61 protein-coding genes, 1 tRNA gene and 1 pseudogene (1 of these 63 cut by a window edge) are annotated in these 53,320 nt (G+C 72.0%); 32 read left to right on the forward strand and 31 right to left on the reverse strand.

Features of this window, described 5'->3' with window-relative positions; translation table 11 throughout:
* Positions 1-153 precede the first annotated feature (153 nt).
* Positions 154-594 (forward strand): GNAT family N-acetyltransferase, encoded by a 441-nt coding sequence (locus ACYVLJ_RS00005; RefSeq protein ID WP_460437338.1) that lies wholly within the window; start codon positions 154-156, stop codon positions 592-594.
* A gap of 2 nt (positions 595-596) precedes the next feature.
* On the opposite strand, the gene ACYVLJ_RS00010 is transcribed toward ACYVLJ_RS00005, so the two are convergent.
* Positions 597-1,181, reverse strand: coding sequence for a hypothetical protein (locus ACYVLJ_RS00010; protein WP_460437339.1), 585 nt, complete (start codon positions 1,179-1,181; stop codon positions 597-599).
* A gap of 99 nt (positions 1,182-1,280) precedes the next feature.
* Positions 1,281-1,976: an SDR family oxidoreductase gene (locus ACYVLJ_RS00015; RefSeq protein WP_451967579.1), complete on the reverse strand. Its 696-nt coding sequence runs from the start codon at positions 1,974-1,976 to the stop codon at positions 1,281-1,283.
* Positions 1,977-2,079: 103 nt separating this feature from the next.
* Here ACYVLJ_RS00015 and ACYVLJ_RS00020 point away from each other — a divergent pair, with 103 nt between their 5' ends.
* The 3 genes from ACYVLJ_RS00020 to ACYVLJ_RS00030 all read left to right on the forward strand — a co-directional run bounded on the left by ACYVLJ_RS00020 (position 2,080) and on the right by ACYVLJ_RS00030 (position 4,623).
* The gene (locus tag ACYVLJ_RS00020; protein WP_451967581.1) at positions 2,080-2,982 is read left to right on the forward strand and encodes a LysR family transcriptional regulator; all 903 of its coding nucleotides are present in this window, start codon (positions 2,080-2,082) and stop codon (positions 2,980-2,982) included.
* Between the two features lie 208 nt (positions 2,983-3,190).
* Positions 3,191-4,360 (forward strand): lytic transglycosylase domain-containing protein, encoded by a 1,170-nt coding sequence (locus tag ACYVLJ_RS00025; RefSeq protein ID WP_460437340.1) that lies wholly within the window; start codon positions 3,191-3,193, stop codon positions 4,358-4,360.
* Positions 4,361-4,365: 5 nt separating this feature from the next.
* Positions 4,366-4,623, forward strand: coding sequence for a hypothetical protein (locus ACYVLJ_RS00030; RefSeq protein ID WP_451967583.1), 258 nt, complete (start codon positions 4,366-4,368; stop codon positions 4,621-4,623).
* A gap of 23 nt (positions 4,624-4,646) precedes the next feature.
* Here the strand turns inward: ACYVLJ_RS00030 and ACYVLJ_RS00035 are convergent, their stop codons facing one another.
* Positions 4,647-5,429, reverse strand: coding sequence for a TetR/AcrR family transcriptional regulator (locus tag ACYVLJ_RS00035; protein WP_460437341.1), 783 nt, complete (start codon positions 5,427-5,429; stop codon positions 4,647-4,649).
* Between the two features lie 66 nt (positions 5,430-5,495).
* Between ACYVLJ_RS00035 and ACYVLJ_RS00040 the strand changes: the two genes are divergently transcribed.
* On the forward strand, positions 5,496-5,909 hold the full coding sequence (locus ACYVLJ_RS00040; RefSeq protein WP_451967587.1) for a DnaJ family domain-containing protein: 414 nt from the start codon (positions 5,496-5,498) through the stop codon (positions 5,907-5,909).
* Here the strand turns inward: ACYVLJ_RS00040 and ACYVLJ_RS00045 are convergent.
* Positions 5,892-6,536, reverse strand: a complete 645-nt coding sequence (locus ACYVLJ_RS00045; RefSeq protein WP_460437342.1) for a YidC/Oxa1 family membrane protein insertase — start codon at positions 6,534-6,536, stop codon at positions 5,892-5,894. The two genes, ACYVLJ_RS00040 and ACYVLJ_RS00045, sit on opposite strands and share 18 nt — an antisense overlap.
* 65 nt (positions 6,537-6,601) lie before the next feature.
* Positions 6,602-6,874 carry a DUF6412 domain-containing protein gene (locus tag ACYVLJ_RS00050; protein ID WP_451967591.1) on the reverse strand — a complete coding sequence of 91 codons (273 nt, stop codon included), beginning with the start codon at positions 6,872-6,874 and terminating at the stop codon, positions 6,602-6,604.
* Positions 6,875-6,948: 74 nt separating this feature from the next.
* On the opposite strand from ACYVLJ_RS00050, the gene ACYVLJ_RS00055 reads away from it, so the two are divergent.
* The 3 genes from ACYVLJ_RS00055 to ACYVLJ_RS00065 all read left to right on the forward strand — a co-directional run bounded on the left by ACYVLJ_RS00055 (position 6,949) and on the right by ACYVLJ_RS00065 (position 9,593).
* Entirely contained in the window at positions 6,949-8,070 is a 1,122-nt protein-coding gene (locus tag ACYVLJ_RS00055; RefSeq protein WP_460437343.1) for a metallophosphoesterase, read from the forward strand.
* Between the two features lie 93 nt (positions 8,071-8,163).
* Positions 8,164-8,808 (forward strand): DUF998 domain-containing protein, encoded by a 645-nt coding sequence (locus ACYVLJ_RS00060; protein ID WP_460437344.1) that lies wholly within the window; start codon positions 8,164-8,166, stop codon positions 8,806-8,808.
* Positions 8,805-9,593: an alpha/beta fold hydrolase gene (locus ACYVLJ_RS00065; protein WP_460437345.1), complete on the forward strand. Its 789-nt coding sequence runs from the start codon at positions 8,805-8,807 to the stop codon at positions 9,591-9,593. The genes ACYVLJ_RS00060 and ACYVLJ_RS00065 overlap by 4 nt, the downstream gene beginning before the upstream one ends.
* Here ACYVLJ_RS00065 and ACYVLJ_RS00070 read toward each other — a convergent pair.
* Positions 9,590-10,030 (reverse strand): hypothetical protein, encoded by a 441-nt coding sequence (locus tag ACYVLJ_RS00070; protein ID WP_460437346.1) that lies wholly within the window; start codon positions 10,028-10,030, stop codon positions 9,590-9,592. The two genes, ACYVLJ_RS00065 and ACYVLJ_RS00070, sit on opposite strands and share 4 nt — an antisense overlap.
* Positions 10,031-10,059: 29 nt before the next feature.
* Here ACYVLJ_RS00070 and ACYVLJ_RS00075 point away from each other — a divergent pair, with 29 nt between their 5' ends.
* Both ACYVLJ_RS00075 and ACYVLJ_RS00080 read left to right on the forward strand, forming a co-directional pair.
* Positions 10,060-10,569, forward strand: a complete 510-nt coding sequence (locus ACYVLJ_RS00075; RefSeq protein WP_460437347.1) for a macro domain-containing protein — start codon at positions 10,060-10,062, stop codon at positions 10,567-10,569.
* A 28-nt stretch (positions 10,570-10,597) separates the two neighbouring features.
* On the forward strand, positions 10,598-11,245 hold the full coding sequence (locus ACYVLJ_RS00080) for an HAD family hydrolase (RefSeq protein WP_460437348.1): 648 nt from the start codon (positions 10,598-10,600) through the stop codon (positions 11,243-11,245).
* On the opposite strand, the gene ACYVLJ_RS00085 is transcribed toward ACYVLJ_RS00080, so the two are convergent.
* Complete coding sequence (locus ACYVLJ_RS00085) at positions 11,231-11,695, reverse strand: NUDIX domain-containing protein (RefSeq protein ID WP_451967602.1); 465 nt, start codon at positions 11,693-11,695, stop codon at positions 11,231-11,233. The genes ACYVLJ_RS00080 and ACYVLJ_RS00085 overlap by 15 nt on opposite strands.
* Positions 11,696-11,809: 114 nt before the next feature.
* Between ACYVLJ_RS00085 and ACYVLJ_RS00090 the strand changes: the two genes are divergently transcribed.
* Positions 11,810-12,247 carry a DoxX family protein gene (locus ACYVLJ_RS00090; RefSeq protein ID WP_451967604.1) on the forward strand — a complete coding sequence of 146 codons (438 nt, stop codon included), beginning with the start codon at positions 11,810-11,812 and terminating at the stop codon, positions 12,245-12,247.
* 15 nt (positions 12,248-12,262) lie between these two features.
* Here ACYVLJ_RS00090 and ACYVLJ_RS00095 read toward each other — a convergent pair whose 3' ends face one another.
* The 5 genes from ACYVLJ_RS00095 to ACYVLJ_RS00115 all read right to left on the reverse strand — a co-directional run bounded on the left by ACYVLJ_RS00095 (position 12,263) and on the right by ACYVLJ_RS00115 (position 17,107).
* Positions 12,263-12,865, reverse strand: coding sequence for a GTP-binding protein (locus tag ACYVLJ_RS00095; RefSeq protein WP_072476760.1), 603 nt, complete (start codon positions 12,863-12,865; stop codon positions 12,263-12,265).
* Positions 12,846-13,217 (reverse strand): DUF742 domain-containing protein, encoded by a 372-nt coding sequence (locus ACYVLJ_RS00100; protein WP_286002477.1) that lies wholly within the window; start codon positions 13,215-13,217, stop codon positions 12,846-12,848. The genes ACYVLJ_RS00095 and ACYVLJ_RS00100 overlap by 20 nt, the downstream gene beginning before the upstream one ends.
* Positions 13,214-13,633, reverse strand: coding sequence for a roadblock/LC7 domain-containing protein (locus ACYVLJ_RS00105; RefSeq protein WP_451967606.1), 420 nt, complete (start codon positions 13,631-13,633; stop codon positions 13,214-13,216). Before ACYVLJ_RS00105 ends, ACYVLJ_RS00100 begins: the two co-directional genes overlap by 4 nt.
* Positions 13,633-16,143: a sensor histidine kinase gene (locus tag ACYVLJ_RS00110; protein ID WP_460437349.1), complete on the reverse strand. Its 2,511-nt coding sequence runs from the start codon at positions 16,141-16,143 to the stop codon at positions 13,633-13,635. Before ACYVLJ_RS00110 ends, ACYVLJ_RS00105 begins: the two co-directional genes overlap by 1 nt.
* 583 nt (positions 16,144-16,726) lie before the next feature.
* Complete coding sequence (locus tag ACYVLJ_RS00115) at positions 16,727-17,107, reverse strand: hypothetical protein (RefSeq protein WP_460437350.1); 381 nt, start codon at positions 17,105-17,107, stop codon at positions 16,727-16,729.
* A gap of 314 nt (positions 17,108-17,421) precedes the next feature.
* Between ACYVLJ_RS00115 and ACYVLJ_RS00120 the strand changes: the two genes are divergently transcribed.
* Entirely contained in the window at positions 17,422-19,278 is a 1,857-nt protein-coding gene (locus tag ACYVLJ_RS00120) for an AMP-dependent synthetase/ligase (protein WP_460437351.1), read from the forward strand.
* 64 nt (positions 19,279-19,342) lie between these two features.
* Here the strand turns inward: ACYVLJ_RS00120 and ACYVLJ_RS00125 are convergent, their stop codons facing one another.
* Positions 19,343-20,242: an SDR family NAD(P)-dependent oxidoreductase gene (locus ACYVLJ_RS00125; protein ID WP_451967615.1), complete on the reverse strand. Its 900-nt coding sequence runs from the start codon at positions 20,240-20,242 to the stop codon at positions 19,343-19,345.
* A 352-nt stretch (positions 20,243-20,594) separates the two neighbouring features.
* On the opposite strand from ACYVLJ_RS00125, the gene ACYVLJ_RS00130 reads away from it, so the two are divergent.
* Both ACYVLJ_RS00130 and ACYVLJ_RS00135 read left to right on the forward strand, forming a co-directional pair.
* Positions 20,595-21,845, forward strand: coding sequence for an MFS transporter (locus tag ACYVLJ_RS00130; protein WP_451967617.1), 1,251 nt, complete (start codon positions 20,595-20,597; stop codon positions 21,843-21,845).
* 312 nt (positions 21,846-22,157) lie between these two features.
* Positions 22,158-23,588, forward strand: a complete 1,431-nt coding sequence (locus ACYVLJ_RS00135; protein WP_460437352.1) for a sensor domain-containing diguanylate cyclase — start codon at positions 22,158-22,160, stop codon at positions 23,586-23,588.
* On the opposite strand, the gene ACYVLJ_RS00140 is transcribed toward ACYVLJ_RS00135, so the two are convergent.
* Positions 23,566-24,753 (reverse strand): hypothetical protein, encoded by a 1,188-nt coding sequence (locus tag ACYVLJ_RS00140; protein ID WP_460437353.1) that lies wholly within the window; start codon positions 24,751-24,753, stop codon positions 23,566-23,568. The genes ACYVLJ_RS00135 and ACYVLJ_RS00140 overlap by 23 nt on opposite strands.
* Before the next feature lie 180 nt (positions 24,754-24,933).
* Here ACYVLJ_RS00140 and ACYVLJ_RS00145 point away from each other — a divergent pair, with 180 nt between their 5' ends.
* The 3 genes from ACYVLJ_RS00145 (at position 24,934) to ACYVLJ_RS00155 (ending at position 29,834) form a co-directional block, all read left to right on the forward strand.
* Complete coding sequence (locus ACYVLJ_RS00145; protein WP_460437354.1) at positions 24,934-27,090, forward strand: phospholipase A2; 2,157 nt, start codon at positions 24,934-24,936, stop codon at positions 27,088-27,090.
* A gap of 386 nt (positions 27,091-27,476) precedes the next feature.
* Positions 27,477-29,117: an LCP family protein gene (locus tag ACYVLJ_RS00150; protein WP_460437355.1), complete on the forward strand. Its 1,641-nt coding sequence runs from the start codon at positions 27,477-27,479 to the stop codon at positions 29,115-29,117.
* 246 nt (positions 29,118-29,363) lie between these two features.
* A complete protein-coding gene (locus ACYVLJ_RS00155) occupies positions 29,364-29,834 on the forward strand; it encodes a helix-turn-helix domain-containing protein (RefSeq protein WP_451967627.1) in 471 nt (156 codons plus the stop codon).
* A 57-nt stretch (positions 29,835-29,891) separates the two neighbouring features.
* Here the strand turns inward: ACYVLJ_RS00155 and ACYVLJ_RS00160 are convergent, their stop codons facing one another.
* Entirely contained in the window at positions 29,892-31,349 is a 1,458-nt protein-coding gene (locus ACYVLJ_RS00160) for a flavin-containing monooxygenase (RefSeq protein WP_460437356.1), read from the reverse strand.
* 71 nt (positions 31,350-31,420) lie between these two features.
* Here ACYVLJ_RS00160 and ACYVLJ_RS00165 point away from each other — a divergent pair, with 71 nt between their 5' ends.
* Together ACYVLJ_RS00165 and ACYVLJ_RS00170 are read left to right on the forward strand one after the other, a co-directional pair.
* On the forward strand, positions 31,421-32,020 hold the full coding sequence (locus ACYVLJ_RS00165) for a TetR/AcrR family transcriptional regulator (RefSeq protein ID WP_460437357.1): 600 nt from the start codon (positions 31,421-31,423) through the stop codon (positions 32,018-32,020).
* Positions 32,021-32,225: 205 nt separating this feature from the next.
* Positions 32,226-32,651, forward strand: a complete 426-nt coding sequence (locus ACYVLJ_RS00170) for a hypothetical protein (protein WP_451969788.1) — start codon at positions 32,226-32,228, stop codon at positions 32,649-32,651.
* A gap of 3 nt (positions 32,652-32,654) precedes the next feature.
* On the opposite strand, the gene ACYVLJ_RS00175 is transcribed toward ACYVLJ_RS00170, so the two are convergent.
* Entirely contained in the window at positions 32,655-32,876 is a 222-nt protein-coding gene (locus ACYVLJ_RS00175; RefSeq protein WP_460437358.1) for a DUF3618 domain-containing protein, read from the reverse strand.
* Positions 32,877-32,975: 99 nt separating this feature from the next.
* Between ACYVLJ_RS00175 and ACYVLJ_RS00180 the strand changes: the two genes are divergently transcribed.
* Positions 32,976-33,049: transfer RNA gene (locus ACYVLJ_RS00180), tRNA-Leu, on the forward strand.
* 406 nt (positions 33,050-33,455) lie between these two features.
* On the opposite strand, the gene ACYVLJ_RS00185 is transcribed toward ACYVLJ_RS00180, so the two are convergent.
* Positions 33,456-34,403 (reverse strand): saccharopine dehydrogenase family protein, encoded by a 948-nt coding sequence (locus ACYVLJ_RS00185; protein WP_460437359.1) that lies wholly within the window; start codon positions 34,401-34,403, stop codon positions 33,456-33,458.
* Between the two features lie 70 nt (positions 34,404-34,473).
* Here ACYVLJ_RS00185 and ACYVLJ_RS00190 point away from each other — a divergent pair, with 70 nt between their 5' ends.
* Both ACYVLJ_RS00190 and ACYVLJ_RS00195 read left to right on the forward strand, forming a co-directional pair.
* A complete protein-coding gene (locus tag ACYVLJ_RS00190; protein WP_451967636.1) occupies positions 34,474-35,391 on the forward strand; it encodes a helix-turn-helix domain-containing protein in 918 nt (305 codons plus the stop codon).
* Positions 35,392-35,399: 8 nt separating this feature from the next.
* Positions 35,400-36,149 carry an NAD(P)-binding domain-containing protein gene (locus ACYVLJ_RS00195; RefSeq protein ID WP_460437360.1) on the forward strand — a complete coding sequence of 250 codons (750 nt, stop codon included), beginning with the start codon at positions 35,400-35,402 and terminating at the stop codon, positions 36,147-36,149.
* Here the strand turns inward: ACYVLJ_RS00195 and ACYVLJ_RS00200 are convergent.
* Entirely contained in the window at positions 36,143-37,225 is a 1,083-nt protein-coding gene (locus ACYVLJ_RS00200; protein ID WP_460437361.1) for an aldo/keto reductase, read from the reverse strand. The two genes, ACYVLJ_RS00195 and ACYVLJ_RS00200, sit on opposite strands and share 7 nt — an antisense overlap.
* 141 nt (positions 37,226-37,366) lie before the next feature.
* Between ACYVLJ_RS00200 and ACYVLJ_RS00205 the strand changes: the two genes are divergently transcribed.
* The 5 genes from ACYVLJ_RS00205 (at position 37,367) to bcp (ending at position 40,796) form a co-directional block, all read left to right on the forward strand.
* Complete coding sequence (locus tag ACYVLJ_RS00205; protein ID WP_451967642.1) at positions 37,367-38,257, forward strand: AraC family transcriptional regulator; 891 nt, start codon at positions 37,367-37,369, stop codon at positions 38,255-38,257.
* A gap of 118 nt (positions 38,258-38,375) precedes the next feature.
* On the forward strand, positions 38,376-39,257 hold the full coding sequence (locus ACYVLJ_RS00210; protein WP_460437362.1) for a hypothetical protein: 882 nt from the start codon (positions 38,376-38,378) through the stop codon (positions 39,255-39,257).
* 133 nt (positions 39,258-39,390) lie between these two features.
* A complete protein-coding gene (locus tag ACYVLJ_RS00215) occupies positions 39,391-39,573 on the forward strand; it encodes a hypothetical protein (RefSeq protein ID WP_451967646.1) in 183 nt (60 codons plus the stop codon).
* A gap of 193 nt (positions 39,574-39,766) precedes the next feature.
* Positions 39,767-40,306: a hypothetical protein gene (locus ACYVLJ_RS00220; protein ID WP_451967647.1), complete on the forward strand. Its 540-nt coding sequence runs from the start codon at positions 39,767-39,769 to the stop codon at positions 40,304-40,306.
* A 16-nt stretch (positions 40,307-40,322) separates the two neighbouring features.
* The gene (bcp, locus tag ACYVLJ_RS00225) at positions 40,323-40,796 is read left to right on the forward strand and encodes a thioredoxin-dependent thiol peroxidase (RefSeq protein WP_451967648.1); all 474 of its coding nucleotides are present in this window, start codon (positions 40,323-40,325) and stop codon (positions 40,794-40,796) included.
* Between the two features lie 95 nt (positions 40,797-40,891).
* On the opposite strand, the gene rdgB is transcribed toward bcp, so the two are convergent.
* From rdgB to ACYVLJ_RS00240, 3 genes are all read right to left on the reverse strand, one after another.
* Positions 40,892-41,500 carry an RdgB/HAM1 family non-canonical purine NTP pyrophosphatase gene (rdgB, locus tag ACYVLJ_RS00230; protein ID WP_460437363.1) on the reverse strand — a complete coding sequence of 203 codons (609 nt, stop codon included), beginning with the start codon at positions 41,498-41,500 and terminating at the stop codon, positions 40,892-40,894.
* Complete coding sequence (rph, locus tag ACYVLJ_RS00235) at positions 41,497-42,273, reverse strand: ribonuclease PH (RefSeq protein ID WP_460437364.1); 777 nt, start codon at positions 42,271-42,273, stop codon at positions 41,497-41,499. The genes rdgB and rph overlap by 4 nt, the downstream gene beginning before the upstream one ends.
* Before the next feature lie 101 nt (positions 42,274-42,374).
* Positions 42,375-42,587, reverse strand: coding sequence for a hypothetical protein (locus ACYVLJ_RS00240; RefSeq protein WP_460437365.1), 213 nt, complete (start codon positions 42,585-42,587; stop codon positions 42,375-42,377).
* Here ACYVLJ_RS00240 and ACYVLJ_RS00245 point away from each other — a divergent pair.
* Positions 42,517-43,197 (forward strand): annotated as a pseudogene (locus ACYVLJ_RS00245) (lysylphosphatidylglycerol synthase domain-containing protein); the annotation flags it as partial. The gene ACYVLJ_RS00240 and the pseudogene ACYVLJ_RS00245 sit on opposite strands and share 71 nt — an antisense overlap.
* Before the next feature lie 87 nt (positions 43,198-43,284).
* Here ACYVLJ_RS00245 and ACYVLJ_RS00250 read toward each other — a convergent pair.
* The 3 genes from ACYVLJ_RS00250 to ACYVLJ_RS00260 are packed head-to-tail and all read right to left on the reverse strand — an operon-like array spanning position 43,285 to position 45,535.
* Positions 43,285-44,052, reverse strand: coding sequence for an MBL fold metallo-hydrolase (locus ACYVLJ_RS00250; RefSeq protein ID WP_451967650.1), 768 nt, complete (start codon positions 44,050-44,052; stop codon positions 43,285-43,287).
* 29 nt (positions 44,053-44,081) lie between these two features.
* On the reverse strand, positions 44,082-44,888 hold the full coding sequence (gene murI, locus ACYVLJ_RS00255) for a glutamate racemase (RefSeq protein ID WP_451967651.1): 807 nt from the start codon (positions 44,886-44,888) through the stop codon (positions 44,082-44,084).
* Positions 44,885-45,535, reverse strand: a complete 651-nt coding sequence (locus ACYVLJ_RS00260; RefSeq protein WP_460437366.1) for a rhomboid family intramembrane serine protease — start codon at positions 45,533-45,535, stop codon at positions 44,885-44,887. The genes murI and ACYVLJ_RS00260 overlap by 4 nt, the downstream gene beginning before the upstream one ends.
* 92 nt (positions 45,536-45,627) lie before the next feature.
* Here ACYVLJ_RS00260 and ACYVLJ_RS00265 point away from each other — a divergent pair, with 92 nt between their 5' ends.
* On the forward strand, positions 45,628-46,476 hold the full coding sequence (locus tag ACYVLJ_RS00265; RefSeq protein WP_460437367.1) for an arylamine N-acetyltransferase family protein: 849 nt from the start codon (positions 45,628-45,630) through the stop codon (positions 46,474-46,476).
* Here ACYVLJ_RS00265 and ACYVLJ_RS00270 read toward each other — a convergent pair.
* From ACYVLJ_RS00270 to clpS, 7 genes are all read right to left on the reverse strand, one after another.
* Positions 46,466-47,188, reverse strand: a complete 723-nt coding sequence (locus ACYVLJ_RS00270; protein ID WP_460437987.1) for an aspartate/glutamate racemase family protein — start codon at positions 47,186-47,188, stop codon at positions 46,466-46,468. The genes ACYVLJ_RS00265 and ACYVLJ_RS00270 overlap by 11 nt on opposite strands.
* 229 nt (positions 47,189-47,417) lie before the next feature.
* Entirely contained in the window at positions 47,418-48,368 is a 951-nt protein-coding gene (locus tag ACYVLJ_RS00275; protein ID WP_460437368.1) for a PLP-dependent cysteine synthase family protein, read from the reverse strand.
* A 3-nt stretch (positions 48,369-48,371) separates the two neighbouring features.
* The gene (locus ACYVLJ_RS00280) at positions 48,372-48,644 is read right to left on the reverse strand and encodes a MoaD/ThiS family protein (protein ID WP_176175260.1); all 273 of its coding nucleotides are present in this window, start codon (positions 48,642-48,644) and stop codon (positions 48,372-48,374) included.
* A gap of 66 nt (positions 48,645-48,710) precedes the next feature.
* Positions 48,711-49,118, reverse strand: coding sequence for a M67 family metallopeptidase (locus ACYVLJ_RS00285; protein WP_400894106.1), 408 nt, complete (start codon positions 49,116-49,118; stop codon positions 48,711-48,713).
* Between the two features lie 64 nt (positions 49,119-49,182).
* Positions 49,183-50,190 carry a P1 family peptidase gene (locus ACYVLJ_RS00290; RefSeq protein WP_460437369.1) on the reverse strand — a complete coding sequence of 336 codons (1,008 nt, stop codon included), beginning with the start codon at positions 50,188-50,190 and terminating at the stop codon, positions 49,183-49,185.
* Positions 50,187-50,744: a DUF2017 domain-containing protein gene (locus tag ACYVLJ_RS00295; RefSeq protein WP_451967662.1), complete on the reverse strand. Its 558-nt coding sequence runs from the start codon at positions 50,742-50,744 to the stop codon at positions 50,187-50,189. Before ACYVLJ_RS00295 ends, ACYVLJ_RS00290 begins: the two co-directional genes overlap by 4 nt.
* Complete coding sequence (clpS, locus tag ACYVLJ_RS00300) at positions 50,741-51,040, reverse strand: ATP-dependent Clp protease adapter ClpS (protein WP_451967664.1); 300 nt, start codon at positions 51,038-51,040, stop codon at positions 50,741-50,743. Before clpS ends, ACYVLJ_RS00295 begins: the two co-directional genes overlap by 4 nt.
* A 74-nt stretch (positions 51,041-51,114) precedes the next feature.
* Here clpS and ACYVLJ_RS00305 point away from each other — a divergent pair, with 74 nt between their 5' ends.
* The 3 genes in view from ACYVLJ_RS00305 to ACYVLJ_RS00315 are tightly spaced (at most 13 nt apart) and all read left to right on the forward strand, a layout consistent with a single transcriptional unit that may run on beyond the window.
* Positions 51,115-52,416, forward strand: a complete 1,302-nt coding sequence (locus tag ACYVLJ_RS00305; RefSeq protein ID WP_451967666.1) for a nicotinate phosphoribosyltransferase — start codon at positions 51,115-51,117, stop codon at positions 52,414-52,416.
* Between the two features lie 13 nt (positions 52,417-52,429).
* On the forward strand, positions 52,430-52,999 hold the full coding sequence (locus tag ACYVLJ_RS00310; protein ID WP_460437370.1) for a cysteine hydrolase family protein: 570 nt from the start codon (positions 52,430-52,432) through the stop codon (positions 52,997-52,999).
* Positions 52,996-53,320: the 5' portion of a bifunctional 4-hydroxy-2-oxoglutarate aldolase/2-dehydro-3-deoxy-phosphogluconate aldolase gene (locus ACYVLJ_RS00315; RefSeq protein WP_451967669.1), read on the forward strand. The gene runs 320 nt beyond the window's last position; only the first 325 of its 645 coding nucleotides appear in the window; its start codon is at positions 52,996-52,998; its stop codon lies off the right edge, out of view. Before ACYVLJ_RS00310 ends, ACYVLJ_RS00315 begins: the two co-directional genes overlap by 4 nt.

The following is a 53,320-nucleotide window of genomic DNA, read 5'->3' on the forward strand; positions in this document are numbered from 1 at the left end:
CATCCACCGACGCCGAACCACCGGAGACACCACCATGGAAGCACTCCGCGCCCTCAAACGACGCCTCGCCCGCACCGTCTACAACACCCTCCACCACGACACCACCCAGCAACCAACCACGCTCCCCGCAGCGGCTTGACATAGGAGCAACGCATGATCGCCATCGGGGGCCTCGCCGCGGACGACCGCGCGGCCTGGGAAAACCTTTTCGCCGGCTACAACACGTTCTACGGCCGGACGCTCGCGCCGGACTTGGTGGACCGCGCGTGGCGGGAATTCGCCCGCGGCGAGCGGATGCACGCGCTCGGGGCCCGGCTCGACGGCGACCTCGTCGGCATCGTGCACTTCTTCACGCACGTCAGCACGACCTCCGCCGACGTCTGCTACCTGCAGGACCTCTTCACCGACGGCAAAGCCCGCGGGCGCGGCGTCGGGCGGGCATTGATCGAAGCCGTCGCCGGCTGGGCTCGGGCGCAGGGCTGCGTCCGCGTCTACTGGCACACCCAGACCTCGAACACCACCGCGCGCCGGCTCTACGACCAGGTCGCGCTCGACAAGGGCTTCATGCAGTACCAGATCCCGCTCGAACCCTGACGTCATCGGCGGTGACGGCCGCCACCGCCGCAGTGGTGGTGGCCACCCGGGTCGCCGCCGGGACGGCCGCGCGACCAGACCGGGACGTCCGGGATCGCGTGCCGCACCGGTGCCGCCTGTTTCGGCGGTTTCGCTTTCCCAGTGCCTTTCCCGACGATCTTGACCGCTTTCGCGAGCTTTCCGCGATGAGCCGGCGTGCTTGCGGAATCCGATTCTCGATCAGCGCTCGCCGGAGTAATTCCGCCCGCCGCACCGGGCGTCATCACGGATTCCGGAGACACGGCTGGCGCCACGACCGCAGCCGGGGAAGGCAGCGACACCGGCGGTTCCAGGCCGGCCGGGGGCCAGACCGGGCCCGCGCTCCGCTCGACCGGCATCGAAACCGCCGTCGCGACTCCGCCCGTCAGGGCCAGCGCACCGGCGACGACGGAAAGCACCCGCAGCCGGGCCAGGGACCGCACGACCTGCGGTCTCTCCCGGTGCCGCGCCCCCGTGCCGACCGTACCGCGGCGGTCGTGCGCCGCGGCGGACCGGACCAGCAGCTCGGCGACGGTCACCTGCTCGCCGCGCGAAGCCCTCCGTGCCATCAAACCCTCCACCCTGGGCCGACCGGACGCGGCAGTGCGTCCGGTCGGCCGATCATAGGAATGGTCCACGCCGGTGTAAAGGCTCGGTCACCGACCGTTTCAGGCCAGCCGGCCGCCGCCGTCCACGTGCAGCACGGTGCCGGTGACGAACGGGTTCGCCAGTGCCTGGAGGGTGGCCGCCGCGACGTCCGCGGTCGTGCCCACCCGGCGGGCCGGGTTCGCCGCCGCGGTCCGCTGGAAGAGCTCGTCCTTCGCGTCGCCGAGGTGGTCCCACGCGCCGGAGTCGACGATGCCGGGCGAAATCGCGGTGACGCGGACCGGGGCGAGCTCGACCGCGAGCGCTTCCGCGAGGAACGCGACCGCGCCGTTCGCCGTCGCCATCACCGTGCGCCCGGGCGCCGGCCGCCACGCGGCGACGCCGGAGAACAACGCGACAGCGCCGCCGTCGCGGAACCGCGGCGCGAATTCCCGGGCCAGCACCAAGGGCCCGATCACCTTCGCGTCGAAGGCCTTCGTGACCGCGTCGCGGTCCAGCGCCGCCAATGGCCCGTTCGCCGGCGCGGACCCGAGCGTCACCAGGTAGTCGAGTTCGCCGACTGCACCGGCAAGCGCTTTCAGCGACGATTCGTCCCCCAGATCCGCGAATGCGGTGCGAATACCGGGAACGTCGATCCCCGCCGGATTCCGCCCGGCCAAGATGACTTCGGCCCCCGCCGCGTGCGCGTCCGCCGCGATCCGGCGCGCGATCCCCGAACCGCCGCCGACGACCACCAGCCGCTTTCCCTCGAACGACATTTCCGTGCTCCTTTCGTCTCGCACACCGGGTTCAGCGCCGCGCGACGCCGGAACAGTCCCGGCGCGATCCGAATGTTTTCAATGGCTGCGATAGAATCGGCGAATGCCTACGCTGCGCGCGCTCGAGTGCCTGGTCGCGGTGCTGGACGCGGGGTCGATCACCGAGGCGGCCGCGCGGCTGCACCTGTCGCAGCCCGCGTTGTCCCACCAGATCGGCGCGCTGGAGCGGGAACTGGGCACCCCGGTGCTCGAGCGACTGCCCCGCGGGGTCCGCCCGACCGCCACCGGCCGGGCCGTGGTCGCGGACGCGCGGGCGGCGCTGGCCGCCGCCGACCGCGTGGTCCGGGCCGGGCGCGCGGTTGCCGCCGGCGGCGAAGGCACGCTGCGGATCGCCTGCGCGGAGAGCATGACCGCCGGGCTGCTCGCCCCGGTGCTGCGGGCCTGGCACCGGCATCGGCCCGGCGTGCTGATCACGCTGACCGAGACGACGAGCGCGGATGCGCTGGTAGCGGCCTTGGAAACGGGCGAAGCGGACGTCGCCGCCGGGCCACGGCCGAGCCGGTGGAGCGGGCCGGCCGAGCTGGTCGGGCGCGAAGAGATCGTCGTGGCCCTCACCGCCGATCACCCGCTCGCCACCCGGACGGCGGTACCCGTCACCGAGCTGGCCGACGTTCCGGTGGTGCACTACCACCCGGACAACGGCCTCGGCGGCTGGCTCGACGCGGAGGTCGCACGGCACGGAACCGTGCTGACGGCGGTGATGCGGACGAAACAGGCCGCGACGGCGGCGCAGCTCGCGGCCGCCGGACTGGGCGTGGCGCTCGTGCCGACGACGGCGCTGACCCGCACGTTCGCCGGGGCGCTGCGGCGGCTGAAGCCCGCACTGCACCGCGACGTCGTCACGTTCACCGCGACGCCGTCGGATTCGCTCGTCCGGCGGTTTTCCTCGGACGTTCGGCAGCGGGGGATCACTGTCCCGCCATCGCTACTGGACAAACTCTCCTGAGCGTGCCGTTAAGTCCTGGTGAATCTGACAGATTCCCGACGAAGGTTTTGTGCCATCAGGACGAACTTCTCGCGCACGCCCGGATTTTGCTGTCGTGTTCGCCAAACTTCCGTTCCATCGGATAGTTTGCTCGTACCGGTCAGTACCGGTGGGTGCAGGCCGATCGGGTGAGGCGATCAGCGCGAGATCGAGGGAAGCGGGGACGACCATGCCGAAGCACCGGCCACGTCGCAAGAGCACGCGTTCGGTCCGGCGGACCGCGGCCGCGCTCGCCGGCGGCGCGCTCGTCGTGCTGCCCGCGCTGACCGCCGGTGTGCCCGCGCAGGTCGTCATCGCCGGCGCCGGTGACACGCTCCCCGACCAGGCCGCGCCGCTGCGGCAGCCGGACATCGTGATGCCGCCGGTCGCCGTCGACGGCAGCCTGCCCCAGCCGCCGCTGCCGACCCCGCTGGTCGTGCCCGGCGGGCGCGCCGGCTCGGCGGGCATCTCCGGCCCGCTCGGCATCCCGGCCAGCATGCTCAAGGCGTACCGGAACGCGGCCGACATCCTGGCGAAGGAGCAGCCGAACTGCCACCTCGACTGGGCGCTGATCGCGAGCATCGGCCGGATCGAGTCGAACCACGCCCGCGGCGGGTACGTCAACGCCAACGGCGACACCCTGGAGCCGATCCTCGGCCCGGTGCTCAACGGCGCCGGCGCGTTCGCCGCGATCCCGGACACCGACGGCGGCAAGTACGACGGCGACGCGGTGTGGGACCGCGCGGTCGGCCCGACGCAGTTCATCCCGTCGACGTGGAAGGGTTACGCCTCCGACGGCAACGGCGACGGCGTCTCGAACCCGAACAACATCTACGACGAGACCCTGGCCACCGCGCGCTACCTGTGCTCGGGCGGGCTGGACCTCTCGACGGACGCGGGCCAGCGCCTGGCCGTGCGCCGCTACAACAACTCCCAGTCCTATGTGGACACGGTGATGGCGTGGGCCGCGGCCTACCGCGGCGGCGTGGCGAAGCTGCCGGACAGCGACGTGCCCATCGGCACGCCGAACGCCCCGGACGCGGCCGCCGCCGGTGCCCCGGGCGGCGTCCCCGCGCCGCCGGCACCCCCGGTGACCGCCCAGCCGCCGGGCTCGCTGCCGGGCACGTCGACCTCGCCGACCACCACCACGCCGTCGTCGAGCACCCCGTCGACCACGCCGGGCACGCCGACCACCGACCCGACGACGCCGCCGCCGTCCTCCACCACCACGCCGCCGCCGTCGACCACGACGACGACCGCGCCGCCGGCCACGACCTCGAGCACCACCCCGGCCGGCTCGGCGAACACGCCCACCGAGACCAGCTCGACCACCACCACCAGCACCAGCGCGACGGGGTGAGCCCGGTGGAGCCGTTCCTGGTGCACATCCGCTGCGACACCGACGGCTACACCCACGCCGTCACCGAAGACGAGTTCGCGGCGGGGCGGCGCGACGGCCGGTTCCTCGCCGTCTGCGGGCACATCGTGCTCGCGGCCCCGATGATCGAGGCCCCCGGCCGGTTCGACCCCCTGTGCCGGGACGCCCTGCGCGGCGACGTCCCCGCCGAACCCGCGGTACCCCGCCAAGAACGCCGGCGCTCCCGCTGGCGCACCCGGCGCTGACGTCGTGAGCGGCGATCCGGGTGCTAACCCGAATTGCCGCTCACGAGGGCCTGGATGCCGTCGAGCATGCGGTTGAGGCCGAACTCGTAGGCCGTCTCGCCCTGGGCCTTCGCGCTCTCGTCGAAGCCGCCGCCGAGCCAGATCCGGTTCATCGCCGGGTGCGCGTCGACCACGAAGTAGTTCTCCCAGAACGAAGAGCGCTGGTGCCACCAGGCTTCCGTCGACTGCCCGGTGCTGCGCTCGAGGCGGGTGTTCTCCGCGCCGAGCGCGGCGTTCGCGTCGACGTACGTGCCGATCCCGTTGGCCGCCGCGACGGCCTGCGGCGGCGCCAGCCCCAGACCGTCCATTATGGACAACAGGTACTCCTGCCCGGCCAGCTGACCGGGCCCGAGCGGCGGCCGGACGCGCGAAACCTCGCACAGCCACGGGTGGTTCCGGTACGCCTCGCGGGTTCGCTCGGCATACAGGGCCACCTGCGCGCGCCAGTCGTCCGGGCGCGGCTCGCCAGGGCCGGGCAGCCGCCGCTCGACGAGCACGTCGTCGACCATCAGGTCCACCAGCTCGGCCTTGCCGGGGACGTACGTGTACAGCGTCATCGTGCCGGCGCCGAGCTCCTTGGCCACGCGGTGCATCGACGCGGCGGCCAGGCCGTCGGCGTCCGCGACCGCGATCGCCGCGGCGACGATCCGCTCGATCGTCAGCGTCGGGCGACGGCCCCTGGCCGGCTCGGCGGCCCCGCCGCGGGCGCGCCAGAGCAGCGCGAGCGTCCGGTCGACATCATCGGCGCCAGTGCGTTCGGCGGTCATGCGCTCCCCTCGCTCCCCCACCCGGATCCTACCCGGGCCGGCCGTCCCACCTGGCATTCTGGAGACATGACCGGACGCAAACCGCCCAAGGTCTCCTTCCGCTGGTGGGTCGACCGGCAGATCGACGAGGCCCGCGACCGCGGCGAGTTCGACGACCTGCCCGGTACCGGGAAGCCGCTGCCGAAGCCGACCGGCAACGACGCGGCGACCGACTGGGTGCTGCGTCAGGTCCGCGCCGGCGGCCACGACACGAAGGCGTTGCTGCCACCCGCGCTCGCGCTCAAACGCGAAGTCCAGGACCTGCCGGCCCGGCTCGCCGGGGAGCGGACCGAGCGGCAGGTGCGGGACGTCGTCGAGGATCTCAACACGCGGATCCGGCAGGCCTACCTCAACCACCACACCGGGCCGCCGCTCACGGTGGCGCTGGTCGACGTCGAAGAAGCGGTCGAGGACTGGCGGCGCTCACGAACCACGTCGTAGCAACGCGCGTTCGGCCGCCGTCCACGCCGTCGTCGTGAGCAGGTAGATCCCGGCCGCCTGCGGCACGACCAGCGTCGCGAGCACCGTGCCGTAGGGCAGGAACCGCAGCCACCTGCCACCCGGGACTTCGGCGTCGCGGGCCTGCCGGCGGACCGTGAACCACGCGACGACGGCGAGCCCGGCCGCGATGACGAACACGAGCGGGCTGCCGGCCAGGCCGTGCGCGCCCAGCGGCGTCCCCAGGAAGGTCGCGCCGAGCAGCGAATTGGGCTCGCCGCCGATGGTGGCCGTGGTGAAGAGCCGGTACATCACCATGAAGAACGGCAGCTGCAGCAGCAGCGGCAGGCAGCCGGCGAACAGCGAGTTCCCGGACTCCTGCTGCAGCTTCGTCATCTCCACGGCCAGGCGGTCCCGGTCGCGGCCGTGCTTGGCCTGCAGCGCCTTGATTTCCGGCATCAGGGCGGCCCGGGCCCGCTCGCCGCGGGCCGCCGACCGGGCGAGCGGGTGCAGCAGCAGGCGAACGCCGAGGGTGAACAGGACGATGGCCAGCGCGGTCGAAAGCGGGCCGGTGAGCGCGTGGATCAGGTGGTACGCGCCCTCTACGGGCACGTCGAGAAAGCCGAACATGGGCAGCACTCCGCTTGAGTGGAAGGTACGGGGGGTGAGCGGAATGGCTGCGTCGAAGTTGGTTCCTACGCAGCCGTGCTGCGGGAACCGGGTGCTCGGGGCCTGCTGCGCCCCGGGGCTCCGGGATCGCGGAGGCGGATCGCCTCGGCGCGCCGGGCCCGGCGGCGCAGCGCCGTGACGCGGCTGCGCACCGGCGCCGACCACAGGGCGAGCTCGCTGCGCTGGGTGCTGCCGACCAGCAGCACGACCAGGAGGCTCGCGGCGGCGAGGGAGGCGAAGGCGACCAGGGCCGTCGGGCCGGTCAAGGCGGGGAACGCCAGCTCGAGCAACGTGGTCACGGCAGTCGTCCCCCTTCCTCGCGCTCCAGGGTAGCGGAAAGTGCTAACAGCCCGATGGGCTGTAACCTGGTTCGATGAGAGGCCAACTCGTCGTCGTGCCGATCCTGGCGATGCTCCTGCTCTTCGGCGTGCCCTGGTGGACGCTCGTCCTCGCGCCGGACTGGGGCACCGCGGGCACGATCGCCGGCACGGCGATCCTGGCGTCGGGCCTGGTCGCCATGCCGGTCGCCATGGTCCGCGGCCACGGCAAGCGGCAGCGCGACGGCGCCGCGCGGCTCGGCGACTCGCTGCTCGCCGTGATCTGGGTGCTGTTCACCTGGTCCATCCTCAGCCTGGTGCTGCGCGTCGCGCTGCTGGGCGTCGACGACCCGGCGCGGTCCCGGGTGGTGGCGGGCGCGACCGTGCTCGTCGCGGCCGGCCTGCTCGTCCACGGCAACCGCGTCGCCATGCGCGTGCCGCCGGTGAAGGCGACCGACGTCGTCATCCCGCGGCTCGGCCCGGGCCTCGACGGCCTGCGCGTCGCGATCCTGACCGACACCCACTTCGGGCCGATCGACCGGACGAAGTGGTCGGAGCAGGTCGTCGCGGCGGTGAACGCCCTCGAAGCCGACGTCGTCTGCCACGCCGGCGACCTCGCCGACGGCGCGGTGGCCAAGCGCCGCAAGCAGGTCGACCCGCTCGGCGGCGTCCAGGCGGCGCTCGGCCGGTTCTACATCACCGGCAACCACGAGTACTTCGGCGAAGCCCAGGCCTGGCTCGACCACATGGCCGGCCTCGGCTGGGACACCCTGCACAACCGCTCGACGCTCCTGGAGCGCGGCGGCGACCGGATCCTGTTCGCGGGCATCGACGACCCGACGGGCGCGTCGTCCGGCCTGCCCGGCCACGGCCCCGACCTGGCCGCGGCGCTCGACGGCGTCCCCTCGGACGTCCCGGTGGTGCTGCTGGCGCACCAGCCGAAGCAGGTCCGCGAAGCGCGCGAGGCGGGCGTCGACCTGCAGATCTCCGGGCACACGCACGGCGGCCAGATCTGGCCGTTCCACCTGCTGGTGCGGCTCGACCAGCCGACGCTGTCCGGCTTGACGCGGCACGGCCCGACCCAGCTGTACAACAGCCGGGGCACGGGGTTCTGGGGGCCGCCGTTCCGCATCTTCGCGCCCAGCGAGATCACGCTCCTGACTCTGCGCCGGGCCTGACCCGACGTCATGGAGTGGCCTTCATGGCTACTGCCCAACCGACAAATTTTTTTGTCTTGACAGTTTGAGTAGTCGGATGTCAAGGTGGTCGGCATGACCACCACAGCGCTTCCCCCGCGGACCGTCCCGGCCACCCGCACACTGCTGACCTGCGGCATCCTCGCCGGGCCCGTCTTCGTCGTCACCGGCGTCGTCCAGGGCCTGACGCGCGCCGGGTTCGACTTCACCCGGCACCCGGCCAGCGTCCTGGCCAACGGGTCGCCCGGCTTCGTCCAGATCGCGAACTTCGTCGTCACGGGCCTGCTGACGATCGCCGCCGCGGCCGGGATCCGGCGTGCCCTGCCCGGGCGCTGGGGGCCGAGACTCCTGACGGTCTACGGCGTGAGCCTGGTGTGCGCGGGCCTGTTCCGCGCCGACCCGCAGGACGGCTTCCCGCTCGGCACGCCCGCCGGGCCGCCGTCGCCGGTCAGCTGGCACGGCACCCTGCACTTCGTCGCCGGCGGCGCCGGCTTCCTCGCCCTGGTCACGGCCTGCTTCGCGATCGGCTCGCACCTCACGCCGGCGCGTGCCCGGTACTCGCGGATCAGCGGGTTGCTGTTCCTGGCGGGCTTCGCGGGCGTAGCGTCCGGATCGGCGAGCCCGGCCGTCACACTCGGTTTCTGGGTGGCGGTGGCGATCGCCTGGACCTGGCTCGCCACGACGTCCGCCCACCTGCTCCCGCGAGGAGAATCCCGATGAGCACGACGGTTTCCGCCGACGGCACCCGCATCGGCTACACCCGCGCCGGGTCCGGCCCCGCGCTCGTCCTCGTCGACGGCGCGATGTGCTACCGCGGCTCGTCCCCCAACGACGCGCTGGCGAAGGAGCTGGCCGCGCGCTTCACGGTGTACACCTTCGACCGCCGCGGCCGCGGCGAGAGCACCGACACCGGGCCGTATTCGGTCGAGCGCGAGGTCGAAGACGTCGCCGCGCTCATCAAGGAAGCGGGCGGCGAGGCGTTCCTGTTCGGCATCTCGTCGGGCGCAGCGCTGGCGCTCGAAGCGGCCAAGACGCTCCCGGTGCCGAAGCTGGCGGTGTACGAACCACCGTTCGTCGTGGACACGAGCCGCCCCCGCGTCCCACCGGACTACCCGACGCGGCTCGCTTCGGCGCTGCAGGCGGGCAACCGCGGCGAGGCGGTCAAGATGTTCATGACCGAGGGCGTCGGCCTGAGCGGCGTGACGGTGGCGCTGATGCGGATCATGCCGTTCTGGTCGAAGCTGAAGCGAGTGGCCCACACGATCCCGTACGACACGGCCCTGATGGGCGACCACCAGTCGGGCAAGCCGCTGCCGCCGTCGGGCTGGCCGGAAGTCCCGACCCTGGCAGCGGACGGCGCCCGAAGCCCGGCCTGGATGCGCAACGGCGTCTCATCGCTGGCGAAGGTCCTGCCGTCGGCGGAGTACAGGACGCTGCCGGGCCAGACGCACATCGTGAAGGCGGCAGCGCTGGCCCCGGTGCTGACCGAGTTCTTCCTCGGTTAGGCGACGACCCGCACCCAGACGGGAAACGGCGGCGGCGAGACCTCTTCGACGGCCCCCGGCTCGAGGTCGGTCCACGGCACGAAGCCGGGGTTCCTGTCAGCGAGGAACTCCTCGACGATCGGCGCCAGCTCGCCGACCGGCTCGTACTCGGCCCCGAACAACAACTCGCCGGGCCCGAGCGACGTGAGCGAGGCCTTGAGGGCGCCGACCTGCTGGTCGTGCCAGACGTAGAACGTCACGGGCCCGCCAGGACGCAGCCGGACGTCGAGCGAACGCGCCACCGCTTCGAACGCGGCGACCACCGCGTCGGCAGCCAGCCTCGCCCGTTGCTCGGGTGAAGCCCCGAGGTGCCAGGTGTTCTGCCTCGACTCGGCCAGGTGGTCCGCCGGCTCGATCAGGAACTCCTCGCCGGCCAGCTCGGCGATCGCGTTCAGCACCCGGTCATTGTGTCCGCGAGAATCACCTCATGCGCATCCGGATCCTCGACGCCGACATCACCACCCTCGAGGTCGACGTCGTCGTCAATGCCGCCAACTCCTCGCTGCTCGGCGGGGGCGGGGTCGATGGAGCCATCCACCGCAAGGGCGGGCCCGAGATCCTCGCCGAGTGCCGGAAGCTGCGGGCCGGGCACTACGGCAAGGGGCTCAAGACCGGGCAGGCCGTCGCCACCACCGCCGGGAACCTGCCCGCCCGGTGGGTCGTGCACACCGTCGGCCCGGTCTGGTCGAAGACGGAAGACCGGTCCGGGCTGCTCGCCGACTGCCACCGCAACGCCCTGAAGGTCGCCGACGAGCTGGGGGCCAGGACCGTCGCCTTCCCCGCCATCTCCACCGGGATCTACCGGTGGCCGCTCGAGTCGGCCGCCGGGATCGCGGTCGCCGCCGTGCGGGACGCCGATGCCGGCGGGGTCGAGGAAGTGATCTTCGCCCTGCGGGGGCAAGCCGCGATGGACGCGTTTCACAACTCCCTTGCCTGAACGATCACCGGCGGGGCAGGGTGCAGGCGTGCCCACCCGCGCCCTGGTCTTCGACTTCGACGGCACCCTCGCCGACACCGAGTCCGCCGTCCTGCAGACGTGGCAGGAGGTCTTCCGCGAGCACGGCGTCGACCTGCCGATGGCGGCCTGGTACGCCGTCATCGGCACGCAGCACACCACGCCCGCGATGTTCGCCCTGCTCGCCGAGCACGTCCCCGGCATCGACCCCGAGGCACTGCGGCCGAGGTCGAAGGCCCGCGTCCACGAACTCCTGCGTGAGCTCGGCCCGCGCGAAGGCGTCGAAACCTATCTGCGGACGGCGAAGGACCACGGCCTCAAACTCGCCGTCGCCTCCAGCTCGTCCGGGGCCTGGGTGAACCCGCACCTCGAACGGCTCGGCATCGCGGACTGCTTCGACGCCGTCCTCACCGGGGACCGCCACAAGGCCAAGCCCGACCCGGACCTCTACCTCGCCGCCCTGGCCGCGCTCGAAACCACCGCGGAGGAAACCATCGCCTTCGAGGACACGCCCCACGGCGTCACCGCCGCGAAGGCCGCCGGGCTGACCTGCGTCGCCGTGCCGAACGCCATCACCGAAAGCCTCGACTTCGCCCACGCCGACGTCGTGCTGCCGTCGTTCACCGCGAAGCCCCTCGAAGCCCTACTGAGCCACTGACGCGAGCAGCCGGTCCAGGAACACCAGCTGGCCCTTGACCAGCTTCTCGCGCGCGACCTCCAGCGAGAACCACTCGACGCGGTCCATCTCCGGGAACTCCTGCTGCTTGCCCGACCGCGGCGGCCACTCCATGGTGAACGTCCCCGGGACCACCGACGCCGGGTCCAGGTCGGCCTCGACCGCCCACGCCGTGACGGTCTTGCCCGACTGCTTCACCTCGCCGAGCGGAACGTACTCACCCGACGGCGCGGGCAGGCCCAGCTCCTCTTCGAACTCGCGCCGCGCGGCCGCCTCCGGCTCTTCGTCCGGCTCCAGCTCGCCCTTCGGCAGCGACCACGCCGCCGCGTCCTTCTTCGCCCAGAACGGCCCGCCCATGTGCCCGAGCAGCACTTCGACGTCCTCGCCCCGCCCGCGGTGGAGCAGGAGCCCGGCACTGCGTTTGCCCGCCATCACCCCAGTCTGCCGAAACCCGCCGGAAAAACTTCCGCGGGGTTGTCGATCCGGGGCGAACCCACTCGACGCGTAGGCAGAAGGCAAGGAAGAACCCAGGGGAAGGAACCCGCCATGACCACCACCATCGCCCGCGAAGCCCAGACCACCACGGCCAAGACCGCGCCGGTCACCGGAATCGTCGTCGGCGCGAGCAGGATCGTGATCTCGTTCCTGTTCGGCTTCCACGGCCTGCAGGGATTCGGCTTCTTCGGGGGTGTCGACGGCCAGGGCGGCGGCGTCCCGTTCGGCTCGTTCCCGGGCTGGTGGGGCAGTGTCATCGAGCTCGTCGGCGCCGCATTGCTGCTGGTCGGGCTCGCCAGCCGGCCCGCCGCGATCGTGCTGTCCGGTGTGATGGCGTACGCCTACTTCACCGTGCACGCCCCGATGGGCCTGCTGCCGCTGCAGAACATGGGCGAGCCCGCGGCGGTCTACTCGTGGATCTTCCTGCTGTTCGCCGCGATCGGCCCGGGCCGCTTCGCCGTCGACGCCCTGATCAAGCGACGCCGCTGAGCGAGCGCGGTCCGATCAGTAGCCGCCCTGGGCGGCGGCCAGGTCGGACCGCGCCATCACGTGTTCCATCAGGCTGGTCAGCACCTGCTTCGTCGACTCGCGCTCGCGGGCGTCGCACAGCAGCAGCGGGACGTCCATGCCGACGTCGAGCGCCTGCCGGACCTCCTCGGTGCCGTAGCGGTACGCGCCGTCGAAGCAGTTCACGCCGACGACGAACGGCAGGTTGCGGCGCTCGAAGAAGTCGACCGCGGCGAAGCAGGACTCCAGGCGCCGCGTGTCCGCCAGCACGACGGCGCCCAGCGCGCCCTCGGCCAGCTCGTCCCACATGAACCAGAACCGGTCCTGCCCCGGCGTGCCGAACAGGTAGAGGATCAGGTCGGGGTTGATCGTGATGCGGCCGAAGTCGAGCGCGACCGTCGTGGTCGTCTTCTGCTCGACGCCGGACAGGTCGTCGACACCCTCGGACGCGGTCGTGATGACCTCTTCGGTCCGCAGGGGCGGCACTTCGCTCACCGAGCCGACCATCGTGGTCTTGCCGACCCCGAACCCGCCGGCGATGAGTACCTTGACCGCGGTCGCGGTCAGGTTCCGCCGGGGGTCAGAGTTTCCGGATGCCATCAAGGACCGCCTGCAATACGTGTCGGTTGGGGGTTTCCTGGACCGGTGCCGCGGTACGGAACAGCACCAGGTTCTGCTCGATGAGGTCGCTGAGCATCACCTTCACGACGGGCAGCGGCAGGTCGACCCGGGCAGCCACCTCGGCCACCGAGACCGGCCGCTGGCACAGCGCGATGATACGGGCGTACTCCGGTTCGAGCATGCCCGCCTCGTGCGCCGTGCGCAGCGCGACGACGAGCGTGATGAGGTCGAGGCCGAGGGTGTCCGACCGCGTGCGGCCGCCCGTGACCGCGTAGGACCGGACGAGCGGGCCGGCCTCGTCGTCGAACCAGGCTTCGTGCCGTCCGGTCATGGCGACGTGGGCTGGACGCCGGCACCGGTCCGCGGAGCGGAGGTGAGCACCTGACCGACCCGCTTCACCATCAGGTTCATTTCGTAGGCGACCAGGCCCATGTCCGCGTCTTCGCGGGCGAGGAGGGCGAGGCACGCGCCCCGCCCGGCCGCCGTCACGAACAGGAACGCGTGGTCCATCTCGACCATCGTCTGGCGGACGTTGCCGCCGCCGAAGTGCCGTCCGGTTCCGCGCGCCAGGCTCTGGAACGCCGAAGCGACCGCCGAAAGGTGCTCGGCGTCCTCCTCCGACAGGTTCCCCGACCTCCCGATGAGCAGGCCGTCCGAGGACAGGACCACCGCGCGGTCCGCCCCGGCGACCCGCTTGACGAGGTCGTCCAGCAGCCAGTCGAGCTCACTGACGCCTGAGTTGACCATTAGTCGCGCTCTCCGTACCTGTCGTCGTTCTCAGCCGGTTCTTCGTCACGGGCCCGGCGGGTGCCCTGCTGGAAGGCGGACAGCCGGCTGCGGGCGGCTTCCGGCGAGTCCAGCCTGACCTCTTCACGCTCCTGCGCGGGCCTATCTTCCCGCAACTGGGGAACGAGGTTCTGCTGGCGTCGCCGTTGCGGCAGCGGCGGGCGGCCCGGGGCCTCCGGGCGGCGCGGCTGCGAGGGCCGGCCTTCGGGCACCGCGGGCCGCGGCTCCGACGGCGGCCACGCGGGCTGCTGCGCGGCCGGACGCGCCGGCCGCGAGGTCCGCGTAGGCGGGGCCGGCGGGCGGACCGGGGCGACCGGCTGGGCCTGCGTCGGCTGGCTGTCCGGCTCGGACACCGACCACACGGGCACCGGCGTCGGCACCGACGGCGGCTGCGCGGGCTCGGGCGGCCGCACGGGAACCGGCGCCGGCGGGGCCGGCGGCACGTCGGGCTGCGCCACGGGCATCGGCGGCTCGGTGCGGTGGCGCGCCGGGCGGCGCGACTGCCGCCGCAGCGGCGCGACCTCGTCGTTCACCGGCTCCGGCTCGACCGGGTTCGGGACGAGCTCCGGCTTCGGCGGGGTGATCGGCTGCTCCGGCTCGGTCTCCGAGAGCGGGGCCAGCAGGTCGGTGCGCACCAGGACGATGGCCCGGGTGCCGCCGTAGGCCGACTCGCGCAGGTGCACCTGGATGCCGTGGCGGGCGGCCAGCCGCGCGACCACGAACAGGCCGAGGCGCGGTTCGTCGGACAGGGCCATGATCCCGAAGTCCGGCGGGTCCGCCAGCATCGCGTTGATCTCTTCGGTCTGGTCCGGCTCGAGCCCGAGGCCCTGGTCCTCGACCTCGATCACGACGCCCTTGCCGACCACGTTGCCGCGGACCTCGACCCGCGACTGCGGCGGCGAGAACGACGTCGCGTTGTCGATCAGCTCGGCGAGCAGGTGCACGAGGTCGCCGACGACCGGGCCGCGGACGGCGATCTGCGGCAGCGCCGCGGTCTTGACCCGCGCGAAGTCCTCGGTCTCGGCGGACGCGCCGCGGACCAGCTCGGCCAGCCCGACCGGGTTGCGCCACTGCCGGCCCGGCTGCCCGCCACCGAGGATGATCAGGTTCTCGGCGTTGCGGCGGGCGCGGGTGGAGAGGTGGTCCAGCTGGAACAGGGTGTCCAGCTGCTCCGGGTCCTCCTGCTTGCGCTCGGCCTGGTCGAGCACCTTGAGCTGGCGGTGCACGATGACCTGGCTGCGGTGGGCGATGTTGAGGAAGACCGTCTTGGTGCCTTCCTTGGTCTTCGCCTCGTCGATGGCGGCCGCGATGGCGGTCTGCTGCGCCTTGTTGAACGCGTCGGCGACCTGGCCGATCTCGTCGGTGCCGTGGTCGAGGAAGTGCCCGCCCTCTTCGAGGTCGACGGGCTCGCCCGCCTGGACCCGGGCGACCAGCTCGGGCAGCCGGACCTCGGCCGCGTCGAGGGTGTCCTCGCGCAGCCGGTGCAGCCGGCCGATGAGCCGGTTCGACAGCCGGACGGCGACGAAGACCACGAAGACCGCGAACAGGACCGCGGCCACACCGGCGATCAGGGATTCGGTGAACGTCGAATCGGCGTCGTCGATCGCGGCCTGGCTCGCGTTGGAGCTCTGCGCCACGAAGATGCCCATCAGCGCGTCGCCGACCTGACGCGCGGCGGTGCGCCACTGGTCCTGCGCCACCGGCAGCTTCGACAGGTCGCCGCGCAGGAACGCGGTCTCGACCTGGGTCACCGTCTGCCACGGCTGGCTGGCCAGCAGCTGGTCGTACTTCGCCTTGACCTCGGGGATCATCTTCGGCGCCGACGCGTCGAGCTGCGCGTGGTAGGCACCGACCTGGCCGACGTAGGCGCGGAACTCGTCGTTGCCGAGGCCGCCCGCGGCCAGCCCGGCCGCGGCGAGCGCGTCACTGCGCTGCATCTCGTCCGCCGCGGTGAACAGCGGGATGGCGGTCAGCCGGTCGAACGCGTTCTGCGCGCCGCGCGCGTTCTGCGCCAGCCCCGCGACGCCGTCGGTGAACTGGTCGATGATCTTGTTGTAGTAGCCGAAGGCCTGCAGCAGCTGCATCTGGCCGCCGTCGACGGCCTGGCGGGTCTGCGGCAGCTGCTGGAAGAGACCGAAGAACGTGGCGATGTTCTTCTGGACGCTGGGCGGCGTCTCGTTGTAGTCGGCGAAGTTGTCCTTGAGGTTCTCGATCTCCTTCGCGGCGGTCGCGTCCACCTTCGGGCGGACGGCCGCGAGCACCGCGCGCTGGTTGCCCTGGCCGGCGAGCAGGCTCAGCGTCGCCTGGCGCTCCTGCTGCAGCGCGGCGAAGAACGGGATCGCCGGGGCTTCCGAATTCCGGATCTTGGTCGTGTAGTCGCGCGCGGTGACCGCGTCGTAGATCAGGTAGCCCGCGAGGGCCACACCGACGAGGAGCAGGGCCACACTGGGGATGAGCGCGATCGTGAGCACGCGCTTCCGAATCGAGGATCCCCGGTTGCGTCGAAGAGAAATCTGCTTCACCTGGGTCCGTTTTCCTTCCGGCAGTACATGTTTTCGGGTCGCCCGAGGTGGTCAACACCCGGATTCCGACCAGCCGGATCATCACCGTGGTCTGCTTCGCCCGCGACGACGGTATGCAGCCGCTCAGGGCGCGTCAAGTCCGTGGCGATAACGTGATCTTGGAACGGTGACCCGTCCACACTTGCTGCCTGCGCTTGGAAAGTCCACCACCGAAAGTCGTGACGTTCGTCCCAGGACGACTTCCGTTGCCCGGTATGGGTGCACGCTCGACGGTGGTGCGATCCACCCACTCCGCACAGCGGGTGCCGCTACGTACGGAGAGCCCGGATGGTTCGGTGAGAAACGTCACGGCTTCGCGCGACTGCCTGCGCACCCCCGGTCCGTTCGGGGAGAACGGGTTCCGGAAAGCGGAAATACCCGGGACGCGCGATCGGCGCCACGGATTCCCCGGGCACGTCAGCGGAATTCCACCCATTCCGCGAACGCACCCGTTCCGGCACTCACCGTGGCGCCGAAACCGGTTCCGCGCGCGTCAGCCCGGGAACTCGGCGGCGAGGGCGTTCCAGAACTCGAGCTCGTAGCTCTGGGACAGCCGCGCGTACCGGTGGGCTTCGCGTTCGTCGAGCCGGTGCGCGTCGAACCCGGCCTGGATCGCGGCCAGCGCTTGTTCTTCAATTTCCGGAACGTCCGCGGCGAAGAAGTCGAAGGACGCGCACGCGTCGTCGGAGAAGCCGTAGTGCGTCCGCATGCCCGCGGCAACGTCCCTGCAGTACCGGCCGAAGGCGGCGAAGTTGGCGAAGATGCCGGCCGCGGTCGCCGACGATTCGCCGTTCAGCGCGAGCCACGCGACGTACGCCGGCGCAAAGTCACCGCGCGCGGTCCGTTGCGCCGCCCTGAGCAGAATAAGGTTCAATCGCTGAGCGTGATCCGCTTCTCCTCCGCGGCGAGCACGGCGAACACCGCGCGCGGCCCGCGGCCCGCGGTGATCAGCGGGACAAGCCGGTTGTCCTCGTCGCGAGGCGCGAGTTCGGCCTGGATCTTGTCGAGCAGCTCACTTCCATTGAACCGGAGTTCGCGCGCCCGCGCCCGTGTGCACTGTGGACGGTCGTGGGGAGCTGACGCCGGAAGCCCGTGTGAAGGGGAGGTTTGACCTGGCCGCGATTCTCTACCCACCCGGCGCCGCAGCCAATACAGTGTGGCTTTCCGCCGCTTTCGAGGAGGCCAGCGTTGACCACCCCGTCCGTCGCCGAGCAGACCGAAGGCCTGACGATCCCGAGGCTGCTGCACCGCAACGCGGCCGAGTACCCCGACCTGCCGGCGATCACGTCGCTCGACGTCGAAGGCCGGCCGACGCTGAGCTGGCTGGAGTTCCGCACCGCGATCGCCGAGGTGTCCCGCGGCCTGGCCGGGCTGGGGCTCACCAAGGGTGACCGGATGCTGATCATGGCGCCCGGCTGCCCGGACCACATCATCGCCGACCTCGCCGCGACGCACCTGTCCGCGATCCCCTGCACCGCCTACGCCACGCTCAGCCCGGACCAGATCCGGTTCGTCGCGCGGCACAGCGCGGCCCCGGTCGTCGTGGTCGGCGGCGAAACCGAGCTGGCGCGCTGGCGGCCGGTGCTCGACGACCTCCCGGCGCTGCGCCACGTCGTCGTGATGGACGAGGCCGCGATCCCGGACGGCGACGACCGCTTCCTTTCGCTGGCCGCACTGCGGGCACGCGGCAAGGAAGCGCTTGCCGGGGACCCCGAGGCGTTCGAACGGTCGTGGCAGGAGATCAAGCCGGACGACCCGCTGTCCATGATCTACACCTCCGGCACGACCGGCGACCCCAAGGGCGTCGTGCTCTCGCACCGGAACGCGATCCACCAGGCGTACGCGGTCACCGAGCTGCACCACCCGCCCATGCACGCGACGAACATCGCGTACCTGCCGCTCGCGCACATCGCCGAGCGGGAGCTGTCGATCTACCTGCCGATCGTCTGGGCCGGGCACGTGCACACGCTCGCCGACCCGACGGCGGTGGCCGGGGCGCTCGGCCAGGTGCACCCGCAGAGCTTCTTCGGCGTCCCGCGCGTGTGGGAGAAGATGGTCGCCGGGCTGAAGAACATGCTCGGCAGCGTCCCCGAGGACCGGCGGACCGCGCTGCTGCAGGCGAACGAACTGCTGCAGCAGGGGTACAAGCTGCGCAGCGCCGGGCAGGAGGTGCCGGCCGAGCTCGCGGAGAAGATCCGGCAGACCGACGAAGCCGCGCTCGCCCCGGTGCGCGCGCTGCTCGGCCTGGACAAGCTGCTCGTGGCGTCCAGCGGTGCCGCCGCGCTGCCGGTGGAGATCATCTACTTCCTCGCCGGGCTCGGCGTCGAGATCTGCGAGGTCTGGGGCCTGTCGGAGACGACCGGCGCGGCGACGTCGAACTCCGGCACGGACTTCCGGGCCGGCTCGGTGGGCAAGCCCCTCGAAGGCGTCGAGGTCAAGGTCGCCGAAGACGGCGAACTGCTGGTGCGCGGCCCGATCGTCTTCCTCGGCTACCTGCAGGAAGACGGCACGATCAAGGACGCCACGGACGCCGAGGGCTGGTACGCCACCGGCGACATCGGCACGATCGACGAAGACGGCTTCGTCACGATCACCGACCGCAAGAAGGAGCTGATCATCACCTCGAGCGGCAAGAACATCGCGCCGACGAGGATCGAGGGTCTCCTCAAGGAACACCCGCTGATCGGCCAGGCGGTCGCGATCGGCGACGACCGGCCGTACGTGACGGCGCTGATCGTCCTCGACGACGAGATCGCGCCCGGCTGGGCCGCGGCGAACGGCGTCGAAGCCACGCCGGAAGAGCTGGCGTCGCACCCGGCGGTCCGCGCCGAGCTGGAGCGCGCGGTCGAGTCCGCCAACAGCCGGCTGGCCCGGATCGAGCAGATCAAGCGTTACCACGTGCTGCCGAAGGCGTGGACGCCCGAGTCCGGCGAGCTGACCCCGACGCTCAAGCTCAAGCGCCGGATCATCAACGACCGCTACTCGACGGACATCGAGGCGCTCTACGCGGCGGTCCGCGACCCGGAGCCGGCCGCCGGCTCCTGAGCCTGCCGCGGCTGTCGTGAGTGGTCAGGGCGGTTGGAACCGCGCCTGACCACTCACGACCGGGTCAGGCGGTGCGCGGCGAGGTCGACTCCGTCCACTTGCGCAGCCGCGGCGGGACGCGCTTTTCCAGGCCGTAGTTCTCCAGGTGGGCGGAGAAGACCTCGTCGAACGCCTTCTGCACGGTCTCGGTGTCCCACACCGGGCGCTCGAGGATCGGCTGCTTGAGGAACGGCTGGCCCATGACGTGCAGCTGGGGGCCGTTGCACCGGATCATCTGGCCGGTGATGCCGTGCGAGCCCGCGCCGAGCAGGAAGAGCACGACCGGCGCGATCCGCGACGGCGTCCGGTCCGGCGGGCAGGCGCGCAGCGAGCGTTCGGACTTCCACACCATCCGGGTGTGCGCCAGCGGGCAGACGGCGTTGACGCGGATCCCGGCCTCCTCGAGGTCGAGGGCCCAGGAGTAGGTCAGCGACGCGACCGCGCCCTTGCTCGCCGCGTACACGCCCAGCTTGCGCTGCCCGAGCGAGGCGCCGGAGGAGATGTTGACGATCGAGCCGCCGGTGCCGGCGTCGACCATCGCCTTGATCGCGGCCAACCCGGTGTTCACCACGCCCATGACGTTGACCTGGACCAGCTCGCGCGCCTGCTCGGCGTCGTCCTCCCAGGGCAGCGCCTCGTAGTTCAGGCCGGCGTTGTTCACCAGCCCGTCGATCCCGCCGAACTCCTTGACGCAGAGGTCGACGATCTCCTGCGCCTCGCCGGCCTCGGCCACGCTGTGCCCGCTGGCCACGGCGCGGCCGCCGTGCGCGCGGATGGTCTCGGCCGTCCGCTCGGCCAGCTCCGCGTCGATGTCGTTGACCACCACCGACCCGCCCGCGCGCGCGACGTGCACCGCGAACGCCTCGCCCAGGCCCCGGCCGGCACCGGTGACCACGACCGCCTTGCCCTGCAACAACCCGTCCATGTCATCTCCCCGCTCTGCGGCACGCCTGGCGGCGGCGCGGTCCGTCCACCCCGGCCGGCTCTGTGTCCAGTCTTGGCCCATCCGGCCCAACGGGGCATCGCCCCGACGACGAGCGGCCGCCGTCCTGCGCCGAGCGAATCCGGTTCGATCAGTCCGGAGGTACCCGCGAGCCGGTCACGGCCAATCACCACCACCCGTCGGTGGAGTAACCCGATCGGCTCCGAAGGGAGCAGTGGCCCGCGTTCCGGGGACGTCGGCGCGTAATCGGCGGCATACTGTTAGTGCTTCCGGCGGGTCCGCGGTGACTCCCCCGGATGGGGTCGTCACTGGCGAGGCACAATGCGGGCGATCCATGTTCACTCGATCGGGGGATGGTGGTTACGAGGTGACGACGCGCGCGACACCCCGGCTCCGGGCCGTCCTGGCCAACCGCGAGTTCCGCGCGCTGTGGTTCGCCGAAACGCAGTCGATGCTCGGCGACCAGCTGACCATCGTCGCGCTGGCCATCCTGATCTTCGACCGGACCGGGTCGCCGCTGCTCTCGGCCGTCGTCTACTCGCTGACGTTCCTGCCCGCGCTGGCCGGCGGGCTCGGGCTGTCCCAGCTCGCGGACCGCTTCCCCCGCCGCGCGGTGCTCGTGACCGGCTCGCTCGCGCAGGCCGTGCTGATCGGGCTGATGGCCGTCCCCGGGATGCCGATGGGCTGGCTGTTCGTCCTCTTCGTCTTCGCCCGGTTGGCGAACGCGCCGTGCAACGCGGCGCAGAACGCGCTGGGCCGCGAGATCTTCACCGACGACGACGTCTACCTGCAGAGCCAGGACCTGCGCGGGATCACGAACAACACCGCGATGCTGGCCGGCCTCGCCGCCGGCGGCCTGCTGGTGACCGGCATCGGCACGTCGTGGGCGCTGGCGATCGACGCGCTGACGTTCCTGGTCGCGGCCGGCGCCGTGCGGTGGATGGTGCTGCGCCGACCGGCCGCCGGGGACGGCGGCGCCCCCTGGTTCGGCGCCGTCCGGCAGGTTTTCGGCGACGAACGGCTGCGCGTCCTGCTCTACCTGTCGTGGCTGGTCGGCCTCGCGGTGATCCCGGAGGGGCTGGCGGCACCGCTCGCAGCACAGCTGGGCGCGGGCGACCAGGCGGTCGGCTGGCTGCTGGCCGCCGACCCGCTGGGCTTCGTCGCCGGGACGTTCCTGCTTTCGCGGTTCGTCTCGACGGAGCACCGCCGCCGCCTGCTGGGCGTGCTCGCGGCGTTGCCGCTGGCCGCGCTGGCGGCGTTCGCGCTCCGGCCGAACCTGGCGGTCGCGCTCGTCCTGCTCGCGCTGGCCGGGGCGACGGGCGCCTACGTCATCACGGTGTCGGCCACGTTCATCACGTGGGTGCCCAACGACATCCGGGGCAGCGCCGGCGGGCTCTACCGGACGGGGCTGCGGGTGGCCCAGGGCGTGGGCGTGGGGATCGGCGGTCTGGTCGCGCAGGGAATCGGGTCCGCGCACGCGACCATCGGGCTCGCGGGGGCGGTGGGACTGCTGCTGGCGGTGCCGGTCGCGGTGTCCTGGCGCCGGGTCGGCGGCGGCGCGGATCCGGAACCGCGGCGGTCATGAGCGGGTGCGGGGATCACCAGTCACGGTTGGCCATCGGGTGCCACCTCTCTGTCGGACCAAGATCACGAATGGCATTCGCGGGCGTCGCGGGCGACAATTCGCGGGTGGTTCAGAAGTCGCGGTTGCTCATGGGGCACCTCCATGCGGGGAGCGTCTCGCAGAACCTTTTGTGCCGCGTTCCCGGCAGTTACTCCGGGGACTCGGCGAGTCCGTTGCTGTGGGATGGTACCCGGCCGCGGAATGCGTGAACACTCCGCCAGGTACCGATGAGATTACTCAAGGGCGAGACTAGGCTGGAAAGGAGGTGACCAATTGCATCCAGGACCGGACGGCGACCCGGGCGCGGCGGACGGGGCCGAGCCGACGCGGGGCGAAACCGCGAAGGAACCGGGCGTGACCGCGGACGGGCCCGCGACCACTACCAGTGGTCCGCTCGCGACTGCCCGGATCCGCCACGCCTACCGGCCGCGCAACTGGGCGCTGTGGCGCCGCCGACCGGCCCAGGTCGCCTTCATGCTGACGGCCGAAGCCGTCGCGATCGCGATTCTCGTCGTCGCTTTCGCGCGTTCGCCGATTCCGTCGCGAAACGACTGGATCAATTTCGCCATTCTCGCCGCCGGGGCCACCGTTCACATTCAGCTGACGCAGCGCCAGGAAGAACGGCGGCGCGACCGGACGAAAACGGTCCTGATCGACCTCACGGCCGTCTGGACGTTTTCCGCCGCGATGATCCTGCCGGTCCCGCTGATACTTTTCGTCATCGCCGTGATCCGGTTGCAGCACTGGTTCATCGCGCGCCGGCCGGCCCACAACTTCATCTTTTCCTCGATCACGCACGGCCTCGCCGGCACGCTCGCGCACCTGACGTACGTGGCGCTCGGCCCGCACGTGCTGGGCCCACCGGACTGGGGCGGTTTTCTCACCGAGTTCGGCACGATCGTCGTCACCGGGGCCATCTACGAAGCCATCCAGATCGCGTACGTGGGCGGGGTCCTGATGCTGGGATCCCCCGCCGGGCGCACGGTTCGTAACGTGCTCGGCAGCGCGGCCGACAACATGCTCGAAGCGATCACCATCGGCCTCGGTGCGGTGACCGCGATCCTGCTCGCCGCCGTGCCGCCGATGGTGGCCGTGATGGCCGTGGTCACCGTGGTGTTCAATCGCCTCGCGGAACTCGACCAGCTCCAGAACGACGTCCGGACGGACCCGAAAACCGGGATTCTCAACATGCGCGGCTGGTCGGAGTCGGCCGAGCGCGCACTCGATCGCACCGCCCGATCGGGTGATCAACTGGCGCTGCTGATGGTCGATCTCGACCACTTCAAGTGGATTAACGACACCTATGGTCATCCGGCGGGCGACGACGTGCTCCGGACGGTTGCGCAAACCCTCGACGAAGTGACGAGACCGAGCGACTTGGTCGGCCGTTTCGGTGGTGAGGAATTCCTCATTCTGCTCCCGGACATCGACGAAGAGGCCACCTGGGACGCCGCCGAGCGGATACGTGTTGCCATTGCCAAGTTGCATATCGTGACAACGGACAAACGCGGCGACCCGGCCACGATCGCCGACCGCACGACGTCGATCGGCGTCGCGAGGCACCCCCGCCACGGCGACACGCTGGAGCGCCTGCTGCAGTCGGCGGACGCGGCGGTCTACCTGGCGAAGGAGAACGGCCGGGACCAGGTCTGCTTCGCCCCGGACACCCCGGGTCCGCCGCTCACGCCCCCAGCCGCACCGTGAGCGCGAGCTTCACGACCACCTCGGCCGACGTCCCCCGCACGGCGGAGTCCAGCCGCAGCCGTTCACCGCGATAACCGGCCGACTCCAGCCGCAGCACGGCGGCGCCCGGCGCCGGCCGCGGATGGCACCAGTGCCGCACGACCCCGGTGCCGGCCGCGTCCTTGGCCAGGAGGAGGTACTCGTGCCCGAGGTCGTCGGTGACCCGCCCGAGGCCGTTCCACCACAGGGCCCGCAGGGTGAGGCCCAGGTCGTCCCGCACCAGATCGACGGGCGGATCGGCCCGGATGTCGACCCGGAACCCTCGAGCGCCGGCGCGGACTGAGCAGACCTCGAGGAAGCCACCGCCCGAGCCGCAAGCACTGCGACCACCCGCAGCGGTTGGCCGCGCGCCACGATCGGCGCCGACCGAACCGGCGCATGCCCGATGCGCACCAGCCCACCCGCAGCACGTGCTCGGTCGGCCGGCCAAGCCGCCGTCACCCCACCCGCCGCGGGCCGAAGGTCGACCTGCAAGGCCGCCATCCCCAGCCCCTCCGCAGCACAGCCCGCCGTCACCCCGCCCGCCACAGGCCGGAGGTCGACCAGCCAAGCCACCACCCCCAGCCAACCCACAGCAAGGTCCGCCCGCCCACGGGAGCAGGACCTCGCGCCCACCGTCACCGACCTCGGCGCGCGGCAGCAACGCCGCCACCGTCAGCTCCGCCGCTCGTCGCCCGTCCTCGGCGTCCACCGCGGCCGGTTCGCCGCGCAGCTCCGCGGCCAGGATCCGCGCCCCGGTCACCTCGGCCCACCCCAGCGCCGCCGAGCGCAGGCCCGGCTCGGCCAGCAACCGCGCCAGCGGGACGCCTCCCCTCCCGGTCCCGCTGAACCTCGCCGCCCGGACCAGCCGCGCCGCCTCCGGGCAGCGCACCTCCAAGCCGAACAACCCCGTCATCGCCCGGTCCAACGCCCGCAGTTGCGCGGCCAGCACCACCCGCCGCACCGGCCCGGGATGACGTCCCGCCAGCTCGCCGGGCCGGCACTCGCGCAACGCGCAGGCGAGCAGGCGCAGCTCGGGGGAACGGGGTGTACGCAGCGTCGCCCCGGGGGCCAGCCGGCGCAGGGCGCGCACCGTGCTCTCCACGGGTGCGGCAGGCCGCGTGCCGCCGGGATCGGTCGAGCCCACTGCGCGCCCTCCTGGTCCGCCGCGCCCCCGCGCCCAGTGTCGCGGGCGCCGGACGGCCGCGGAACGTAAGAAGGGGCAGACCCGGGCGCCACCCGATCGGGCAGCTTAGGGGAAAGCCGCGGTGAACCGCGGGGGTTGTCCCCATGTCGGCCCCGCGACGGGACTGGCACTCTGGGACCCATGCCCGCCCCGACCGCGCCGCCTCGTGTCCGCCGACCCTGGTCGACGTCCGGCTGGCTTCTGCTGGTCGTGCTGGTGGTGTTCGCGTTCGGGCTGATCTCCTCGCGGCCGCCCGCCCCGCCGGACCAGGGGCCGCCCACCGGCGACGTCCTGGCCGCGCAGAACGCCATCGAGGCGCTCGTCCACCCCGGCCCCCGGCCCGACGCGCTCGCGTTGCTGCCCAAGGACTTCACCGCGCTCAGCGGCGTCACCCCGGGCGTCCTCACCGCGCGCGACGGCACCGTCCGCGCCGTGCACGTCGACGGCGGCTGCTCGACCCCGTGGGGCGACGACAACACGAAGTGGGACTACGCCGTGCCGTGCAAGTCCCACGACCTCGGCTACGACCTGCTGCGCTACGCCGACCGCAAGGGCCACCCGCTCGGCCCGGAAGTCCGCGAGGCCCTCGACAACCAGCTGTCCCACGACATGCACCACGCGTGCGACCTCAACCCGATGGGCTCGGCGGGCACCTGCCGGGTCGTCGCGTCGCTGTACTCGGCCGGCCTGGTCCTCAACTCGTGGCACCAGCGCTGGGGCCCACCGGTCGGCGACCCGATCGGCCCGATGGTCGCCGGCGTGCTCGTGATCGGCCTGCTGCTGGTCGTCCGGCTGCGCGGCTGGCTGAAGGCCCGCCGCGAGCCCCGCCTGCCCGTGCCCGCCGACGTCCCGCCGTCGGTCACGCGGTGGGCCCTGCTCGGCGCCGGCGGCGTCGTCCTCCTGCTCGTCGGCGAGTCGGTCACGGCCCTCGCGCACTGGGCCGGGGCGGCCGAGACGGCGCTGTGGCCGCTGACGTGGCTCGCGCAGCTGGCTCCGCTGATCTTCTTCGCCGGCGGCCACGCCAACGCGGCCGGCTGGCGCACGGAACAGGCCGAGGGCGGCGGCTACCGCCATTACCTCGCCGAACGCGCCAGCCCGCTGCTGCGCCCGGCGCTGATCTTCGCCGTCGTCGCGCTGCTGACGCCGCTGGCGCTCGAACTCCTCGGCATCCCGGCGGGCACGACCGCGACCGTCATGCGGATCGCGCTGCACCCGTTGTGGCTGCTCGGGGTCTACCTGCTGACGATCGTCTGCGCGCCCCCGCTGCTGGCCCTGCACCGCCGGGCGCCGGTGAGCGCGGCCGCGGGACTGCTCGCGCTGGTCGTCGGCGGTGAGCTCGCCGCCGACGCGACCGGCTCGCCGTTGCCCCGCTTCGCCGCGACGTTCGCCCTCGCGCTCCTCGCCCAGCAGCTCGCCTTCGCGCACGCGGACGGCGTCCGCCCGTCACGACGTCTGCTCGCCGCGGCCGCCGCGACCGGGGTGGCGGGCCTCGTCGTGGCGAGCGTCCTGCGGGACGGGCCACCCGTCCTGCTCGGCAGCCCGGGCGCCCCGGCGGCGTTCTCGGCCCCGCCGTGGGGCGTGCTCCTGCTCGGCCTGGTGCAGCTGGGGGTGCTCGGGCTCCTGGCCGGCCCGCTGACGCGCCTGGCCGACCGGCCGGGCGTCGCCGTCGCCTGCCGGTTCGTGGTGCGCGCGCCGATGAGCCTCTACCTGGCGTTCCTGGCCGGGATGCTGCTGCTCGTGGCCGTCGTCCACCTGCCCGGCCGGATCGCGGACGGCCTGAGCTGGCTGGCCCGGCCGCGCACGCTGGTCGCCGTCGGGCTGCTCGCGGTGCCCGCCACCCTCGTGTTCTGGTGGTTCGAGCGGCACAGCCACGGCGCGCGGCGGCCGCGGGCGGCCGAGCTCCCCGGCCGCCGGGCGGTGCTGCTGACCAGGGCCGCGGCCGGGTTCGGCATCGGTTACGCGACGCTCGGCGTGTTCGGCTTCGCGCTGACCCGCTTCGGCGTGGTGGCCGCCGACGCCGACCTGCTGGGCCTGCGGCTCGACCCGATCCAGAGCCTGGTGCACCTGCTGCTCGGGGTGTTCCTGCTGCACACGATCCGCCTCGGCGCGGGCGCGGCGACCGGCACCTGGCTGGCCACGGCGCTGGCCTGCGTGCCCTCCCTGCTGTTCGCCGCCGACGGCGGAGGCACATCCGAACTCCTCGGCGTCACCCTCCACGCGGCGACCGCCGGATTCGCACTGCTCGCGACCGCCGGCACCCTGCTGCCCGCCCGCAGCCCGGCGAACGCGACGCCCTGACCAGGCGCGACCGGCTCGCCCGCTCGCCCACGGCAGCGGCACGTCCCCACTTCCCGCCGCCCCGCCAACGCGACACCCTGACCAGGCGCGACCAGCCCACCCGCTCCCCCACAGCACCAGCACGCCCCCACTCCCCGCCACCCCGCCAACGCGACACCCTGACCAGGCGCGACCAGCCCACCCGCTCCCCCACAGCACCAGCACGCCCCAACTCCCCGCCGCCCCGCCAACGCGACGCCCTGACCAGGCGCGACCGGCTCGGGTGCGGGAAAATGGGTGGTGCGTGCCACAGTCGCGGGGGGATGTGTAACGCTACGGCAACCAGGTGAGGGCACCATGCGTCCCAACCCCAGGACCACCGATCGATGCAGTGAGGAGCAGCCCGCGTGGATCACCCGCCTCGGAATGGGCAAGGCGGCCGCCGTCCTGTCCGGCCCGGGACGGACGAGCCAGGCCGGCGCACCCCACCGCCGCGCCGCCCGGCGCCCCGCCGTGAACCGGTGGACGCGCGCCGCGTGGCGCCGCCGCGCGGGCCGGCCCCGCGGGCCCGCCGCAACTCCTTCCGCGGCGCGAAGATCGCGCTGGCCGTCGTGTCGCTGCTGGTGATGGGCCTGACCGGGTACGCGTGGGCCGCCATGCAGGGCCTGGTCAACGGCCTGAACTACGCGAACGTGATCAGCGACGGCGGCGGGGGCGACAAGCCCGCCGACGGCGCCCGCGACATCCTGCTCGTCGGCCTCGACAGCCGCACCGACGCGCAGGGCAACCCGCTGCCGCGCGAGGTGCTCGACGAGCTGCGCGCCGGCGAGTCCGACGGCGAGCTCAACACGGACTCGCTGATCTTCGTGCACATCCCGAACGACGGCAGCAAGGCCGTCGCGATGTCGCTGCCGCGCGACTCCTACGTCGACATCCCCGGCTTCGGCAGGCACAAGATCAACTCGGCGTACGCGCGGGCGATGCTGCAGGCCCGCAAGGACCTGCAGAAACAGGGTGTCACCGACCCCAAGGACCTCGACGTCCAGGCCAACCAGGCCGGGGCCAAGGAGCTGATCCAGACGGTCGAGAAGCTCACCGGGTCGACCATCGACAACTACGCCGCGGTCAACCTGCTCGGCTTCAGCGACATCACCAAGGCCATCGGCGGCGTCGACGTCTGCCTGAAGAACAACGTCAAGGACGAGTACTCCGGGGCGAACTTCACCAAGGGCCAGCACACGATCTCCGGCGTCGAGGCGCTCGAGTTCGTCCGGCAGCGCCACGGCCTGCCCAACGGCGACCTCGACCGGGTCGTCCGGCAGCAGGTGTTCATGGCGGGCATGGCCCGCAAGGTGCTCTCGGCCGGCACGCTCACCAACCCGTCGAAGCTGAACGACCTGATCGACGCCATCAAGAAGTCGGTCGTGCTCAACCAGAACTGGGACATCCTCGGGTTCGCCCAGCAGATGAAGGGCCTGACCGGCGGCCAGCTCGAGTTCCGCACCATCCCGGTGAAGAACGTCGAGTACAAGACGCCCGAGGACGGCACCGCCATCCAGGTCGACCCCGCCGAGATCAAGCAGTTCGTGCAGAGCCTCGCCGGACCGCAGCAGGGCCAGCCTTCGCAGCCGTCCGCCCCGCAGGCCGACCCGGCGAACAAGGCGACCACGGTCGACGTCCGCAACGCCTCGGGCAAGACGGGCCTGGCCGCGAGCGTCGCCAAGACCCTCGAAGGCAAGGGCTTCACCTCCGGCGACACGGCGAACGCGACCGCGCGCAAGACCACGGTGATCTGGGTGCCCAAGGGCGGCAAGGACAAGGGCCAAGCCGTCGCCGACGCGCTCGGCGGCTCGCCCACGGTCCAGGAGGACAAGAGCGTGGCGGCCGGGCACGTGATGGTCTTCCTCGGCTCCGACTACGAAGGCACGGCTTCCGACGCGGGCGCCGGCTCCGGCGCGGCCGCGGGCCCGACTTCACAGGCCCCCGCACCGCCGCCCGCCGACGAAGACAAGCCGATCACCGCCGAAGGCGTTCCCTGCGTCAACTGACGTCCTACCAGCCCGTTCACCGGGAACGTCGGCGTTTCCGATGAAGCTGCAAAATGCAACTTGCACTCTCAGCTACCCGCCGTTAACCCGATCGGCCTAACTCGCGCAATCGGTATCAAAGACATGCCCGGAATCGCGTAAGGCCGGGGCTCCCGCGCACTTACATATCCGTGAGGGTGCACCTGCACGGGAAAACTTGTCACCACCGTGCGGGTGCCGCGGGAGAGCACGGCAGGGGACATTGATGTGCTGATCGACGCTGAGGAGTACCAGCGGATACTCGGGGACGAGCTCCGCAAGCTCCGGCGCAGCCGAGGGTGGACGCGCAAGGAGCTGAACCAGCACCTGCAGAGCGAGATTTCGCTGCAGACGCTGGCCACCTACGAATTGGGCACGAGACAGTGCTCCGTCGTGCGCCTGGTCGAACTGTGCGTCGCGATGGACGAGCTCCCCCAGGACCTGCTGGCCAAGGTGCACCGCCGCGTGTTCGTCGACGAGCCCGGCCGGGTCCGCGTCGACCTGCGCAAGCTCGTCGCCGACGCCCCCGCCGACCTGCTCCCGCTGCGCCGCTGGGCCGACGACCGGCTGCGCCAGGCCGGCGAGCACGGCGCCGCCGAGGTCGCCCTGGACCTGCCGGCCCTGGAGCGCATGGCCGAGCTGTGCGACCTGCCGACCGTCGACCTCATCGCCCACCTGCGCCGGTACGCCTCCCGCTGATCCCCCGCGGTCGTGAGTGTTCAGGGCGGTCCCCACCGCCCTGAACACTCACGAGCGTCAGCCGACCAGGAAGTCCTCGCGGCGCACCTTGCGCGTGTCGAGCCAGTAGCGCCAGGTGAAGCCGGGCCAGATCGTCCGGTTGACGCCCTTGGCGTCCAGGTACCAGCTCTTGCAGCCCCCGCGCGTCCAGATGCCCTTCGCCAGCTTGCGCTGGATGGCGGCGTTGAACCGCTCCTGCACCTCGGGCTTCGGCTCGATGGCCTTCCCGCGGGCCAGCCGCAGCGCCTCGGCGACGTAGGAGATCTGGGCCTCGATCATGAAGACGACCGAGTTGTGCCCGAGGCCGGTGTTCGGGCCGAGCAGGAAGAACAGGTTCGGGAAGCCGGCGACGGTGATCCCGAGGTGCGTCCGCATCCCCTCGGTCGCCCACTCCTTGCCGAGGTTGCGCCCGTCGCGGCCGACGATCTCCAGGTCGTCGAAGGCGTCGGTGACGTGGAAGCCGGTGCCGTAGACGATCACGTCGGCCTCGTGCTCGACGCCCGCCGCGTCGACGACGCTGCGCTCCCGGACCTCCTTCACGCCCTCGGTGACGACGTCGACGTTGTCCCGCGCCAGCGCCGGGTAGTAGTCGTTGGAGATGAGCACGCGCTTGCAGCCCATGGTGTAGTCCGGGGTCACCTTGCGCCGCAACGCCGGGTCGGTGATCGCGCGGTCGATGTTGCGCTTGGCCAGCCGCTGCCCGAGCTTCATCACCCAGGACTGGCCGTTGAAGCCGATCGCACGCGCTTCGAGCATCCAGTACAGCAGGGTGCGGTAGGCGCGCTGGGCCGGCGGGAACGCCTTGAACAGCGTGCGGGCCCGCCCGGACATCTCGTGGTCGGCCTTCGGCATGATCCACGGCGGCGTGCGCTGGAACAGCGTCAGCTCTTCGACGTCCGGGGCGATCTTCGGCACGAACTGGACCGCGCTGGCGCCGGTGCCGATCACGGCGACCTTCTTGCCCTTCAGGTCGACGTCGTGGCGCCACCGCGCGGAGTGGTAGGCCGGACCTTCGAACTTCTCGATCCCGGGCAGCTCCGGGATCATCGGCAGGTGCAGCGCGCCGACCCCGGCGACCAGCGCGGTCCCGACGAACTCGTCGCCGCCCCTCGTGGCGACGTGCCATCGGTTCCCCTCGGCGTCCCAGCGGGCGCCGGTCATCTCCTGACCGAAGCGGACGAACTTCCGCAGGTCGTACTTGTCGGCGACCTCGCGCATGTACCGCCAGATCTCCGGCTGCGGCGAGTACGCCCGCGACCAGCCCGGGTTCTGCTCGAAGGAGAAGGAGTACATGTGCGACGGGATGTCGCAGGCGCACCCGGGGTAGCTGTTGTCCCGCCAGGTGCCGCCGACGTCGTCCGCCTTCTCGAGGATGACGAAGTCGTCGCGGCCCTCCTTGCGCAGCTGGATCGCCATGCCGAGACCGGAGAACCCGGTCCCGACGATGACGACCCCGGTCTCCGTGCGGTTGCCCATCGCGCCTCCCGGTTACTGTTACCCGTCGTCCATCTTACTCAGAGTAGGTTACTAGCGGTAGAGTGTGACCCGTGACCACCGCGAAGCGCAAGCGCATGCCCCGGGCCGAGCGCGAACGACAGATGATCGAGGTCGCCGAAGAGGTCTTCTCAGCGCGCGGCTACGCGGCAGCGTCCATGGACGAGATCGCCGAACTCGTGGGCGTCTCCAAACCGATGCTCTACGAGTACTTCAACTCGAAGGAAGGCCTGCTCCTGGCCTGCATCCGACAGTCCCGCGCGATACTGCGCGAGGTCACCGAGCAGGCGACCATCGGCGCGGCCACCGCCGAGGACGCCCTGCGCCGCGGCCTCCTGGCCTTCTTCGTCTTCATCCGCGAGCGACGCCAGGCCTGGTCCCTGCTCCGGCACGAGATGGCCCTCATCGGCACCCCGGCCGCCGACGAGGTCGAGGAAACCCGGCGCCAGCAAACCGACCTCATCGCCGCCCTCATGAGCGGCCACTTCGACAGCGGCGACGAACTGCGCGCCGAAGCCGCCGCGGAATTCGTGGTCGGCGCGTGCGAACGCCTCGCGATCTGGTGCGAGCGACACGACGAAGTGAGCCCCGAGACCGCCACCGAATACGCCATGGACGTGCTGTGGAGCGGCCTCCAGCACCGTGCACGGTAAAATGCAAGTGCATTAGGCCATTCGGTCGTTACTCAGCGCTGTCGTGTCGTGTGACACAGAGTTGCTCTACGGTATCGAAGACACGGTAGAAAGTGTGCTGGACTTTTCGCAGCCGAGAGGGGGCGCAGACACCGCGTCATGACAACGCGGTAGCGGCGTCACGGTTGTGTAAAGCATGCTGAAGAGGGAGAGGGGCGTGAGGCAGATGGTGGAAGCGATCACGGCGACATACGTCCAGGAGGACGCCGACTGGGCGATCACGGTCAGCGGACGGGAGAAGGAGCTGACCGCCCGCGCACCCGGCATCATCGCCGCCCGCGACCGAGCCGACCAGCTGGTCGAGGAACTCGCCGGCGACACCAAGACCACAGTCGTGCACCTGCTCAACGGCAGCGCGTTCGAGTTCACCCAGGCCTACATGACAGCCCGGATGACCCTCCCCAAACTGCCCCCGCTCGAGATCCCGCCCCCCGGCAGCGTCCCGAAGCAGCAGACCACCGAGAAGACCCCGGACGCCACGGCCGACAAGAAGCCGGCCCTGCCGCCGAGCAAACAGCTCCCCAAAGCCGTCGAGGAGCCCAAGCCGGCCCCCGAGACCGTCGAGAAAAAGGCCGAGCAAGCCCGCGCCTGACCCCTACTTGAGCAACTTCCGCACCAACAGGACCAGCACGAGCACACCCGCACCGATCAGCGGGTACTTCACCTTCGGGTCGTCCAGCTTGGCGCGCACACCGTCCTTCGCCGACTCCGCCAACTTCTTCGGGTCGGCCTTGACGGTCAGCTGATCGAGCGTCGACGCCAGGGCCGTCCTGGCCTGCTCGATCTCACGCTCGATCGTCTCGGGATCGCGAGCCACGTGTCCTCCTCGCCGCAGGGACTTCCACACCCCAACTTAGACGACCGCCCCACCGCCGCCCCACCGGCCACGCCGCACGCTACGCTTCCCACTACTGGAGGGCCCGTAGCCCAATTGGCAGAGGCACACGGTTTAGGTCCGTGCCAGTGAGAGTTCGAGTCTCTCCGGGCCCACGTTTCTCCTTTGCTCCGCGCTTCGCGCTTCGCCGGATCACTTCGTCGTGTCTTCTGGGGGTGCGACCCCCAGAAGACCCCGCCCGGCGGGCTTCGCCCCCGGACCCCCGCCCGGGCGGCTCCGCCCCCAGACCCCCACCGGGCGGCTCCGCCCCCAGACCCCCACCGGGCGGCTCCGCCCCCAGACCCCCACCGGGCGGCTCCGCCCCCGAACCCCGACCCGGGCGGCTTCGCCCCCAGACCCCCACCGGGCGGCTTCGCCCCCGGCTCCCTTCCCGGCGGGCTTCGCCCTCGAACCCCCACCCGGGCGGCTCCACCCCGGACCCCACCCGGCGGGCTTCGCCCCCACACCCCCACCCGGGCGGCTTCGCCCCCGGAACCGTCGTGGTTGCCTTGTCCGGTCTGGTCACCTTGGGGCGGTCGTGATGTGTGGCTTCAGTGCTTGCAGGAAGTCCGGTGCGTCGAAGATCTCTCCCGCCGGGGCCACGCCTTTTGTCTTCGTCCGGCCGGTCAGGATTCGGTCCGCCGCCTCCACCGCCAGTGGGGCGCTCACCGCGTAGATGTCCTGGCCCCGTGCGACGATTCGGCGTTCTTCGCTGCCCGCGCGCACCACGACGTCCACCACGAACGTTTCGGCCTCGGTGCGCGGGGCGGCCGTCGACAGCTGGTTGGCCGCGTTGAGCGTCATGTAGCTCGTGACCGTGGGGACCTTCAGGTGCCTGGGAATCGTCACGATGTCCGCCATCGAGAACTCCCCGAACACCCGGCGGGTGCCCAGGGGTTCCGGGAACGGCCAGTCCAGCGTCCGCAGGGCGTCATCGCGGTGCTCCAGGCGGCCGTCCGCGTAGCGGATGCGCTTGCCGGCGCGGCGGGCCCGGGACACCCTGCCCGCGGAGAGCGTTCCCGCCGTCGGCTGCCAGCCGCTCATGCCGTACGCGACGTGGACCTCGTCCGCCTCCGGCCAGTCGCCCATGGCCGTCGTTGCCAGCAGGTCCGCCAAGCCGCCGAAGAACGCCATCGCCGGGACCACCACCGTGTCCACCGCCAGCTCGAAGGTGTCCAGGTTGGCTTCGATCTCCGCCGCCACGTCCACGTACGGGACGCCCGCGCGGGCCGCGGCCTCGATCAGCGGACGCGCCGTCACCGCGAACGGGCCCGCGCAGTTGATCACCGCCGCCACGCCTTCGAAGGCCCGGTCGAGGGCGGCCGGGTCGTCGACCGGTGCCGGGCGGCCGTTCGGGAGCTGGGCCGCGTCGCGGCCGGAAAGGACCGGGGTGAAGCCGCGGTCGCGCAGTTCCCCCACCACGAACCGGCCGGTGTGCCCGTAGGCGCCGTACACGAGTACCGAAGTCATGCCCCCATCCTCACGACGGTGCGGCCGCGGCGACAGTGTCCGGAACGCCTTGATGCGTACACTTTCGGACATGCACGACGTCGCCCTGGCCGCCACCGACGGGATGCTGTCGTTCGAGCTGACCATCGCCACCGAGGTGTTCGGCGACGACCCGCGGTACGCCTTCGCCGTCTGCGGCTCGGGGCCCGTGCGCGTCGGCCGGTTCCTGCTCGAGCCGGACGACGGGCTCGACCGGCTCGCCCGTGCGGGCACGGTGCTCGTGCCGGGCTGGGCGGACGTCGACGCGGACCCGCCGGCCGACCTGGTCGAGGCGGTGCAGGCGGCCTACGCACGCGGCGCGCGGGTCGCGTCGCTCTGCACGGGCGCGTTCGTGCTCGCCGCGGCCGGGTTGCTCGACGGCCTGCGCGCGACCACCCACTGGGCGCACACCGACGTCCTCGCCGCCCGCTACCCGCGGGTGACCGTGGACCCCGACGTGCTCTACGTCGACAACGGCCGGGTGCTGACCTCGGCCGGCAAGGCCGCCGCGATGGACCTGTGCCTGCACCTGGTGCGCGCCGACCACGGCTCCGCGGCCGCCAACGCGGTGGCCCGCCGCCTCGTCGTGCCGCCGCACCGGGCCGGCGGGCAGGCCCAGTACGTCGCCACGCCGGTCCCCGCCCGCGACGACCACCCGCTGGCCGCGCTGCTGCCGTGGATCACCGCCCGGCTCGACCGGCCCCTGACCGTCGAGGACCTGGCCCGGCAGGCGAACCTGAGCACCCGCCACCTCACCCGCCACTTCCGCTCGGCAACGGGCACGACGCCGTTGCAATGGCTGCTGACCCAGCGGATCCGCCGGGCGCAGGAACTGCTGGAGCACACGGATTCCGGTGTGGACACGATCGCGGCGGCGGTCGGCATGGGCACGGCGGCGACGCTGCGGCGCCACTTCAACCGCACGGTCGGCGTGCCCCCGGACACCTACCGCCGGACGTTCCGCGGTTAGGGTTCGCCATGCAGACGTACGGATTCGTGGGGACCGGCGAACTCACCGCCGCCATCGTCGAAGGCCTCGGCACCGAGGCGTCCGTGGTCCTTTCCCCGCGCAACCACGACATCGCGCACGATCTGGCCACCCGCTTCCCGAACGTGCGGGTCTGCGGCGGCAACCAGGAGGTGCTCGACAGCGCCACGACGGTCGTCCTCGCCGTGCGGCCGCAGGTCGTCCGGGAAGTGCTGGCCGGGCTCGTCTTCCGGCCGGAGCACGTCGTGGTGAGCGCGGTCGCCGCCGTCACCGTCACCCAGGTGCGCGACTGGGTTTCGCCGGCCGGGCGGGTCGTCCGGTGCATCCCGCTGCCGACGGCCGGCCGGCGCGCGAGCCGCACCGCCATGTACCCGGACGACGCCGACGCCAGGGCCCTCTTCGAAACCGTCGGCGACGTCGTCGTCCCCGCGGACGAGACGGCGCTCGCCACCTTCAGCGCCGCCACCGCCACCTTCGCCGCGCACCTCGACCAGCTCGCCACGATCGCGGGCTGGATGGCCGAGCACGGCGTCGCCCCCGAAGACGCGAACGCCTACATCGCCCACGTCTTCGGCGAACTCGGCCACACCTTGGCCGCGCACCGGGGCACCCTCGGCGAACTGGCGCGCAAGCACGAGACGCCGGGCGGGATCAACGAGCAGTTCCGGACGGCCGTGCGCGACCCCGCCCGTGTGCGCCACGCCCTCGACGACGTCCTCGCCCGCGTGAAAGGTCAGTAGCGGACGTCGCTCCGCAGCAGCGGCGGGTACACAGTGGACGGTTCGCCGTCGACCGTCGCGCCCGCGAACTGCAGCATCGCGCGCTGGGCGCCGTGCATCGGAGCCGGATAGTCCAGCGTGGGCGCGGAAACCTCGTCCAGCACCGCGAGCTGCGCGGGCGTGAGCGTGACCTCCAGGGCCGCAAGGTTGCCGGTCAGGTGTTCCAGCCGCCGCGCGCCGACGATCGGGACCACCGTTCCGCGCCGGGCCCGCAGCCACGCCAGGGACACCGCCGCCGACGTCGTCCCCAGCTCGGCCGCGACCGACGCCACGGCGTCGATCACCGCGTACTCGGCATCGGTCGGGCCGCCGACGTAAGCCGCGCGGGCGGAGTCGGAAACCCCGGTGTCACGCCGGTACTTGCCCGACAGGAAGCCGTTCTTGAGCGGGCTCCACGGCGTCAGCGCGAGGCCCTGGTCGAGCGCGAACGGCGCCAGTTCGCCTTCGACCGTCCGCGCCAGCAGCGAGTACTCGACCTGCAGCGCGATCAACGGCGTCCAGCCGCGCAGGAGTGCCGTCGTCTGCGCCTGCGCGGTGACCCACGCCGGGGTGTTCGAGAAGCCGACGTAGCGGATCTTGCCCGCCCGGACCAGGTCGTCGAGGGTCCGCATGGTCTCCTCGACCGGCGTGTGGCGGTCCCAGTTGTGCAGCCAGTAGAGGTCGAGGTGGTCGGTGCGCAGCCGCCGCAGGGACTCGTGGAGCTGGGCGATGATCGACGCGCGGCCGGCGCCGCCGCCGTTGGGGTCGCCCGGGAACATGTTGCCGAAGAACTTCGACGCGAGCACGACGTGGTCGCGCCGGCCCGGTTGCGCGGCGAAGAAGTCGCCGAGGATCTTCTCCGAATGGCCGTTGGTGTAGAAGTTGGCCGTGTCGACGAAGTTGCCGCCTCGGTCGAGGTAGGTCGCGAGGATCTTCTCGGACTCCTCGACGCTGCAGCCGGCGCCGCCCGGGTCTTCGCCGAAAGTCATCGCGCCGAGCGCGAACGGGCTGACGCGGAGCCCGGACCGGCCGAGGGTGACGTACTGGTCGAGTGTCATGAACCGCTCCTCTGGTGTCGTTTTGACCAACACCAGAAAACCGCATTGACCCAGCTAGACGGTAGACTGATCGACGCCGGTTCTTGCACGATCCACGCAAGCGTGTTTGCTTCAGGCGCGTCGCAGTGCTTCCCTGGAGAGGTGCTGACCGAGCTTCGCGACCTCGTCGCCGCCCACGCGCGCGCCGACCTGCGCACCCCGATCCCGGGCCTGCTGCTGTCCGAAGTGGACACCAGCGAACCGGACTATTCGCTGACCGAGCCGCTGCTGGTCGTGCTGGCCCAGGGCGGCAAGCGGCTCCTGCTCGGCGAGCAGGTCCACGAGTACCGGGCCGGGCAGTACCTGCTGGTCAGCACGGACCTGCCGGTGACCGGCCATTTCCTCGGTGCGACGCCGGAGACGCCGGCCCTGGGCATGGGCCTCGCGCTGCGCCCGGCGGCCATCGCCCCGCTGCTGCTCGAAACCCCGCCCGGCCGCTGGTCGCGCACGCCACCGGCGTCGCCGATCGCGACCGGCGACGCCGGCCCGGAGCTGCTCGACGCAGCCGTCCGGCTGCTCCGGCTGCTCGACCACCCGGCGGACGCGCCGGTGCTGGCCCCGCTGGTCGAGCGCGAAATCCTGTGGCGCCTGCTGACCGGCCCGCACGGTGACCTGGTCCGCCAGATCGGCCTGGCCGACAGCGGCCTCGCGCACGTCGGGCGCGCGATCCGCTGGATCCGCGAGAACTACGCGGAGCCGATGCGGATCGAAGAGCTCGCCAAGCTGACCGGGATGAGCCCGTCGGCGTTCCACCGGCACTTCCGCGGGGTGACGGCCCTGAGCCCGCTGCAGTTCCAGAAGCGCATCCGCCTGCAGGAAGCCCGTTCGCTGCTCCTGGCCGGCGCGGCGGACATCGCGGGCGTGGGCCACCTGGTCGGCTACGACAGCCCCTCCCAGTTCAACCGCGAGTACCGCCGCCTGTTCGGAGCCCCACCGGGCCAGGACGCGGCCCGCCTCCGCGCGGCGGCCGCTCCGGGACCGCGGCTGCCTTGAGGTCCGATCCGGTCGGGACCGCCCGAGTCCGACCAACCCGCGCAGCCACCTGCGACCCCGGCGGCCCGAGGTCCGATCCGTTCAAGACCGCCGCGCCCGCCGGTGCGAGGCTGACCGCATGGCTGTGAACCTTTCCGCGGCAGCGTCCTTCATGGCGACGCACGCCCGGCTCCTCGACCGACGCCGCTTCGAGTTGCTCCGCGGCGAAACGACCGCCGACGCCGTACTGGCCGCCGTCGACGGTTACCGCAATCCCGACGGGGGCTACGGCTGGGGCCTCGAGCCCGATCTGCGGGCGCCCGAGAGCCAGCCCGGCGGAGCCCTCCACGCCTTCGAAGTGTTCGAAGAAATCGGCACCTCCCCGCACTCCGCGCCCCTGTGCGACTGGCTCGCGTCCGTCTCCACCCCGGACGGCGGGCTGCCGTTCGCCCTGCCGGTGGCGGACCCGGCGGGGTGCGCGCCCTTCTGGGCCCAAGCCGACCCGGAGCGGGCCACGCTGCAGAGCACGGCGTTCGCGGCCGGCGTCGCCTTGCGCGTCGCCCGCCACGACCAGGCAGTGCGGGAACACCCGTGGCTCGCGGCGGCGACGCAGTACTGCTTCCGCGAAATCCGCGCCATCGCCGAGGCGCCGCACGCGATCGAGCTGTCGTTCGCGGTCGGCATGGTGGACGCGGCCCACGACTTCCACCCGGAGACGGCCGAACTCCTGGACCGGCTGGCGCCGTACGTCTCACCCGACGGACTGGTCCCCGTAGCCGGCGGCTCCGAGGGCGAAACGTTGCGCGCACTGGACTTCGCGCCCCTGCCGGACCGTCCGGCCCGCGCGCTGTTCAAGGCCGAGGTGATCGACGCGGAGCTGCGGCGCCTGGCGGACGAGCAGCAGGACGACGGCGGCTGGCGGGTCGACTTCGCGAGCTACTCGCCCGCGGCGGAGCTCGAATGGCGCGGCTACGCGACCGTCCGCGCGGTCTCGATCCTGCAGCGCAACGGAGTCGTCTGAGCTTCTACACCACCGCCGCCGGGCTTCACTCGGCCGTGGACTCTCGGGTCACCGACAGTCACCGGCACGCGGCTTCCGGTGTGCGCGGCCGAACCCGTACTGTGACGGGGAAGCCGGTGCCCGGAGGTGGAGGATGTCGTCGCGCAACCCGTTGAGCTGGTTCGCCCGGTGGGCCGACTGGTTCGAGGAACGCGGCGTGTACGTGCCCGGCGAGGAGAGCCGCGCCGTTGATCCGGTCCGGGATTTCGGCTGGCTGATGGCCTCCTGGGTGGCCGGGGTGGCGATCTTCATCCTGTTGTTCGCGCTCGCGGTTTAAGTGGCATGTCGGTGGTGATTGTCACCACCCGTGCCGTTCCGGTCACGGATTGGCCACGGGGCGGCACCAGGTGCGCGACAACCCCCGGTGGCGCCTCGTAACCGAGCGGGATCACGGCCAGAGTGGAGCGGGTTCGCCCGGCACGCCCCCGATGCCGAACGGCACCCCCGACCCGCCGACTGGAGTACCCGCAATGGCGCTCGCGCGCACGTGCAAGATCATGTTCACCACAGGACTGCTTTCCCTGGCGGTGGCGTGCGGGGTCCCCGCGGCTCAGGACGGCACCGCCGCGCTCGGCGCGGGCGGTGGCCAGGCGGGCGCCAGCGCGGCGCAGGCGGGCAACGACCTCAAGTTCGGCGCGGACCACCGGTTCGCCAGCGGGGTCACCATCTCGGTCGGCTCGCCCAAGTCCTTCACGCCCAGTGCTTCGGCGTACCCGCACAGCCCGCGCGGCGCGGCCTTCGACGTCGAGCTGACGAACGACGGCGCGACGACGTACAAGCTCTCGGGTCTCACCGTGACGGCCACCACGGCGGGCGCGCCGGTCAAGCAGGTCGCGGACACCACCCAGGGCTTCACGGGCATCGCGGACGCGGGCAAGGACGTCCTGCCGGGCCGCTCGGTGCACGTCACGCTGGCCTTCGCGGTGCCGCAGGAGCCGACCCAGCTGCGGCTGCAGATCCGCCAGAGTGCTGCAGATGCCGCTGTCGCCACCTATTGCGGGCCCGCCTGACGTTAGGCTCGGAGGCATGACCGAGCGACTCTCCCCGGGTGACGACGCCCCCGACTTCACCCTGCCCGACAGCGAGGGCAAGGACGTCTCCCTGCGCGACTTCCGCGGCCAGTCCGTGGTCGTGTACTTCTACCCGGCCGCGAGCACGCCGGGCTGCACCAAGCAGGCCTGCGACTTCCGCGACAACCTCTCGGAGCTCAACGACGCCGGCTACCAGGTCATCGGCATCTCGCCGGACAAGCAGGCGAAGCTCGCGAAGTTCGTCGCGAACGAGAAGCTGACCTTCCCGCTGCTGGGCGACCCGGAGAAGACCGTCCTGAACGAGTGGGGCGTGTACGGCGAGAAGAAGAACTACGGCAAGACCTACATGGGCGTCATCCGCTCGACGTTCGTGGTCGACCCGGAGGGCAAGATCGCCCACGCCTTCTACAACGTCCGCGCGAGCGGCCACGTGGCGAAGCTGACCCGCGACCTCGGCCTGGCTTCCTGATCACCGGCTGACCACTCGCCCACCGCACACGGTCCCAGCACGCAGCAAGCCGCGGAGGTCACATCCCCTCAATGTGGCCTCCGCAGACTTGAGCTTCAGCCTTCGGCGAGTTCCCGCAGCGCCGGGAGCAGGGCCCGCAACGCCAGGCCCCGGTGGGACTGGGCGTCCTTTTCGGACGGCGCCATCTCCGCCGACGTCCGCGACTCGCCGTCCGGGACGAAGATCGGGTCGTACCCGAAGCCGTTCGTGCCCCGCCGCTCGCGCACCAGGGATCCGCGCCACTCGCCGCGGACCACGGTCTCCTCGCCGGAAGCCAGGACCAACGCGGCCGCGCAGACGAACTGCGCCCCGCGCCGCTCGTCCGGCACGTCGCCGAGCTGGGCGAGCACGAGGTCCAGGTTCGCCTCGTCGTCGCCGTGCTTGCCCGACCAGCGGGCCGACAGCACGCCCGGCATGCCGTTCAACGCGTCGACCGCGATGCCCGAGTCGTCGGCGATCGCCGGAAGACCCGTGGCCGCGACGGCGTCCCGGGCCTTGGCGACCGCGTTGCCCTCGAAGTCCGGCGCCGTCTCGGGCTCCTCCGGGAACGGCGGGACGTCGGCGAGGCCGAGCACCTCGATGCCGGAAATCCCTTCGGCGTCGAGAATGCGCCGCAGCTCGCCCAGCTTCTTCGCGTTGCGCGTGGCCAGAAGCAGCTTCGTCACTTCGAGCCCTTCTTCCTGTCCGGACGCGGCTCCGGCAGCTCGCCGGGGTACGGCAGCGCCAGGGCCTCGTTCTGCAGCCGGGTCAGCTCTTCGCAGCCCGCCAGGGCCATGTCCAGCATGGTGTCCAAAGTGGACCGGGCGAAGGTCGCGCCCTCGCCGGTGCCCTGGACCTCGATCAGCGTGCCCGCGTCCGTGGCCACCACGTTCATGTCGACCTCGGCGCGCGAGTCCTCCTCGTACGGCAGGTCGAGCCGCACGCGGCCGTCGACCACGCCGACGCTCACCGCGGCCACCGACGACGACAGCGGCTGCGGGTCGTTGAGCCGGTTCGCCGCGCCCAGCCACGTGATCGCGTCCGCCAGCGCGACGTAGCCGCCGGTCACCGCGGCCGTGCGGGTGCCGCCGTCGGCCTGGATGACGTCGCAGTCGATGACGATCGTGTTCTCGCCCAGCGCCGCCAGGTCGATGCAGGCACGCAGCGAACGCCCGATCAGCCGCGAGATCTCGTGCGTGCGACCGCCGATCCGGCCCTTGACCGACTCGCGGTCACCGCGGGTGTTGGTCGCGGACGGCAGCATCGCGTATTCGGCGGTCACCCAGCCGAGGCCGGACCCGGCCCGCCAGCGCGGCACGCCTTCGGTGACGCTCGCCGCGCACAGCACCCGCGTGTTGCCGAATTCGATCAGCACGGACCCCGCCGGCCACTGCTGGAACCCCCGGGTGATCTTGATGTCCCGGAGCTGGTCGTCGTTCCTGCCATCTTTTCGAGCCACGGGAGCACTCTAGGACCGCCCGCACCCGGCCCTCGCACCGCGTCGGGCCCCGTGCAATTCATCACACGTTGACTTCCGGGCCGCGCCGGGCGCAAAATTCATCACATGATGAATGGGATCGGGTGGGCGCTGAAGGCGCTGGGTACCGCGGCCGTGGGCGCGATCGCCGTCCTGACGCTGCGCGACAAGCTGCCCGCTCCCGCCGACGTGCTCGCCGCCCTGCGCACGGCCGACGCCCGGTGGCTGGTCGCCGGCGCGGCCGCCGAGTTCGCCTCGATGGCGATGTTCGCCCGGCAGCAACGCCGCCTGCTCATCGCGTTCGGCGTCCGGCTGCCCCGGCACCGCGCGCTCGCGCTGTCCTACAGCCGCTCCGCCCTCTCGATCAGCCTCCCCGCGGGCTCGGCGGTGTCGGCCGCCTACGCCTTCCGCCAGTTCCGCGCGGGCGGCGCCGACCGCGCGGCCGCGACGTCGGTCATGGTGCTCTCCGGGTTGCTGTCCTTCGCCGGGCTGGCACTCCTGTACGTCACCGGCGGGCTGCTGCGCCTCGGCGTCGGCCCCGCCGTGGGCGCCCTGGTCGCGACCGGGCTCGTCGCCTGGTTGGTGGTGCGCCGTCCCGCGCGGCCGCCGAAGGTCCACAAGGGACGCGCGGCGCCGCTGTTCGACGCCCTCGCGACGGCCCGCGACGTCGCCCCGCGGCACTGGACGCTCGCCCTCGCCGCGGCCGCCGCGAACTGGCTCACCGACCTGCTCTGCCTGTCCGCCGCGGCTCGCGCGTTCGACCTGCCCCTCACCGTCGCGCAGCTCGCCGGCGTCTACCTCACCGTGCAGGTGGTCCGGCAGATCCCGCTCACGCCCGGCGGCATCGGCGTGATCGAAGCGAGCCTGCTCGCCGGCCTCGTTTCGGCGGGCGCCGCGCACCCGGCCGCGGCCGCCGCCGTGCTCGCCTACCGGCTGCTGTCCTGCTGGCTGGTCCTGCCTCTCGGCCTGGCCGGCTGGCTGGTGCTGCGCCGCTCACACGTCGTAGACGGCGCCCTGCTTGACGACCTCGGCCCCCGGGAACTCGGCGGAAGCCTCGGCGAGAACCGCGCCGGCGTCGGTCCACGGCGCGATGTGCGTGAGCAGCAGCCGGCCGACACCGGCGTCGCGCGCCAGCTCGCCCGCCTGCTTCCCCGACAGGTGCACCCCGGCCGGGCGCTCCGCCGAGTCCGTCCAGGACGCCTCCGCGAGCAGCAGGTCGACGCCGTCGGCGAGCTCGTTCAGCGCCCGGCACGGCCCGGTGTCGCCGGTGAACGCCAGGATCCGGCCGCCGTAGGCGATGCGCAGGCCGTACGCCGGGGTCGGGTGGTCGACCTCGACCGCGACGACGTCGAACGGCCCGATCCGGAACGGCTCGGCCCGCAGCGGGTGGAAGTCGTAGACGTCGGTGAGGTCCGTGGTGGCCCGCTCGGTCTCGTTGGGCGCGTACGCGTTCGCCAGCCGCAGGGGCGCGTCGTGCGGCGCGTACAGCGGCAGCAGGCGCGGACGCGCCGGGTACGGCGGCGCCGGGTGGTAGCGCCGCAGGACGGTGAGCGCGCTGACGTCGGCGCAGTGGTCCGGGTGCAGGTGCGTGAGCACCAGCGCGTCCAGGTCGAACGGGTCGGCCACGGCCTGCAACTGCGCCAGCGTGCCGTTGCCGAGCTCGAGACCGAGCAGGAAGCCCTCGGCCTCGACCAGGTAGCCGGACGCGGCGGTGTTCGGCCCGGGGATGCTGCCGGAGCACCCGAGGATGGTCAGTCGCACTTCGACACCCTAAGCGCCCGGCGCGTCGATCACGCGGTGGTGGGAGCGAGGACACCCGGGGCGAACCCCATGAACCGCGCCGCCAGCCGGGTGAACGGCTCGGCCGAGCCGGTGGCGAGGAACTCGTGCCGCGGCGGCTCCTGCCGGGCCGACAGCAGATCCCGCTCGGTGAGCACCCGGACGACGTCCTTGGCCGTCTCCTCCGCGCTCGAAACCAGGGTGACCTCCTGGCCCATCACGATCTGGAGCACGCCCTGCAGCAGCGGGTAGTGCGTGCAGCCGAGCACGAGCGTGTCGACCTCGGCGTCGAGCAGCGGCTCCAGGTAGCCCTGCGCGAGTCCGAGGACCTGCCGCCCGGTCGTGATGCCACGCTCGACGAAGTCGACGAACCGCGGGCAGGCGACGCTGGTGAGCGTGATCCCCGGCGCCGCGGCGAACGCGTCCTCGTAGGCGCGCGACCGCACGGTGCCCTCGGTGCCGATCACGCCGACCCGGCCGGAGTGCGTGGCCACGACGGCGCGGCGCGCGGCGGGCAGGACGACCTCGATCACCGGCACGTCGTAGCGCTCCCGCGCGTCGCGCAGGCAGGCCGCGGACGCCGTGTTGCACGCGATGACGAGGGCCTTCACGCCGCTCTCGACGATCTCGTCGAGCGCCTCGAGCGCGTAGCGGCGGGCGGTGGCGATCGGGAGCGGGCCGTACGGGTTGCGCGCCGTGTCGCCGACGTAGCGGAGCTGTTCGGCGGGCAATTGCTCGAGCAGCGCCCTCGCGACGGTCAGCCCGCCGACGCCGGAATCGAACACGCCGATCGGGGCATCAGCGGGCGAAGACGTCACCCGTCGAGGTTACCCGGGGGCGCGGGCACCGGTTTCCGCGACTTGCCCGTGCGGCTGGTCAGCCACGCCGCGAGGACACCGGCCAGCGCGCCGAAGACGTGCCCCTGCCAGGAAACGCCGGGGTTGCCCGGCAGCAGCCCGGCCAGCATGCCGCTCCACACGCCGAGCAGCACCACCGCGACCAGGATCTGCCCGGCCGCGCGGTTGAAGATGCCGCGCACCAGCAGGTAGGCGAGCCAGCCGAAGGCCAGCCCGGACGCGCCGACGGTGACCGTGTTCGCCGGCCCGATCAGCCAGACCCCGAGCCCGGACACCACCCAGATGATGGCCGTGACCAGGGCGAACCGGCCGATCCCGGCGGCCATGGCGAGGAAGGAGAACAGCAGCACCGGCACGGTGTTCGCGAACAGGTGCGACCAGCCGGTGTGCAGCAGCGGCGCGAACAGCACCCCGTCGAGACCCGACAGCTCCCGCGAATGGATGCCGCCCTGGTCGAGGTCGCCGGGCAGGATCACGTCCGCCAGCTCGACCAGGTAGAGCAGCAGGGTGAACGAGAGCGCGACGATGGCGGCCGCCCGCGGTCTCGGCGGCAGCACGCGCTTGGCCGCATCGGTTTCCGGGGCCGGGTTCACGGGCAAAGTGCTCACGTCCTCGACGCTACGTCGCGATCAGCGGGTCCGCCTCGGGTGAATTCCCTGATCCGGGGTTTTTGTCGGTGGTCGCCGCTAGCGTCTGTGGCATGGGGAACTTCGACGTCACCGGATACCTCGAGCGGCTCGGCCTCGGCGCCGAGCCGCCCGGTCTCGACGCCCTTCGGCGGCTGCACGCGGCGCACGTCGAGCGCGTGCCGTACGAGGCGCTGGAGGTCCAGCTCGAGCGCCCGACACCGCTGGAGCCGTCGGCCTCGCTCGCGCGGATCCTGCGTGGCCGCGGCGGGTACTGCTACCACCTGAACGGCGCGTTTTCGGAGCTGCTGGGCGCACTCGGCTACCAGGTCACGCGCCACCTCGGCGGGGTGCAGGGCAGCGCGGCCGACGCGCCGAACATCGACCGGAACCACCTGGCGCTGACCGTCACCGGTCTGCCCGAAGACCCGTCGGCGAGCTGGCTGGTCGACGCCGGGCTGGGCGACGGCATCCACGAGCCGCTCCCCCTCCAGGAAGGCGCGTACACGCAGGGCCCGCACACCTACCGGCTCCGGCCGTCGGAGGTGGCGCCCGGCGGCTGGCGGTTCGACCACGACCCGTCGGGCAGCTTCGCCGGCTTCGACTTCGCACCCGGCGAGGCGGAGATGAGCGACTTCGCGGCGAAGCACGCCTGGCTGTCGAGCGCGCCGGAGTCCGGGTTCGTCCGGGTGTGCGTGCTGCAACGGCGTGACGCGACGGGCGTCGACACCCTGCGGGCGCTGACCCTGAACCGCCACGGCGCGAAGGAGCTCGTCGAGTCCCCGGACGGCTGGTGGACGGCCGCGGCGGACGTCTTCGGCATCACCCCGGACCTGTTCACGGCCGAGGAGCGCGAGCGGCTGTGGCGCAAGGTCGTGGCGCAGCACGAGGCCCACGCGGGAGGGTCGGTGATCAGCGTGTGACCGGGCCCGGTGGCAGTGGCGCCTTGCCCAGGGCGTGGTCGACGGCGGCTTCGGCGTGCAGGCGCGTCGTGGGGAACGTCGGCACGGGCGAGTCCTCCGGGTCGACGAGCAGCTCGATCTCGGTGCACCCGTAGATCACGCCTTCGGCACCCGCCTCGACCAGCCGGGCGATCACCTCGCGGTAGGCCTGCCGCGAGGTCTCCTCGACGACGCCGAGCACCAGCTCGTCGTAGATGACGCGGTGCACGAGGTCGCGGTCTTCGGCGCCCGGCACGAGCACGTCGAGGCCGTGCGCGGCGAGCCGGTCGCGGTAGAACGGCTGACCCATGGTGAACCCGGTGCCCAGCAGCCCGACCCGGCGGATCCCGGCGGCCTTGATGGCGGCGGCGGTCGCGTCGGCGAGGTGCAGCAGCGGGATGCCGAGGCCGTCGGTCAGCTCGTCGGCGACCTTGTGCATGGTGTTGGTGCAGAGCACGACGAAGTCGGCCCCGGCCGCTTCCAAGGCGCGGGCGGCGCGGTTCAGCTCGGCGCCGGCGTCGGCCCAGCGGTCTTCGGCCTGCATGGCCTCGATCGCGGCGAAGTCGACGGAGTAGAGCACCGTCCGTGCCGAGTGGAACCCGCCGAGCACGGCTTTCACCCGTTCGTTGACGAGCCGGTAGTACTCCAGCGAAGATTCCCAGCTCATCCCGCCGAGCAGCCCGATGACCTTCATGCCGTTCAGCATGCCCGAACCGCGCCCGGCTTTCGCCAGGCGTGGTCGAAGAGGCATCACCCGTGATTGAAGAGGCATCACCCGCGATTGGAGGGGCATCACGCGTGATCCGGCGGGCATCGGCGTGATGCCCGCTCAATCACGCGTGATGCCCTCCTGATCACGTGTGATGCCCCGTTGCGCACGTCGGCCGTTCGAAAAGAGCCGGTGCTGCGGTAGGCCGGGTGGCTCAGGCCCAGAGCTGCCCGTCGAGCCGCTCGGCGGCCTCGTCGAGCGACCCCGCGTAGGCCCCGGTCGAGAGGTACTTCCACCCGGCGTCGGCGACGACGAACGCCACGTCCGCCGGTTCGCCTCGAGCGGCGGCCTTCTCGGCGACGGCCAGCGCCGCGTGCAGCACCGCGCCCGTCGAGATGCCCGCGAAGATGCCTTCGTGCTCCAGCAGCTCACGCGTGCGCCGCAGCGCGTCGTACGCGCCGACCGAGTACCGGCCGTTGAGCACCGACGCGTCGTACAGCTCCGGGACGAACCCCTCGTCGAGGTTGCGCAGGCCGTACACCAGCTCGCCGTAGCGCGGTTCGGCCGCGATGACCTGGACGTCCGGCTTCGCCTCGTGCAGGTACCGCCCGACGCCGACCAGCGTGCCGGTGGTGCCGAGGCCGCCGACGAAGTGCGTCAGCGTCGGCAGGTCCTTGAGCAGCTCGGGCCCGGTGCCGCGGTAGTGCGCGTCGGCGTTGGCCGGGTTGCCGTACTGGTAGAGCATGACCCACTCGGGGTTCGCTTCGGCCAGCTCCTTCGCCCGCCGGACGGCCTCGTTCGAGCCGCCCGCGGCCGGGGAGAAGACGATCCGCGCGCCGTACGCCTGCAGCAGCTGCTTGCGCTCGGTCGAGGTGTTCTCCGGCATGACGCAGACCAGCCCGTAGCCCTTGAGCTTGGCGGCCATGGCCAGCGAGATGCCGGTGTTGCCGGACGTCGGCTCCAGGATCGTGGAGCCGCGCCGCAGCTTGCCTTCGCGCTCGGCGGCTTCGATCATGGCCAGCGCGGGGCGGTCCTTGATCGAGCCGGTCGGGTTGCGGTCCTCCAGCTTCGCCCAGAGGCGCACGTCGTGCGTGGGCGAGAGCCGGGGCAGCCCGACCAGCGGGGTGCCGCCGAGCGCGTCGAGCAGGGACTCGAAGCGAGCCATCGATCAGCCACCGGCCACGGCGGGCAGGATGGTCAGGGTGTCGCCGTCCTTGACCTCGGCCTCGAGCCCGCCGGCGAAGCGCACGTCCTCGTCGTTGACGTAGACGTTGATGAAGCGGTGCAGCTTCTCCTCCTTCACCAGGCGCGCCTTGAGGCCGGCGTGCCGGGACTCGACGTCGTCGATGACCTCGAGAACGGTCGCGCCCTTCGCCTCGACGGACTTCTCGCCGCCGGTGTGGGTGCGCAGGATCGTCGGGATGGAGACGGTCACGGCCATGGGTTCTTACCTCCGGTGGTTTCCTAGACGCAGACGCCTTCGGCGCGCGGTTTGTTCCGACGGGACTCAGTCGACGATCTCGACCGGCTCCTCGGTGATCTCGGCGTCCACGATCCGGTACGACCGGAACTCGTGCACTTCGGGGTCGCGGGTGGAGACGAGCACGTAGTGCGCGTCCGGCTCGGCCGCGATGTTCGCGTCGGTCCGCGACGGGTAGGCCTCGGTCGCCGTGTGCGAGTGGTAGATCACCACGGGCACCTCGTCGTTCGCGTCCATCTCGCGGTAGAGCTTCAGCAGGTCACCGGAGTCGAACTCGTAGAACGTCGGCGACCGGGCGGCGTTCAGCATGGGGATGAACCGCTCGGGCGAGTCGCTGCCTTCGGGCCCGGCGATCACCCCGCACGCCTCGTCGGGGTGGTCACGGCGGGCGTGGGCGACGATCTCGTCGACGAGTTCACGGCGGATCCGGAGCACACCGACATCTTAGGTGGTGGACACAAGCTGTCCAGATGATGAGATATTGCGCTCACCAGGGCAATCACGAAATGCCGATGCCGCCCGCCCGCTGGCCGAAAGCCTCCGGCCAGACGTCGCGGTAGGCCGACACCCCGCCCGCGGCGGTCGCGGCCAGCAGGCCGTGCACCATCGCCCGCGCGAACACCCGCGCCGCCGCCGAGCACAGGGCGTCCAGTCCGGCTGCGCGCGCCGCCGGGCCGAACGGGCCGCTCGCCTCCGGCAGCTCGCGCGCACCGGTGGCCAGCGCGAAGACCGTGTCGCCGTCGAACATCGTGTGCGCCGGGCGCACGGCCCGTGCCAGCCCGTCCTGCGCCGCGACCGCGATGCGGCGCGCCTCGGCCTTCGACAGGGCCGCGTCGACCGCGACCACGCCGATCGTCGTGTTGAGGTCCGTGGCGCGAGACGGCAGGTCCGCGGGCCGCGAAGGCCAGGTCACGCCGAAGTCGCCGTGGTCGGCCGCGTACGCGCGCCCGGTCGTCAGGTCCACGGCCTCGCCCGCCGCGTTGACCGCCGCGATCGCGCCGACGGTGTACTCGCCGACGACCTCGCTCGCGGACCCGATCCCACCTTTGAGCGAGCCGACGGCCGCCCCCGCGCCCGCCCCGGCCGTGCCCTGCGCGAAAGACTCCGAAGCCGCTTCGCAGGCCGCATAGCCGAAAGACGCGTCGGGCCGGTTGCCCCAGTCACTCCGCGGCAGGTCGAACAACACCGCCGCCGGCACGATCGGCACGACCTCGTGCGGCTGCGTGCCGACCGGAAAGCCCAGGTTGCGCTCGGACAGCCACTTCATCACGCCGTCGGCCGCGGCGAGCCCGTACGCCGAGCCGCCCGACAGGCAAACGGCGTTGACCCGCTGCACCAGGTTCTCCGGCTCCAGCAGGTTCGTCTCGCGCGTGCCGGGCGCGCCGCCGCGCTGGTCGACCGCGCCGACCGCCCCCTCGGGCACCAGGACCACCGTCGTCCCGGTCGCCCAGCCGTCGCCCACCCGCTCGTGGTGCCCGACCAGGACGCCGGGGACGTCGGTGATCATCCCGTCAGCGCCTGGATCAGCGTCTCCTGCACCCAGGTCAGCCAGTGGTAGACGCCCAAGTGCGGCGCCCTCGGGTCGTCCTCGGGCAGCTCGTCGGGCATGTCTTCGGTGACGTCGAGCGCGGTGCCGAGCGCCAGCCGGACGTCGTTGAGCGCGCCGAGCCAAGCGTCGGCCTGCTCTTCGGTCAGGCGGACGTGCCCGCCGTCGCGCGGCAGCGTGTCGAGCACGATCTTGGCCACGCCGACCTTGATGTCCAGCAGCTCCGGCTCGTGCAGCGAGCGCATCGCCGCGGCCGAGTCCAGGTCGTCGCGCGTCGGGTTGTCCGGGTCGAGCTTGTGGAAGTCCGGCAGCAGCCGGGAAAGCACCGGGTCGTCCGGGGACTCGGTGGGCCCGGTCCGGATGCCGGTCAGCTCGGCGAGCTCGTCCTGCGGCGCCTCTTCGGCGCGCGCGGTGAGCATGTCCTCGAGCTGGCTGACCAGTCCGCGCAGCACCGCGGCTTCCTGCTGCTCGAAGCCGGCGTGGATCACCGCGCCCTTGCGCCGCCAACCGTTCACGAGGTCTGCTCCATGGTGGCCCAGAGGCCCGCCGCGTGGAGTTTCGCCACGTCCGTCTCCACCTTCTCCTTGGTGCCGGACGAGACGATCGCCTTGCCCTTGTGGTGCACGTCCAGCATGAGCTTGGTGGCCTGGTCGCGGCCGTACCCGAAGAGCTTCTGGAAGACGTACGTCACGTACGACATGAGGTTGACCGGGTCGTTCCAGACCACGGTCCGCCAGGGTGTGTCCGACTCGGCGACCTCGGCACCGGCCGGCTCGACCTGTGTCTGCTCGGCTGCGACAGGCAAGGACATGCACCCCATGGTGTCACGGCCGTGACGGGGTACGCCGCGCCAGGTCCGGCCATGTGGGTGAATAGGCTGACCCCATGGGTTCACCGGAGCCGGCCACGGCCAGCACTGCGCTGCTCACCGACCACTACGAGCTGACCATGCTGGGCAGCGCGCTCGCCGACGGGACGCACGCGCGGCCCTGCGTGTTCGAGGTGTTCGCCCGGCGCCTGCCGGACGGGCGGCGCTACGGCGTCGTCGCGGGCACCGCCCGGGTGCTCGACGCGATCGCGGACTTCCGCTTCACCGACGCCGAACTGGCGCAGCTGGAGGCCACCGCGGTCGTCGACGACGCGACGCTGTCCTGGCTGGCCGACTACGAGTTCTCGGGCGACGTCGACGGCTACGCCGAGGGCGAGCTGTACTTCCCGGGCTCGCCGATCCTCACCGTCTCCGGCTCGTTCGCCGAGTGCGTGCTGCTGGAGACGCTGGTGCTGTCGATCCTCAACCACGACAGCGCGATCGCGTCCGCCGCGGCCCGGATGTCGGGCGCCGCGCACGGCCGCCCGATCATCGAGATGGGCGGGCGCCGCACGCACGAGTACGCCGCCGTCGCGGCCGCGCGCGCCGCCTACCTGGCCGGGTTCGCGACGACGTCCAACCTCGAGGCCGGCCGCCGCTACGGCATCCCGACCCGCGGTACCGTCGCGCACGCCTTCATGCTGCTGCACGACAGCGAGGAGGCGGCCTTCCGCGCCCAGGTCGAGAAGATGGGCCCGGACACGACGCTGCTGGTCGACACCTACGACATCACCGCCGGCATCGAGACCGCCGTCCGCGTCGCCGGGCCCGAGCTCGGCGCGATCCGGATCGACTCCGGCGACGTCGGCCCGCTCGCCCGCCGCGCCCGCGAGCAGCTGGACTCCCTCGGTGCCAAGGACACCCGGATCGTCGTGTCCGGCGACCTGGACGAGCACGCCATCGCGGCGCTGCGCGCGGAGCCCGTGGACGCGTACGGCGTCGGGACATCGGTGGTCACCGGGTCCGGCGCGCCGACCGCCGGGATGGTCTACAAGCTGGTCGAGGTGGACGGCAAGCCGGTCGCCAAGCGCAGCGCCCACAAGGAGTCGCGCGGCGGGCGGAAGTCCGCGCTGCGGCGCCACCGCGGCACCGGCACGGCGGTCGAAGAGGTCGTCTGGACCACGGCGGGCCAGGCGCCCGAGCCGGACGCCGGTGACCGGCCGCTGCAGATCCCGCTGATCCGTGCTGGCCGCGCGGAGGCGGACCTGCCTACGCTCGACGACGCGAGGCAGCGGCTGCGCCGCGGCCTGGTCAGCCTGCCGTGGGAGGGCCTCAAGCTTTCGCACGGCGAGCCGGCCATCCCGACGCTGTTCTTCTAGGAGGAGCCCGACCATGGGAACCGCGCTGATCGTGGTGGACGTGCAGAACGACTTCTGCGAAGGCGGCTCGCTGGCCGTCGCGGGGGGCGCCGCGGCCGCGGCGACGATCTCCGCGCTGAGCACGTCCGGCGGCTACTCGCACGTGGTGGCCACCCGTGACCACCACATCGACCCGGGCGCCCACTTCAGCGACACCCCGGACTTCAAGGAGAGCTGGCCACCACACTGCGTGGCGGGCACGCCGGGGGCGTCGTTCCACCCGGCTCTCGACGTCGTCCCGATCGTCGAGGTCTTCTCCAAGGGCGAGTACAGCGCGGCCTACTCGGGCTTCGAGGGCGCTTCCCGGGGCGGGCAGTCCCTGGAGTCCTGGCTGCGCGAACACGACGTGACCGACGTCGACGTCGTCGGCATCGCCACGGACTACTGCGTGCGGGCGACGGCGCTGGACGCGGCCCGCGCCGGGTTCGGCGTGCGGGTCCTGCTCGACCACACGGCCGGGATCGCCCAGGCGTCGGTCGACAGCACCTTGCGGGACTTCGCCGAGGCGGGCGTCGCGCACACCGGAACGGCGCACGTCGCGTGAAGGACCTCCAGGCCGCACTGGCCGAACACCGGCTGGTCGCGATCCTGCGCGCGACGGATTCGGCCCGCTTCGCCGACGCCGCGATGGTGCTGCACGCGGCGGGCATCCGGCTGCTCGAAGCCACGCTGACGACGCCGGGCGCGCCCGCGGCGATCACGGCGCTGCGGCTGGCCCTCGGCGACGACGCGCTGATCGGCGCGGGCAGCGTCCGCGAAGCGTCCGATGTGGACATCGCGGTCGACGCGGGCGCGGCGTACCTGATCACACCGACGGTGAACCCGGCGGTGCTGGAGCGCGCGGCGGAGCTGGACACGCCGGTGG

This window comes from Amycolatopsis stemonae, assembly GCF_054781455.1.

Excerpts from the sequence above, each read along its gene's own strand:
- ACYVLJ_RS00210 (WP_460437362.1), top strand. The coding sequence starts at position 38,376 with ATGGCTGTGAACCTTTCCGCGGCAGCGTCCTTCATGGCGACGCACGCC.
- ACYVLJ_RS00045 (WP_460437342.1), bottom strand. The coding sequence starts at position 6,536 with ATGTTCGGCTTTCTCGACGTGCCCGTAGAGGGCGCGTACCACCTGATC.
- ACYVLJ_RS00095 (WP_072476760.1), bottom strand. The coding sequence starts at position 12,865 with ATGGCATCCGGAAACTCTGACCCCCGGCGGAACCTGACCGCGACCGCG.
- ACYVLJ_RS00020 (WP_451967581.1), top strand. The coding sequence starts at position 2,080 with ATGCCTACGCTGCGCGCGCTCGAGTGCCTGGTCGCGGTGCTGGACGCG.
- bcp (WP_451967648.1), top strand. The coding sequence starts at position 40,323 with ATGACCGAGCGACTCTCCCCGGGTGACGACGCCCCCGACTTCACCCTG.
- ACYVLJ_RS00040 (WP_451967587.1), top strand. The coding sequence starts at position 5,496 with ATGACCGGACGCAAACCGCCCAAGGTCTCCTTCCGCTGGTGGGTCGAC.
- ACYVLJ_RS00160 (WP_460437356.1), bottom strand. The coding sequence starts at position 31,349 with ATGGGCAACCGCACGGAGACCGGGGTCGTCATCGTCGGGACCGGGTTC.
- ACYVLJ_RS00270 (WP_460437987.1), bottom strand. The coding sequence starts at position 47,188 with ATGAAGGTCATCGGGCTGCTCGGCGGGATGAGCTGGGAATCTTCGCTG.
- ACYVLJ_RS00035 (WP_460437341.1), bottom strand. The coding sequence starts at position 5,429 with ATGACCGCCGAACGCACTGGCGCCGATGATGTCGACCGGACGCTCGCG.
- ACYVLJ_RS00240 (WP_460437365.1), bottom strand. The coding sequence starts at position 42,587 with ATGAGCAGGCGGCGTTGCTGCCGGGCGAACATCGCCATCGAGGCGAAC.
- ACYVLJ_RS00060 (WP_460437344.1), top strand. The coding sequence starts at position 8,164 with ATGACCACCACAGCGCTTCCCCCGCGGACCGTCCCGGCCACCCGCACA.
- ACYVLJ_RS00130 (WP_451967617.1), top strand. The coding sequence starts at position 20,595 with ATGTTCACTCGATCGGGGGATGGTGGTTACGAGGTGACGACGCGCGCG.
- ACYVLJ_RS00200 (WP_460437361.1), bottom strand. The coding sequence starts at position 37,225 with ATGACACTCGACCAGTACGTCACCCTCGGCCGGTCCGGGCTCCGCGTC.
- ACYVLJ_RS00090 (WP_451967604.1), top strand. The coding sequence starts at position 11,810 with ATGACCACCACCATCGCCCGCGAAGCCCAGACCACCACGGCCAAGACC.
- ACYVLJ_RS00100 (WP_286002477.1), bottom strand. The coding sequence starts at position 13,217 with ATGACCGGACGGCACGAAGCCTGGTTCGACGACGAGGCCGGCCCGCTC.
- ACYVLJ_RS00125 (WP_451967615.1), bottom strand. The coding sequence starts at position 20,242 with ATGGACGGGTTGTTGCAGGGCAAGGCGGTCGTGGTCACCGGTGCCGGC.
- ACYVLJ_RS00010 (WP_460437339.1), bottom strand. The coding sequence starts at position 1,181 with ATGGCACGGAGGGCTTCGCGCGGCGAGCAGGTGACCGTCGCCGAGCTG.
- ACYVLJ_RS00005 (WP_460437338.1), top strand. The coding sequence starts at position 154 with ATGATCGCCATCGGGGGCCTCGCCGCGGACGACCGCGCGGCCTGGGAA.
- ACYVLJ_RS00195 (WP_460437360.1), top strand. The coding sequence starts at position 35,400 with ATGCAGACGTACGGATTCGTGGGGACCGGCGAACTCACCGCCGCCATC.
- ACYVLJ_RS00215 (WP_451967646.1), top strand. The coding sequence starts at position 39,391 with ATGTCGTCGCGCAACCCGTTGAGCTGGTTCGCCCGGTGGGCCGACTGG.
- ACYVLJ_RS00145 (WP_460437354.1), top strand. The coding sequence starts at position 24,934 with ATGCCCGCCCCGACCGCGCCGCCTCGTGTCCGCCGACCCTGGTCGACG.
- ACYVLJ_RS00015 (WP_451967579.1), bottom strand. The coding sequence starts at position 1,976 with ATGTCGTTCGAGGGAAAGCGGCTGGTGGTCGTCGGCGGCGGTTCGGGG.
- ACYVLJ_RS00305 (WP_451967666.1), top strand. The coding sequence starts at position 51,115 with ATGGGTTCACCGGAGCCGGCCACGGCCAGCACTGCGCTGCTCACCGAC.
- ACYVLJ_RS00265 (WP_460437367.1), top strand. The coding sequence starts at position 45,628 with ATGGGGAACTTCGACGTCACCGGATACCTCGAGCGGCTCGGCCTCGGC.
- ACYVLJ_RS00055 (WP_460437343.1), top strand. The coding sequence starts at position 6,949 with ATGAGAGGCCAACTCGTCGTCGTGCCGATCCTGGCGATGCTCCTGCTC.
- ACYVLJ_RS00065 (WP_460437345.1), top strand. The coding sequence starts at position 8,805 with ATGAGCACGACGGTTTCCGCCGACGGCACCCGCATCGGCTACACCCGC.
- ACYVLJ_RS00220 (WP_451967647.1), top strand. The coding sequence starts at position 39,767 with ATGGCGCTCGCGCGCACGTGCAAGATCATGTTCACCACAGGACTGCTT.
- ACYVLJ_RS00025 (WP_460437340.1), top strand. The coding sequence starts at position 3,191 with ATGCCGAAGCACCGGCCACGTCGCAAGAGCACGCGTTCGGTCCGGCGG.
- ACYVLJ_RS00185 (WP_460437359.1), bottom strand. The coding sequence starts at position 34,403 with ATGACTTCGGTACTCGTGTACGGCGCCTACGGGCACACCGGCCGGTTC.
- ACYVLJ_RS00290 (WP_460437369.1), bottom strand. The coding sequence starts at position 50,190 with ATGATCACCGACGTCCCCGGCGTCCTGGTCGGGCACCACGAGCGGGTG.
- ACYVLJ_RS00170 (WP_451969788.1), top strand. The coding sequence starts at position 32,226 with ATGGTGGAAGCGATCACGGCGACATACGTCCAGGAGGACGCCGACTGG.
- ACYVLJ_RS00310 (WP_460437370.1), top strand. The coding sequence starts at position 52,430 with ATGGGAACCGCGCTGATCGTGGTGGACGTGCAGAACGACTTCTGCGAA.
- clpS (WP_451967664.1), bottom strand. The coding sequence starts at position 51,040 with ATGTCCTTGCCTGTCGCAGCCGAGCAGACACAGGTCGAGCCGGCCGGT.
- ACYVLJ_RS00190 (WP_451967636.1), top strand. The coding sequence starts at position 34,474 with ATGCACGACGTCGCCCTGGCCGCCACCGACGGGATGCTGTCGTTCGAG.
- ACYVLJ_RS00075 (WP_460437347.1), top strand. The coding sequence starts at position 10,060 with ATGCGCATCCGGATCCTCGACGCCGACATCACCACCCTCGAGGTCGAC.
- ACYVLJ_RS00280 (WP_176175260.1), bottom strand. The coding sequence starts at position 48,644 with ATGGCCGTGACCGTCTCCATCCCGACGATCCTGCGCACCCACACCGGC.
- ACYVLJ_RS00275 (WP_460437368.1), bottom strand. The coding sequence starts at position 48,368 with ATGGCTCGCTTCGAGTCCCTGCTCGACGCGCTCGGCGGCACCCCGCTG.
- ACYVLJ_RS00105 (WP_451967606.1), bottom strand. The coding sequence starts at position 13,633 with ATGGTCAACTCAGGCGTCAGTGAGCTCGACTGGCTGCTGGACGACCTC.
- ACYVLJ_RS00085 (WP_451967602.1), bottom strand. The coding sequence starts at position 11,695 with ATGGCGGGCAAACGCAGTGCCGGGCTCCTGCTCCACCGCGGGCGGGGC.